A 56,204-nucleotide genomic window follows, 5' to 3' on the forward strand; every position below is an offset into this window, starting at 1 on the left:
GTCCCCGCGGGGACAACCATAATCCCCTTTTGCTTTTTCCGCAAAACCGGCGTAAATCTGGAACTGAGCAGAATTAGCGTCCCCGCAGGGACAAACACCACCTGTCCCCGCGGGGACACATATCACAGGCAGCGCATGTTCACACATTCCGACCTCGCCCAGCTACAGGCCCAGTCCCTCAAAATGCAGGGCTTCATCCGCCAGCAGACCTACTCGCCCCAAAGCGAAAAGACCCTGCGCCGCTTCTCCAGCTGGGAGGTGGCGGAACTCATCTTCAAGGCCAACCAATCCACCTTGCGCGGCCGCCTCGCCGCTGACCCCTCCCTGCCCCAAGGCACGGTCGAGGAAGACGGCCGCCAACGCTGGTACTCCCTCGACGAGATCAACGAGTTGCGTCGCCGCATCAAGGTCAACCGCAAGACCCTGATGCCGTACCGCCCCGCAAACAAACGCGCCATCCGCGCCGCCATCGCCAACTTCAAAGGGGGGGCCGGCAAATCCACCACCGCCCTCCATTTCGCCCACGCCGCCGCCCTCGACGGCTACCGCGTGCTCTGCGTCGACTTCGACCCGCAGGCGACACTCAGCCACTCCATGGGCCTCAGCGACGTGGCCGAGGAATACACCGTCTGGGGCATCATGGCGCGCGACTTGGGCCATGAAACCGACCGCATGAACTCCGCCCTACAGGGGGCCGAATCCGGCACCGCCCTGCCCCAACGCAAACTGCCCGCCGCGATCACCGACATGGGGCTGAACGACCTGCGCGCCTCCGACTTCATTAAGCCCACGAACTGGCCCACCATCGACATCGTGCCGTCCTGCGCCAACGCGGCCTTTGTCGAATTCGCCTCCGCCCAGTACCGGCACATCAACCCCGAATGGTCGTTCTTTGCCGCCGTCTCGCGCTTTCTCGATCAACTCAGCCCCGACGCCTACGACCTCATCATCTTCGACTGCCCACCGGCCATCGGTTACCAATCCATGAACGCGGTCTTCGCCGCGGATGTCCTCTACATCCCCTCCGGCCCCGGCTACTGGGAATACGATTCCACCACATCCTTCATCGGCCAGCTCTCCGAGGCGCTCGAGGATCTCTCCCGCTTCAACGGTCTTGTCCCCGCGGGGACAATGGGCCTGCCCAAGTCGTTCCTCGACCTGCGCTTCTTGCTGACCCGTTACGAGCCGGGCAACGAATTGCACCGCGCCATGCACGGCGCTTTCCAAAAGGTCTTCGGCGACCGCGTCTGCGAACACCCGATCGAGATGACCCGCGCCGTCGAACAGTCGGGCCGCTTTCTCAGCAGCATCTACGAAATTGATTACCGGGATATGACCAGAGAGACCTGGCGCCGCGCCCGCGCGTCCTTCGACCGGGCCTATGACGAATTCAAAACAAATCTGGGCCAAGCCTGGGACAATCTGGAGGATGAGGCATGAGCAAGCGCCGCGTATTCGACATCGACTTTGAACCCGGCAGCGACACGCCCGAACCTGCGGCCCCTGCCCCGGAGCCTGCGCGCCGTGGGCCCATGGCCTCCGCCATCTCGGAGAACGCCGAGGCGCTGACCGAACGCGCCGCCGCCGAGGCCGCGATTCGCGCCGAAAATGACCGCCTCGCCCATGAATACGTCTCGTTGAAACGTGACGGCGCCATCGTGGCACGCGTGCCCCTCGGGGACGTTGCCATGACCAAGCTGACCCGCGACCGTGGCACCGGCAACGATCCTGACTTCGAAGAGCTGAAAACCTCGATCCGCGACCTGGGCCTGTCCAACCCGATCCAGGTCGAGGATACCGGCGAAGGCTATGAACTGATCCAGGGCTTTCGCCGTCTCAAGGCGCACAAGGCGCTGTTCGAGGAAACCGGCGACGACCGGTTCGCGACCATCCCCGCCGTGCTGGTGGCCAAGGGCGAGGCGCTGGAAAAACTCTATCGCCGCATGGTCGACGAAAACCTGATCCGCCGCGACATCTCCTTTGCCGAGATGGGCCAGCTGGCCGCTGCTTATGCTAGCCAGATGGGGCTGGAGGTCAGCGATGCCATCGCCACGCTCTACGCCTCTGCGGGCCGTCAAAAGCGAAGCTACATCGCCCATTTCGCGACGCTGATGTCCCTCGTGGGACACAAGCTGCAATATCCCGAGGCGATCCCCCGCTCGCTGGGTCTGCGCCTGTCCAAGGCCTTTGTCGACACGCCCAAAGTGCGGCAGCAGCTTGATGCGGTTCTGAACGCGCACCAACCCGAAACACCCGAGGCAGAGCTTGCCTTGCTCAGCCAGGTGTTGATGCCGCCCGCGGACAAGGCCGCCGCCGGTCCCTCCGCCTCGTCAAAGACGACGCTGAAACTCAGCCGCAAGGAAGGCGCGGTCAAGGTCACCGGCGCCAAGGGCAAGATCGAATTGCAGATGGATCGCGACTTTGGCGCGGTTGACCCCCGGCGGCTCGAGGCGGCGGTGCGGGCGATGCTGGACGAGTTGGGGCTGTGACTGTCCCCGCGGGGACACGCGCGCACTGATCTGTCCCCGCGGGGACAGATGCGTCTTTAGCCCGCCATTTCCTGGATAAGTTCGAGGATCAGGCCCGCCACTTCGGCGGGCTTTTCTTCGTGCGCCAGATGGCCAAGACCCGGCAGGTTCGTGACGGTCGCATCGGCCATGTCGCGTGCCGCATCCAGCGACACGGTGGGCGGCACGGTCTTGTCCCGCTCGCCCACGATAAACCGCACCGGCCCTTCATGTCCCGGCAGGGCGCGCAACAGCGGCGGCAGCTTCCATTGCGACATCATCAAAAGGGTGCCATTCACATGGTTCCGGTCGCCTACAAGACGACGGTACAGCTCCAGCCCTTCGGCATCCAGGTGAGACCCTGTTGAGCCGATCAGAGCCTCAATGCGCGCCGGGTTGGCCGAGGCGCCGGAAAACAGGCTGGCCGTGAACGGCATCGCCGCCAGCGCCTTGGCCATCACCGGAAAGACAAGGCCCGCCAGCCCCGGAAACTCACCCAAAGCGGCGTTGATCCCGATGATCTGCGGCGTTTGTCCCCGCGGGGACAAATCGGCTTGCGCCATCCGCAGGGCAATCGCACACCCCGCTGAATGACCAACGATTGTGGTGGGGCTCCAGCCCTCCTGCCCGCACAGCGCCGCGATGTCCGTGGCCATCGGGTCCAGCCCGCAACGATGCCGCGCGCCCAGCTGTGTGAACCCCTGTCCCGGCAGGTCCAGCGCGACCACGTGATGCGTGGCCGCGAGCAGTGGGATCATGTGCCGGAACGAATGCGTCGATCCGCCTGCGCCGTGCAGTAGCAGGATCGTGTCGCCCGTCCCGGTTTCTTGGATATGCCACCGATGCACGGGCCCCTGTCCCCGCCGGGACAGCGCCGCGTTTGGCCAAGTGTCGATGTGATCCCACTGCATCGCTCAGCCGTCCAAGGCGGCGGTGACGGCCCCGGTCAGCTTGTGCGCATCGGCGCGGGGCAGGGCGATGTAGGGTGCGTCGAGTGTGGTTGCGAGGGCTTGCAGCGTGGGCTGTGGTCGGTTGGACATGTCGATCACCAGCGCGGCGATCCCCTGTCCCCGCAGGCCCGCTGCCATCAGCGTCGCATCTGCGCCTGCCTGTGCACGGTTGGCCGTCCCGTCGAGCGCAATGTTTGCGCGTCCATCCGTGATGAGGACAACCGTGGGGGTCAGGCCTTTGGATCGGTTTTGTAGCGCGGTCAGCATCGCGGTCTGGAGACCTGTCGCGAGTGGCGTTCCCCCGCCGCCGGGCAGGGCGGAGAGACGGCGTTTGGTCTGGACCAAAGACCGCGTCGGAGGCAGCAGCGTTTCCGCTTCGGTGCCGCGGAAGGAGATCAGCGTGACGTGGTCGCGGCTCGCATAGGCTTCGGCCAGCAGGAGTTCGATGGCGCCCTTCGCCTCGCCCAGCCGGGACACGGCGGCCGAGCCGGAGGCGTCCACGCAGAACACGAGCAGACGGTCGGAGTGTTCGGCGTAGCGCTTGAGGCGGATGTCTGCGGGGGTGATCAGCAATCCGGCGCGGTCCGGTTGCTGTTGACGCCGGAGCGGTTGCCAGGGGGCTGCGGCGCGCAATGTGGCGATGAGGTCGATGCGGGAGGTGCCGTCGAGCCGACCGGGTCGCGAGGGGAAGGGGCGGCCGCGGCGGTTGGAGGTGCGCTTTTGCCCCGCGCCGGAGCCTTGGGATGTGCGGGTTGTCCCCGCGGGGACAAGGCCATCGAGCAGGTTCTTGGGAAGCAGGGATTTCACCGCGTCTATGAGCATGTCGCCGTCGGGGAGGGCGTCTTTTTCGTCGCTGTCCCCGCGGGGACAGTCGTCCTGTTCCGCGGGTGGCGGGGGTGGCGGATCGTCTGGGGTGTCGTCCTCGGGGATCACCGTCGCGCGTTGGGGGTAGACGAGGGAGGCGGCGACCTCGAGGTCGGTGTCGGTGAGGTGCGTGCGGTCCAGTAACACTGCGTGGGCGCGGGCGGTGCGCAGGGCAAGCGTCGGCGCGCGCAGGGATGTGATGCCGAAACGGGCGGCGAGGAGGGTCAGTTGCACAACGGCGTCGGCGGTGGAGACCTCTGTCCCCGCGGGGACAGACGGGGGTGTCCCCGCGGGGACAGGGGGTTTGCGGCCCTCGGGTGCGAGGTGGAATGCACAGCGGTCGGCGAGGGCGTCGGGGGTGCGTTCGTCGGGTTCGATGCCCTCGTCGATCAGCAAAAACCCCTGTGTTAGAGACTGATCTGCGAGCTGAGAGAGCTTGGCCGCGAGGGCAGGGGGGCAGCGTTCGGCCATGGGAACCTGGGCGATACAGGGCCTTTGAAAAAATGATTTATTTTCAATGACTTGCGAGGAGGCAAGCGTGGCGGTCAGGTCGATGCCGCCGAAAAGCTGTTCGTCGGAGATGGAGATGGGCAGTTTGCGGACGGGCAGGGCGGGGCGGAAGGTGGCGAGCAGGGCGTCGCGGTCGGGGCTGGCGCGCATGCGGATGACCGCGCCGCCGAGCCCGGCGGGGTCCACGGCCAGCAGGCGCAGGGCCAGAGCGGCGTTATGCCAGCTTTCGGCGGTCATGGTGTTGCGGCGTTTGTTTGGGTGTTTGGCGGGCATATTCCCCACCCTACGGCGTGGTGAGCCGCCGCGCCCGTCATGCGAGGACGGCGTCGACGGTGCGGGCGACGCGGGTGCTGCTGCCGGCCTCGTCGAGGGGGTCGCGGCGCAGACGGTGGGACAGTGCAACCGGTGCGATCCGGCGGAGATGGTCGCGGGTCAACACCTTTTTGCGGTCATAGGCGGCGAGCGCGCGGGCCGTGCGCAGGAGGGTCAGTTCGCCCCGCAACCCGTCAGAACCCAGCGCGATGCACAGCTCGGCACAATCGTGCAGGATCGCGTCGGGGGTTTCGATCTGGGGCAGGAGCTTGCGCGCGGCGAGGATCTTGCGCCGGATCTTGGCGTCTTCTTTTGTGTAGACGTCCATGAAGGCGTCGAAATCGGTCTCGAAGGCGTCGCGGCGTTTGATGACTTCGATCCGCTGGGCGACGTCCTGCGGGCTGCGCACCTCGACGGACAGGCCGAAGCGGTCGAGGAGTTGGGGGCGCAGTTCGCCTTCCTCCGGGTTGCCGCTGCCTACCAGCACGAAGCGGGCGGGGTGGCGGATGCTGAGCCCCTCCCGTTCGACCACGTTTTCACCGGATTGGGCGACGTCGAGCAGGAGATCGACGATGTGATCCTCGAGCAGGTTGACCTCGTCAATGTACAGGTAGCCGCGATTGGCGCGGGCGAGCAGGCCGGGTTCAAAGGCTTTTTCGCCACGTGTCAGGGCGCGTTCGATGTCGAGGGCACCGACCACGCGGTCCTCTGTCGCGCCAAGGGGCAGGTCGATGACGGGGGTGGGAACCTTGTGGGTCTTTTTCGTCTCTACATTGGCCCAATCGGGGCATTCGTCGTGACTGGCCGCGTTGATCGGGCAGCCCTGAACAGCGGTGATGGGGGGCAGGAGGGCGGCCAGCGCACGCACGGCGGTCGATTTGCCGGTGCCACGATCACCAAAGACCAGAACGCCGCCGATGCCCGGATCGATCGCCGTGAGGATCATGGCGCGTTTCATGTCGTCCTGGCCCACGATGGCCGAAAAGGGGAAGGGTGTTTTGGTCATTTCAACTTGTCCAGTGGGCTGGTGCCGTTCCAGGTGCCGCTGTCGCCGAGGATGGCAAAGCGGGCATAGAGTTCTTCGCGAAACCACGCGCCGTCGCGCACGGCCTGAATGGCGGCGGCGTGGGGGCCGTTGGTGCGCGCGAATTGGGCCATTTCTTGAGCACCCGGCCAGATCGAGAAGGTGACCTGATGCAGCATGGGCACCTCGCCGATGCCGATCTTGAACACGACATTGGGGTCGGAGCCGATCATGGCGGAGATGTCGGGCACGCGGCCCCAGAATTTGGTCAGGATGCGGGGTTTGATCGTGGCGCGGGTAAGGGCAGCAAGGGGGCCCGTTTGCGGCTCTGATACAGGGGAAAAGGGGGTCTGTCCGCTCCAGGCGCCACGGGCCGATGTAGGGGCCAGAAAGACCGTCCAGTGTTCGGTGGCGCGGGCGCGGTAGCGTTGGAAGATGCGGGTGGTTTCCAGTCGGTGGCGTGCGGTGTCGGCGTCGGGCCAGGTGCAGAGGATGGCGTAGACGGCGGGGTTCATGGTGGGTGTGAACCCCTCGCCCGTGCCGGAGCCGCAGAGTTTCCAGAAGCCCAGATCGGGGACGCGCGCCATGGCCAGACGTGCGCCGCCCATCATCGTCAGCGCCCAAGCCCTGTCGCGCCACCGCGCAAAGCGGAAGAAGGTTATCGTCGTGGTCTGGTTCATCATTTCGCACTGGCAGTGTGCCGCCGGGCACGGAATAAGCCTGTCGCGTGGAAAAGAAATTGTCAACTAAACTAGACACATCTATTGTTCTTGGCAGATGACACGCCTTGATCCTCTCGAATCAAAGACCCGTTTGGGCAACCGCGCCATTGTGATTGGTGCGGGCCTTGGTGGTTTGGCCTCGGCCATGCGGCTGGGAGCCAAGGGGTATACCGTCACTGTGATCGACAAGCTGGACGTGCCGGGGGGGCGAGGGTCTGCGATTTGGCAGGACGGGCACCGGTTTGATTTGGGGCCGACAATTGTGACGGTGCCGCAGTTGTACCGAGAGTTGTGGGCGGCGTGCGGGCGGCGGTTCGAGGATGATGTGGAGCTGCGGTCGCTTGATCCGTTCTATGAGATCCGGTGGCCGGACGGGACCAAGTTTGTTGCCCAGCATGATACAGAGGCGATGCGCGCCGAGGTGGCGAAGATCGAGCCGCGCGACGTGGCGGGGTTTGACACGTTCCTACAGGATTCGGCCAAGCGGTATTGGTTCGGCTTTGAGGATCTGGGCCGCCGGTCGATGCACAAGCTGTGGGATCTGGTGCAGGTCTTGCCGACCTTTGGCATGCTGCGTGCGGACCGGTCGGTTTATGCCCATGCGGCGCGTCGGTTCCGGAATGAAAAGCTGCGCATGGCGTTTTCGTTTCATCCGCTCTTTATCGGGGGCGATCCGACCCATGTGACCAGTATGTATATCCTCGTGAGCTACCTCGAGAAGGAATTCGGGGTGCATTACGCCATGGGTGGTCTGGCGGGCATGGCGCGCAAGATGGCCGATGTGATCGAGGATCAGGGCGGTACGCTGTTGATGGACACGGAAGTGGACGAGATCGTCGTTGAGGGCGGGCGTGCGCGGGGTGTGCGGCTGGCCTCGGGCCTCGAGCTGGGGGCGGATGTGGTCGTGTCCAATGCGGATGCGGGGCATACGTATAACCACCTGATGCGCGATGCGCCCAAGCGGCGGTGGACGCCTTCGCGGCTGAAGCGGACGCGGTATTCGATGAGCCTGTTCGTGTGGTATTTCGGGACCAGGGGGACGCGGGACGACTGGGCGGATGTGGGGCATCACACCATCCTGAACGGGCCGCGCTATACGGGGCTGTTGCGCGATATCTTCATGAAGGGGACGCTGTCGGATGACATGAGCCTTTATGTGCATCGCCCGTCTGTAACTGACCCGAGTGTGGCGCCAGAGGGGGATGACACGTTCTATGTCCTCAGCCCAGTGCCGCATCTGGGCCATGGCGGCGTGGATTGGGAGACGGAGGCGGAGGTCTACAAGGCCAAGATGCTCAAGGTGCTCGAGGATCAGCTTTTGCCCGGATTGGGGTCGAAGATCAGCACCGAGCAGGTGTTCACGCCCGAGACGTTCCGCGACCGGTACCTGTCGCCCTATGGGGCGGGGTTCTCGATCGAGCCGCGGATTTTGCAATCGGCCTGGTTCCGGCCGCACAATGTGAGCGAAGAGGCCGAGGGGCTGTATCTGACCGGTGCGGGAACGCATCCGGGTGCAGGTGTGCCGGGTGTGATTTCCACGGCGGAGGTTCTGGGACAGCTGGTTCCGGATGCGGTCACATGAGGTGCGGTGCGCGCAGAGCGGGGGTGGCATGATCGATCCACGTGATCTTGAGGCCTGCACCGAAGCGATCCGCCATGGGTCGCTGTCGTTTCACGCGGCCTCGAAACTGTTGCCCAAACGGGTGCGGGATCCGGCGCTGGCGCTTTATGCGTTCTGCCGTCTGGCGGATGACGAGGTCGATCTGAAGGCGGAGAAGGTCGAGGCGGTGCTGCGGCTGCGGGATCGGTTGGATCTGGTCTATGCCGGGACGCCCAAGGATGCCGCGCCTGACCGGGCCTTTGCTGCCGTGGTGGACCAATTCGACATGCCGCGCGCGCTGCCGGATGCGCTGCTGGAGGGGCTTGCGTGGGATGCAGAGGCGCGCACCTACGCCACGCTCTCGGGGGTCAAGGATTACTCCGCCCGTGTCGCGTCTGCCGTGGGCGCGATGATGTGCGTGCTGATGCAGGTACGCGACGCGGATGCTCTGGCGCGGGCCTGTGATCTGGGCGTGGCGATGCAGTTGACCAATATTGCCCGCGATGTGGGCGAGGATGCGGGCGAGGCACGGCTGTACCTGCCGACGGACTGGCTGGACGAGGCGGGGATCGACCGGGATGCGTTCTTTGCCGACCCGCGCCCGACCAAGGCCGTGCGGGCCATGGTGAAACGTCTGATTGTCGAGGCGAACCGTCTCTACTACCGCTCGGAGGCCGGTCTGGGCGCTTTGCCGCGCGGCTGCCGTCCGGGGATCTATGCGGCGCGCTATATCTATGCAGGCATCGGGGGGCAGCTGACGGCCATGGGCTATGACAGCATCTCGGTCCGCGCCCGCACCTCCAAGCGGCAGAAACTTGGCTGGCTCGCGCAGTCGATGATGATGTCGGGGCTGAGCATGGTCACGCCCCGCTCGCCCGTCCTCTATGCCCGCGCATTGCCCGAGGTACAGTTCCTCGTGGATGCTGCGTCTCAGGGCACGCCGCGTGCGCGCAGCGACAGCCTGTTCGAGGCGCTGGCCGCGCTGGAAGCGAAACGCCAATCGGACCGAGCGACGCGGGTGGCCCCGCGTGCTCGGGCGACGTGACGCCGATGTTCTGGCTGTTGTTCTGCATCTTTTTCGCCGCCTGCCTTGGGGCAGGGATCACCGGTGGGCTGTTCCCACCGGGGCCGTGGTACAGGGCACTGGCCAAGCCGTGGTGGACACCACCCGACTGGGTGTTTCCGGTCACGTGGATGGTGCTCTACGTCTGTATGGCCACGGCCGGCGCGCGCGCTGCGATGGTCGAAGGCAATGGCATCGCCATGGCGTTCTGGGCCATGCAGATCGCCTTCAACGGGCTGTGGACGCCTGTGTTCTTTGGCCTGCGCAACATCCGGCTTGGGTTGGGCATTATCGTGATCCTCTGGCTGACTGTGTTGAGCGGCCTTTTGGCCATGTGGGCCGTGGACTGGCTCGCGGGGGCGCTGTTTGTGCCATACCTGATTTGGGTGAGCATTGCCGCGGCTCTCAACGTAGAGGTCTGGCGGTTGAACCCCGATGAGGCGGCCAAGGGCAAAGCCTCCTGATCCCTGTCTGTTGGGACAGTGCGCCACGCTCCGTTGTCATCTTGCCAGGAAAACTCTCCCCGAAGGGTCGTTCTGTCACTGCAGGCGAACGGCCGAATTGCGTCCCGGCCCTTCGGGGAGAGTTTATGGGGCAAGATGACGTGTCAGGAGAAGGTCCAGTTGCGCCGCCGTGGCACGCGCACGGCGAGCATGGGTTTGATCAGGGGTGAGCGGAAGCGCGTGAGGTCGAGCGCCTCGTGCACCCCGGTGGTACGCGTGCCGTTCAGCGTGGTTTCGACCGCCGAGCGGGAATAGAAGGGCGCGTCCAGCATGTTCTGGACCTGGCGTGCGCGCGTGCCTGCGTCGCCACGGGTTTCGCGCCGAACCGCCCAGAGGGATCGGCGCATGGGCGATTTGGGCGGCAGGGGGATTTCGGTGGCCGCACCGGTGTCGTCAAATGCGAAGCCTGCGGCCAGTTCCGATCCGTCGAGGCGGGTGGCGTCGTAGAAACAGGTGGCCCCGGTGCCCGTGGGGTAGCGGCCCCAGGTCCAGTAGCTGAAGTCGTCCTCAAGCGCGCGGGTGCCGAAATTGGCGTCGAAGTAGCCTTCGCCCTGCCATTGCCAGCCTTTGCGGTCGATCTGGACGTCGATGCGCGATCTGGGCGCAAAGGGGCGCCAGATATGCGCGCCGTCCGGGGTCAGGGGCAGTTCGACCGAGGTGAGCGCCGAGGGTGTGATCGTGATCTGGCCGGTGATGCGCGAGATCATGGGGGGCGAGGACACCTCGTTGATGTCGATGATCAGTTGCCCGCCCTGCCAGCGCATGCGGGAGGGGCCGACCTCGAACCGGGACGCGGTTTGGCGCAGGGCGGATTGGCCCCGGTCGGTCATGGTGAACCGGCCCCCCGGCCCGTAGGTGGCGACGTTGATGCAGACGTGGTTTTGCGGGTTCTTGCGGCCGGACCATTTGTACCAGGGTGAAAACACCGACCCGATAAAGCCGATGACGGATACCGCGCGGGTGCCGCAATCGCTCAGGCCGTCGACATACCACCACGCATAGCCGTTCGGGCAGACGTCGATGTTGAAGTTTGGTCGTTCAAGATCGCCTCGGCCGCGTGCCGGGCGGAGAGTGTCGCCATCGGGACACCCGCCCCCGGATGGGTCCCGCCCCCCGCCAGGTAGAGGTTCGTGATCTGCGTACGCGCGCGCGGTCGGTTCAGCGCCGCCGTCAGCCCGTGCGGGGTCTGGCCGTAGAGTGCGCCCAAGCTTGCCGGAAACATCTGTGCGAACACGTGTGGGGGTGTCACGGCGTCCGTCGTCGGGGTCGGGCTGAAAGTGATGCCCGCCTGTGTCATCTGTTGCGTGATCTGATGAAGCCATGGGGAGAGGTCCTCGGGCGGATTGTCGGCGGCTGTGGCCGGGGCGTTGGTGATGATCTCGAACCGTTCGAGCGGCGGCGGCGTGCCTGTCTGGCCGCGGTCGAGGGCGCAGATATAGAAGGATGGCGTGGATGGCACGCGGCACGCCAAGAGGTCGCGGAATTCGGCCTCGGCATCGGCGGCGAAGAACACGTTGTGGTGGGCGAGGTCCGGGCCGTGGGGCGTGGCGGCAAAGCTGAGCACGCGGGCGGAAAAGCTGCGTTTTGCGCGGGTGGTTTGCGGGGCGAGGTGTTCCGTGGAGGGGCCGAGTGCGCCGGTCGCCAGCGCGCGCGGGTCGCCTGCGTGCACCAGCACGTCACAGGGCAGGCGCGCGCCGCCCGACAGGTGGACGGCAGAGGCGCGGCCTTGCTGCACTTCGATCCGGTCGACATGGGCGCCGGTGCGGGTGTCGACGCCGTGCTGGTCCAGCAGGGCGGCCAGCGCCTGGGTGAGTTTGTGCATGCCGCCCTCGACCACCCAGACGCCCTGCGCCTCGGCCTGCCAGATCAGCGACAGGAGAGCGGGGGCGTGGGTCGGGCTGCCGCCGACATAGGTGGCGTAGCGGCCAAAGAGCTGGCGCAGGCGGGGGTCGTCAAAGCTGCGCTGCAGGAGGCCGCGCAGGGTGGACAGGGGTGCCATGGCGGGGATCAGCGCGGGCTGGGCCAGCACCTTGGCGGCGAGCGTTGTGATCCGGGGATCGGCAGTTTGCATCATGGGCGCGTCAAAGGCGCTGAAGAGCGACCGGGTGCGCGCGCAGAAGCGGGTGAACTGAGCGGCCGCCTTGGCCCCGGCAAAGGCGCGGATGGCCCCGATGCTGCGTTCGTGATCGGCGTAGAGGTCAAGCTGAGACCCGTCGGGCCAGAAGTGGCGCGCCAGCGTGTCCTGTTTGATCAGCGTCACGTGATCGTCCAGCGTCGTGCCAAGCTGGGCAAAGAGGTCGTCGAAGACGTGGCGCATCGTCAGCACCGTGGGCCCGGCGTCGATGGGCCCGGCGGGGGAGGGGATCGTGCGGATCTTGCCCCCCACCGCGTCGTGCCGTTCCAGCAGCGTTACCGCATAGCCCGCCGCGCGCAGGCGCACGGCACAGGCCAGCCCCGCGATGCCCGCGCCGATGATCACCGCGCGCAGCGGTGCGGGGGCAGACAGGTGAGTCATGCGGAAGAGGCCAGGCGTTCGTACATGGCGCAATTGTTGACTCGTGATCGCAATGTGTCCAGTATGATTTACACTTTGGTGTCTCGTTTGTGTGACATCCTGCATCTTGGGGAGCCTTGCCATGGGCCTGAACACACGAATCGAAGCGGCCATCGCAGAGGCGGTTGCCGTCGGGCAGGGCAAGGGGCGCGCGACGCCGCCACGGCTGGCCAGTGCGCTGCAATACGCCACGGCACCGGGCGGGGCGCGGATCCGGCCCACCATCCTGATGTCGGTCGCGATGGCTTGCGGCGACGACCAGCCCAGGATTGCCAATGCCGCCGCCTCGGCACTGGAGATGATCCACTGCGCCAGCCTTGTCCATGATGACCTGCCCTGTTTTGACGACGCGGATGTGCGGCGCGGCAAGCCGAGCGTGCACAAGGCCTATTCCGAACCTCTGGCGGTGCTGGCGGGCGACAGCCTGATCGTGCTGGCCTTTGAGACGCTGGCGCGGCAGTCGGGTCTGGCGCCAGACCGTGTGGCGCAACTGATCATCACGCTGGCGCAGCGCACGGGCATGCCCGGTGGCATCTGTGCCGGGCAGGGATGGGAAAGCGAAACGGAGGTCGATCTGTCGGCCTATCATCAGGCCAAGACCGGCGCGCTGTTTATTGCGGCCACACAGATGGGGGCCATTGCCGCAGGGCAGGAGGCCGAGCCGTGGTTCGAGCTGGGTGACCGGATTGGCGAGGCGTTTCAGGTGGCCGATGATCTGCGCGACGCATTGTACGACGCGGACACGCTGGGCAAGCCTGCGGGTCAGGACGATCTGCATGGGCGGCCCAATGCGGTGACGCTGTTGGGTGTGCAGGGGGCGATCAGCCGCCTCAAGGATATTCTGGGCGGTGCGATTGCGTCGATCCCAAGCTGCCCCGGTGAGGCGCAGCTGGCCGAGATGGTGCGCATGTATGCAGAGCGTCTGACGCCCGTGGTCGCACCGAGCCGCGTGCCCGGCGAATGAGTGTCGAGGCCCATGATCTGCCTGCATGGCGTGGCGGCTGGTTGAACCGGCTGATTGCGCGGCCGGGGTTCCAGAGCTGGGCCAGCAAGTTTCCCCTGACCCGTGGCCGTGCGCGCGCCGATGGTGCGGCGCTGTTCGATGTGGTGCAGGGGTTTGTGCAGAGCCAGGTGCTGATGGCCGTGGTCGAGTTGGACCTGTTGCGCCGGTTGCGTGCGGGGCCGCAAAGTGCCGAGGCGCTGGCGCGGGCCTGTGATGTACCTGCGGACCGGATGCAGGTGCTGTTGCAGGCGGGTGCTGCGCTGGGGCTGCTGCGGCGCAAGCGCGACCGGTTTGGTCTGGCCCGCAAGGGGGCGGCGTTGATGGGCGTGCCGGGGCTGGAGGCGATGATTCGTCACCACAAGGCGTTCTATGATGATCTGCGCGATCCGGTGGCGTTGCTGCGCGGACCGGAGGAGACGCAATTGAGCCAGTTCTGGCCCTATGTGTTTGGCGGCGACGTACCCGCGCCCGAGGCCGCGATCTATTCCGACCTGATGGCGCAGTCGCAGCGGCTGGTGGCCGAGGACACGCTGCGCGCGGTGTCGTTGAAAGGTGTGCGGCATTTGCTGGATGTAGGTGGTGGCACCGGCGCGTTTCTAGAGGCGGCCGGGCGTGCCGCGCCGTCCATGCAGATGACGCTGTTTGATTTGCCCGCCGTTGTGCCCGATGCGCAGGCGCGGTTTGATGCGGCTGGCATGGCGGGCCGCGTGTCCATCGTGCCGGGGTCGTTCCGTGAGGATGCCTTGCCCGGAGGGGCCGATACGGTGTCCTTGATTCGTGTGCTTTATGATCATTCCGATGACACGGTGCGCGCGCTGCTGGCGCGGGTGTATGATGCGTTGCCTGCGGGCGGACGGTTGATTGTGTCCGAGCCGATGGGTGGTGGCGCGCGGCCTGATCGGGCCGGGGACGTGTATTTTGCGTTCTACACCATGGCGATGCAGACGGGCCGCGCCCGGTCCGCCGCCGAGATCACAGCCCTTTTGCAAGAGGCAGGGTTTGCCCAGATCAACAGCCCGGCGCCTGCGCGGGCCTATGTGACCCGTGTTCTTACGGCGGTGCGCCCAAGTTGATTCACAGGAATGTGTCCATTCTAATTGACACATCAGAATGTCCATCTAGAATGACACTAACCAAAATGTCGCACGGCTGAGTCTTTTTGAGAAAGAGGCGGCACGATGCGGCGCCAACAAGGAGATCGTCTTTGGACACCACCGCCGTTCTGCTCAAGGGTCCGAGAGACCTGGCCGTGGACACGCTCGCGCTGACGGCGCCGGGTGCGGCGGACCTTGTTGTTCAGGTGACCCATTCAGGTATTTCGACCGGAACCGAAAAGCTGTTCTGGTCGGGCGAGATGCCGCCCTTTCCGGGGATGGGGTATCCGCTGGTGCCGGGCTACGAGGCTGCGGGCGAGGTGATGGAGGCCGGTCCGCTGACCGGGTTCAAGCCGGGCGACCGTGTGTTTGTGCCGGGGGCGAATTGCTATGAGGGGGCCTTTGGCCTCTTTGGTGGTGCGTCGCGTTTGTTGGTATCCGACAGTGGGCGGGTGACGCGGATCGATGCGGGCATGGGGCCTGAGGGCGCGCTGCTGGCGCTGGCTGCGACGGCGCGTCATGCGATGGCCGGGATGAACAAGGCGGTGCCGGACCTGATCGTAGGTCACGGTGTGTTGGGCCGGTTGCTGGCGCGGCTGACGATTGCCGCCGGTGCGCCCGCGCCCACCGTTTGGGAGATTGACCCCGCCCGCCGCAGCGGCGCGCAGGGTTACGAGGTGGTGGATCCCGAGAGCGATCCGCGCCGCGATTACAATTCGATTTACGACGCATCGGGGCAGGGCGCCTTGCTGAACGATCTGGTGGGGCGCATCGCCAAGGGTGGCGAGATCGTGCTGGCCGGGTTCTATTCCGCGCCTTTGTCCTTTGCCTTTCCGCCCGCCTTCATGAAGGAGGCGCGGTTCCGCGTGGCCGCCGAGTGGACGCGCGAAGACCTCGCCGCGACGCGCGCGTTGGTGGAATGCGGGGCGCTGAGCCTTGCGGGATTGATCACACATACACGGGCGGCGGCAGATGCGCGCGCGGCCTATGAGCAGGCGTTCACCGATGGGAATTGCCTGAAGATGATTTTGGACTGGGAGCACTAGCCGTGAAAGACGAAGTACCGAACCTCAAGGATTTCGATCAGCGTCTGCGTGACGAGGCCAACGAAGATCTGGCCGATGTGCTGCCCGCCGAGGCGACCAAGGACACGCAGATCATCGCGATCTATGGCAAGGGCGGCATCGGCAAGTCGTTCACGCTGGCCAACCTCAGCCACATGATGGCCGAGCAGGGCAAGCGCGTGCTGCTGATTGGGTGCGATCCCAAGTCGGACACCACATCGTTGCTGTTTGGTGGCAAGGCGTGCCCCACGATCATCGAGACCTCGACCCGCAAAAAGCTGGCGGGCGAAGAGGTGCAGATCGGTGACGTCTGTTTCAAGCGCGGCGGCGTGTTCGCCATGGAGCTGGGCGGGCCCGAGGTTGGCCGCGGTTGCGGCGGGCGTGGGATCATCCACGGGTTCGAGTTGCTGGAAAAGCTGGGGTTCCACGATTGGGACTTTGACTACGTCCTGCTCGATTTCCTGGGCGATGTGGTCTGCGGTGGCTTTGGTCTGCCGATTGCGCGGGACATGGCGCAGAAGGTGATCCTGGTGGCGTCCAACGATTTGCAGTCGCTGTACGTGGCGAACAACGTCTGTTCGGCGGTGGAGTATTTCCGCAAGCTGGGTGGCAATGTCGGTGTCGCCGGTCTGGTCATCAACAAGGATGACGGGTCGGGCGAGGCGCAGGCCTTTGCCGAGGCTGTGGACATTCCGATCCTGGCGTCGATCCCGCAGAATGATGACCTGCGCAAGAAATCCGCCAACTACCAGATCGTTGGCACGGCCGAATCCGAATGGGGTGCGCTCTTTGCCGAGTTGGGCATGAACGTCGCCGTGGCCCCACCTGTGCGGCCCGCGCCGCTGAGCCAAGACGGGTTGCTGGAGCTGTTCGACGGGTCGGAAACCGGCGCGGGCATTGAATTGCAGCCCGCCACGGATATGGACATGCGCGGCAAGAACGCGGCGCCCAAGGAGAGCCTCGAGGTGATCTATGACGAGGCGTGAGATCAGGGGTTTCGGACCGCTGACGCGGTCCGACCGGCTGGGGGCAAGCCCCCAGACCCCCATGCATATTTTTGGAACAATGAAGCCGTGAGTGATCGGGTCACATATGACGCCGCCGATGAGGTGGAGGTGACAACGGGTCATCCGCGCGAGGCAGAAATGCCTACCGCTACGGGCGTGGACGGTTTGGGATGTCATTCCGGGTCGGAGATGGAAAAGGCCGCCCGGATGGCGGGCAATTCCGAGATGCTGGACAAGTTTGCAGAGGATTATCCGCAAGGGCCACATGACAAGCCGCAGTCGATGTGCCCCGCCTTTGGGTCGCTGCGCGTGGGGTTGCGGATGCGCCGTGTGGCGACCGTGCTGTCTGGGTCGGCCTGCTGTGTCTATGGGCTGACGTTCGTGTCGCACTTTTACGGTGCGCGGCGGTCGGTGGGCTATGTGCCGTTCAATTCCGAGACTTTGGTGACTGGCAAACTTTTCGAGGACATTCGCGAGTCTGTGCACGATCTGGCCGATCCTGAGAAATACGATGCCATTGTGGTGACGAACCTCTGTGTTCCCACGGCCTCTGGTGTGCCGCTGCGGTTGTTGCCGGATGAGATCAACGGCGTGCGGATTGTGGGTATTGATGTGCCGGGTTTTGGTATTCCGACCCATGCGGAGGCCAAGGATGTCTTGGCCGGTGCGATGTTGAAATACGCACGCGAAGAGATTGAAGCCGGGCCGGTGGCCGCACCTGTGGGTGGCAAGTCGGATCGCCCGACAGTTGCCTTGCTGGGTGAGATGTTTCCGGCGGACCCGATGATGATTGGTCAGATGCTGGCGCCTTTGGGTTTGGCGGCGGGGCCTGTGGTGCCGTGCCGTGAGTGGCGTGAGCTTTATGCCGCTTTGGACAGTGCCGTCGTGGCGGCAGTGCATCCGTTTTACACATCGGCTGTGCGCGAGTTTCAAGCGGCTGGTCGGCCTGTGGTTGGATCTGCGCCCGTGGGGCGCGATGGCACGGCGGAATGGCTGAAGAATATCGGTGCGGCCTATGGGTGTAGCGCCGAGCAAGTGGCCGAGGCGCAGAACGCCATCCTCCCGGCGATTTCTGGTGCCTTGGCTGCGACACCGATCAAGGGGACGATCACGTTGTCGGGCTATGAAGGGTCCGAGCTGCTGGTCGCACGCCTGTTGATCGAGAGCGGGGCGGAGGTGCCTTATGTGGGCACGGCCTGTCCGCGGACGCCGTGGAATGCGGACGATCAGGCGTGGTTGGAGGCCAAGGGCGTGAAGGTGAAATTCCGCGCGTCGCTGGAAGATGATTGTGCGGCGATGGAGGCGGTGCAGCCCGATCTGGCCATTGGCACGACGCCGGTGGTGCAGAAGGCCAAAGAGTTGGGCATTCCGGGTCTGTATTTCACCAACCTGATTTCGGCACGGCCCCTGATGGGTGTGGCCGGGGCCGGGTCGCTGGCTGAAGTGATCAATGCGGCCATCGCCAACAAGGGGCGCATGGATCATATGAAGGCGTTCTTTGAAGGTGTGGGTGAGGGTGACACGGCGGGCGTCTGGGAAGGCGCGCCGAACCTGCGGCCAGATTTCCGGGCGCAGAATGCGAAGAAGCTGGAACGTCAAGCCAAGGCCGCGAAGGCGGCGGAGATGATCTAGTGCGCGGATATGGAACATATGCGCGCAACGGCGCGAGGCAGTGTTTGGCGCAAGCCGAACGCGTTCGCGCACGGTTGTATAGCAGCGGATCGGTTGTCGCGTTCCGCCCGGCGGGCACCGCCGGGCAGCGCCCGTCCGCCCCCCTGGGCGGGCGCTATGCGCCCACCCGCGGACGCGCGATGCCCTTTGTTCTGTCCGGAGGTGCCGCATGCTGATCATGGATCACGATCGGGCCGGGGGCTATTGGGGCGCTGTCTATGCGTTCTGTGCTGTCAAAGGTTTGCAGTGTGTGATTGACGGGCCTGTGGGGTGCGAGAACCTGCCGGTGACGTCTGTGCTGCACTACACCGACGCCTTGCCGCCGCATGAGTTGCCGATTGTGACCACCGGTCTGGGCGAAGAAGAGTTGGGCCGGGATGGCACCGAGGGCGCGATGAAGCGGGCCTGGGGTACGCTGGATCCGGCACTGCCTGCTGTCGTTGTGACGGGTTCGATTGCCGAGATGATCGGCGGGGGTGTGACGCCCCAGGGTACGAATATTCAGAGATTTCTGCCGCGCACCATTGATGAGGATCAGTGGGAAGCGGCGGATCGGGCGATGACCTGGATCTTTACCGAGTTCGGTATGACCAAGGGTCGGATGCCGCCCGAGAGGAAACGCGAGGAAGGTGCGCGTCCTCGCGTGAATATCCTTGGTCCGATGTATGGCACGTTCAATATGCCATCCGACCTGGCCGAGATCCGCAGGCTGGTCGAAGGGATCGGCTGCGAGGTCAACATGGTGATGCCTTTGGGCGCGCATGTGGCCGAAATGAGAGATCTGGTGAATGCGGATGTGAACATCTGCATGTACCGCGAGTTCGGGCGCGGGTTGTGCGAGCTTCTTGCCAAGCCGTATCTACAAGCCCCGATAGGGGTCGAGAGTACCACCAAGTTCCTGCGCGCACTGGGGACCTTGGTGGGCCTCGACCCCGAACCTTTTATCCAGCGCGAGAAACACTCGACGCTGAAGCCCGTGTGGGACCTGTGGCGGTCCGTGACGCAGGATTTCTTTGCCACCGCGTCCTTTGCCGTGGTCGCGAACGAGACCTATGCGCGGGGCATTCGCCTGTTTCTTGAGGACGACATGGGGTTGCCCTGTGCCTTTGCCACCGCGCGGGTCGCGGGCAAGAAGACCAACAACGAGGAAGTGCGGGCCTGGATGGGTCAGAAGCGCCCCTTGGTGGTGTTCGGGTCGATCAATGAAAAGATGTATCTGGCCGAGCTGAAGGGTGGGCATGGGCCGAGCCCTGCGTTCATCCCGGCCTCTTTCCCCGGTGCCGCGATCCGGCGGGCGACGGGCACGCCGTTTATGGGCTATGCGGGCGCGACCTACCTCATTCAGGAAGTCTGCAACGGGCTTTTTGATGCGCTGTTCCACATTCTGCCTCTGGCCACCGACATGGATGCCGCCGAGGCCACACCGACGACCCTGCGCCGCGACTTCCCCTGGGATGATGACGCGCAGGCCATGCTGGACCGCATTGTCGCCCAGCACCCCATCCTGACCCGAATTTCCGCGGCAAAAACCCTGCGCGATGCGGCTGAGCAAGCAGCCCTCGCAAGCGGTGCGGACCGGGTTGTGATTGAAACCGTGCGCGCTCTCGATCCTGCTCTGGCCGGATCGTCAGAGGACAAGGACCCTGCATTGGCCGGGTCGTCAGACAACGTTTCCGAGGGAGGAACACCATGACTGACATGACGTCGAACCTGAGCACCGAGGCGCCGAAGAAACGCAGCGGAGAAAAGACCGAGTTCATGGTCTATTTCGCGATCATCTTTGTGGCGACGCTGCCGCTGGCGTGCCTGACATGGGCGCTGGCCGCGATCAAATCGCGGTCGTTCACCGACAAGGGCCCGATGGCCCGCGCGTGGACCCAGGCCCGGATCATCACGCCGATGATCTTTAACGCGTGATCCGCGACGACCTGCATATCTGCGCCGGCCCCTCGGGCCGCGCCACCGAATGTCCCAGCCTGTGTGCGCCTGCTGTGACCCAAGACTGGACGCCTGATCTCAGGTGGACAGAGCCCGGAGGGGGTGACCCCAATGGACCCGGCCGCGGGGTGCGCGGCTTCAGCATGCAATTCCGGAGGAATTCTTATGGCTGACAACCTGTCTTTCACAGGTCTCACAGACGAGCAGGCGCAAGAGCTGCACGCTGTCTATATGAGCGGGCTCTGGCTGTTTTCAGCCGTGGCCGTCGTCGCTCACTTGGCAGTGTTCATCTGGCGTCCGTGGTTCTGAGGAGGGATTAGCAAATGGCAAAGTTCTACAAGATCTGGCTCATCTTTGATCCCCGTCGTGTGTTTGTCGCACAAGGCGTTTTCCTGTTCCTGCTGGCGGCGATGATTCACCTCGTCCTGCTGAGCACGGACCACTTCAACTGGTTCGAGCTGGCCGCGCAAAGCGCCCAGTAAGGACCGCGCGAAGCGGATCTCAAGCAAAGTTGCGGGCGGGGCGAACAGTGCGCCCTCGCCTGCCCGCAACAAACCAACCGATTTTTCTAAGACGGTCGTTGGCGCCATGGCGGTGCCGCGCCGCCAACTGCGGAGATTGAGAAGATGGCCTTGCTGTCCTTCGAGAGAAAGTATCGCGTCCGTGGCGGGACGCTGATCGGCGGTGATTTGTTCGACTTTTGGGTGGGCCCTTTTTATGTGGGGTTCTTCGGGGTCACGACCGCCTTTTTCACCCTGCTGGGCACGGTGCTGATTTTCTGGGGCGCGTCCCAGCAAGGCACGTTCAATCCCTGGCTCATCAACATCGCGCCGCCGGACCTCAGCTATGGTCTGGGGATGGCGCCGCTGCTTGAAGGGGGTCTGTGGCAGATCATAACCTTCTGTGCGACGGGCGCGTTCATCTCTTGGGCGCTGCGCGAGGTTGAGATTTGCCGCAAGCTGGGCATGGGATACCACGTGCCCATCGGCTTCAGCTTTGCCATTCTGGCCTATGTCACGCTGGTCATTTTCCGCCCGCTGTTGATGGGCGCGTGGGGGCATGGGTTCCCTTACGGGATCTTCAGCCACCTCGATTGGGTGAGCAACACCGGCTATGCCTATCTGCACTTCCACTACAATCCGGCGCACATGCTGGCGGTCACGCTGTTCTTTACCACGACGCTGGCGCTGGCGCTGCACGGGGCGCTGATCCTGTCGGCGGCCAACCCCGAAGAGGGCAGCACCGCCCTGACGCCGGATCACGAAGATACGTTTTTCCGCGACTTCATCGGCTATTCGATTGGCACGTTGGGCATTCACCGTCTGGGCTGGCTGCTGGCGATCAACGCGGTGTTTTTCAGCGCGGTCTGCATCATCATCTCTGGCCCGATCTGGACGTCCGGTTGGCCCGAGTGGTGGAACTGGTGGCTGAACCTGCCGATCTGGGGCACCGATCCGTTGCCTGTCTATCAATCCGGTTTTGGGGGGTGATCAGATGATCGAGTATCAAAACATTTTCACGCAGGTGCAGGTTCAGGGCAATCCTGAATGGGGCATGGACGACAGCGGCGAGATGCTGCAGGAGCGCGTGGGCAAGCCGTTTTTCTCGACCCTTGCGGGGTTTGTGGGCAACGCGCAGATTGGGCCGATCTATCTGGGTTGGACCGGGATGGTGTCGCTGGCCACGGGCCTGATCTGGTTCGTGATTGTGGGTCTGAACATGCTGGCGCAGGTCGGCTATTCGATCCCCGAGTTCATTCGCCAACTGTTCTGGCTGGCGCTGGAGCCGCCGAGCCCGGAATACGGTCTGTCGATGCCACCCTTGGACGAGGGGGGGTGGTATATCATCGCCTCGCTGTTCCTGCTGGTGTCGGTGATGACCTGGCTGCTGCGCAGCTATCTGCTGGCGGCCGAGCACAAGATGGGCAAGCACGTGTTCTGGGCGTTCGCCTCGGCCGTGTGGCTGTTCCTTGTGCTGGGTCTGTTGCGCCCAGTGTTGATGGGATCGTGGAGCGAGGCCGTGCCTTACGGTATCTTCCCGCACCTTGACTGGACCACGGCGTTTTCGATCCGCTACGGCAACCTTTATTACAACCCGTTCCACTGTCTGAGCATTGTGTTTCTTTATGGCTCTGTCCTGCTGTTCTGCATGCATGGCGGCACCATTCTGGCGGTGACCCGTTACGGCGGCGACCGCGAGCTGGAGCAGATCTATGACCGTGGCACGGCGACGGAACGTGCGGCCCTGTTCTGGCGCTGGACCATGGGGTTCAACGCCACGATGGAGGGCATTCACCGCTGGGCCTGGTGGTTTGCGGTGCTGACCCCGATCACGGGGGGCATCGGCATCCTGCTGACCGGCACGGTCGTGGACAACTGGTTCATCTGGGCGCAGGAGCACAATTTCGCGCCGATGTATGACGGGGCTTACGGCTACGAAGATTACGGCTCGTACGAAGCCTTCATTGGGAAGGAGAACTGATATGTTTCCCAAGTGGTTTGACAAATGGAACGCGGACAATCCGACCAACATCTTTGGTCCTGCCATTGCGGTGGGTGTGGTTGGCGGGGCGATCTTTGCCGCGGCACTGATCGTGACCTGGGGCAATCCGTACCAGACGGAGAGCATGCAGACCGGCCCGCGTGGCACGGGCATGTCGGTGCCGGAATACAACGTGGCCCGCACCGCCGCCGATCCGACGATCGAGGCGTATTACACCGAAGAGCCGTACATCCCCGAGGGCGGCGAAGAGCTGGCCAAGGACATCTATGAGAATGTCCAGGTGCTGGGCGATCTGACGGATGACAATTTCAACCGCGTGATGCTGGCCATGACCCAGTGGGTCAGCCCCGAAGAAGGCTGTGCCTATTGTCACGGGGATGTCGACATCTCGGAATACGGGTCGGATGACCTCTATACCAAGGTGGTCAGCCGGCGCATGATCCAGATGACCCAGAACATCAACGAGAACTGGGATGGGCATGTGAACGCCGTCGCTGAGGTGGGGGTGAACTGTTACACCTGTCACCGTGGTGAGAACGTACCCAGCGACATCTGGTTCAACGTGACACCTGTGAACGAGGCGGCAGGGGGCTGGGCCGCTGTTCAGAACCGCGCCACCGCGATGAGCGCGTCCACGTCGCTGCCGTCCTCCGCGCTCGAGGTCTATCTGACCGACTATGACAGCGAGGTGAACGTGCACGATCTGGAAAGCCGCGTGGCCGGTGTGCCGGGGCTGACCGAGGATGTGCACACGATCCAGAAGACCGAGATGACGTTCTCTCTGATGAACTATTTCTCGAACTCGCTGGGGGTGAACTGTGTGTTCTGTCACAACAGCCGGGCGTTCTATGACGCGGCGCAATACACGCCGCAGTGGGGCATCGCCCAGCAGGGCCGCCAGATGGTGATCGAGATGAATCAGGAATACCTGATCCCGCTCAAGGACACCTATCCCGAAAACCGCCTTGGCCCGATCTATGCCGATGCGCCCAAGGCCGCCTGCCGGACCTGTCACAAAGGGTATCAGCGTCCGTTGCAGGGCATGAACATGACCGCAGATTGGCCCGAGCTGACCTCGAGCGACGCGCCGGTCTACGAATAGCGCCTGCCCGGGCGCGGCCCGGTCGAGCGATCCACGATGTGGCGGGGCGGTATGCCTGCCCCGCGACGCCAGGCACGGACCATTGGCTTCCTTGGTCCGGGCACGGGGTCTTCCCGGCCCCGGTTCCCTTCCTGTTGGCTACAGGAACCCTGGCGTCGTGCTTGATTCCCTCAGGCACGGCGCCTTTTTGCCCCAAGGGTCCGTTGGCAAGGCGGATGGGGCACGCGATGAAAGGATGTGCGCCCATGACCGACCGTAAGAGCAAGACACCCCTGTTGGACACCGTGGCGGGCCCCGCCGATCTCAAACGCCTGTCGGATGGCGAATTGTCCACGCTGGCGCATGAGTTGCGCAGCGATGTCGTCGAAGCGGTCAGCCGCACCGGCGGGCATCTTGGATCTTCGCTCGGTGTGGTCGAACTGACCGTGGGCATCCACGCCGTGTTCGACACGCCACGCGACAAGGTGATCTGGGACGTGGGCCACCAGTGTTACCCGCACAAGATCCTGACCGGGCGCCGCCACCGCATGGGTACCCTGCGCCAGAAGGACGGGCTGAGCGGGTTCACCAAACGGTCCGAGAGCGACTACGACCCCTTTGGCGCGGCGCATTCCTCGACCTCCATCTCCGCCGCTTTGGGGTTCACCGTGGGCCGCGACATGGGCATGCCCACGGGTGACGCGATTGCCGTGATCGGCGACGGGTCGATCAGCGCGGGCATGGCCTATGAGGCGCTGAACAACGCAGGCCACGAAGGCCGCCGCCTGTTCGTCATCCTGAACGACAACGAGATGTCCATCGCCCCGCCCACCGGCGCGATGAGCACATACCTGTCAAACCTCAGCCGCAATTCACCCTTTGCCCCGCTGCACGCCATCGCCGAAGGGATGGAGCAGGCCCTTCCCAAACCGATGCGCGACGGCGCGCGCCGCGCCCGCGAGATGGTCACGGGTGTGGAGAGCAAGGGCACGTTTTTCGAGGAACTGGGGTTCGATTATATCGGTCCCATCGACGGGCACGACATGGATCAGGTGTTGAGCGTGTTGCGCGGCGCGCGTGCGCGGGCCACGGGGCCGGTGCTGATCCACGCCTGCACGGTCAAGGGCAAGGGCTATGCCCCCGCCGAAGGGTCGGCGGACAAGTATCACGGCGTGTCGAAATTCGACGTTGAAACCGGCGAACAGTCCAAAGGCAAAAGCAACGCGCCCGCCTACACCTCGGTGTTCGGAGAGACGCTGGCCGATCTGGCCGCGCGCGATCCGGCCATCGTGGCGGTGACGGCGGCGATGCCGGGCGGCACCGGCGTGAACAAGATGGCCGACCGGTTTCCGGGCCGCGTCTTTGACGTTGGCATCGCCGAACAGCATGGCGTGACCTTTGCCGCCGGGATGGCGGCCAGCGGGCTGAAACCGTTCTGCGCGATCTACTCGACCTTCCTGCAACGCGGATACGATCAGGTGGTGCACGACGTGGTGCTACAGGGTCTGCCGGTGCGTTTTGCCATCGACCGGGCGGGGCTGGTTGGTGCCGATGGCGCGACCCATGCCGGGTCTTTCGACATCGGGTATCTCGCGTCGCTGCCGGGCATCGTGGTCATGGCCGCCGCCGACGAGGCGGAGCTGGTCCATATGGTCACGACCGCCGCCGCCCATGACAGCGGCCCCATCGCCTTCCGCTATCCGCGCGGCAACGGGCGCGGGGTTGAGATGCCGGAACGGGGCGAGGTGCTCGAGATCGGCAAGGGCCGGATGATCCAGGAGGGTACGGATGTGGCGCTCCTGTCGCTGGGCACGCACCTTGACGCCTGCGAACGCGCCGCCGCACGGCTCGAGGCGGACGGGCTGTCGGTCTCCATCGCCGATGCCCGTTTTGCCAAGCCGTTGGACATGGACCTGATCCGCGATCTCGCCGCCCGCCACCAGTTGCTCGTCACGGTCGAACAGGGGGCGATGGGCGGTTTCGGCGCGATGGTTCTGCAAGCGATGGCCGCCGAGGGGCTGCTGGATCACGGGCTCAAGCTGCGCACGATGCACCTGCCTGACCGCTTCATCGATCAGGCCAGCCCGGACGAAATGTACGCCGATGCAGGCCTCACGGCGGACGACATCGCAAACACCGTCCGCGACGCCATGGGCCAGACCGCCACAAATGTGATCGACCTGAAAACCGGCGCTTGAGCCCTTCATTGTTCGGGAAATATGCCGGGGAGCGCGAGGGGCTGGCCCCTCGCTCCGCCTGTGGAAATCACACAGGCGTCGCAATCCGCGCACGCGCCGCTGCCGCCTGGTCGGGTAGGCCCGACCGGTCATAGACCTCGGCCAGCATCGCATTGAGCGGCACGCCATCGGGGTCAAAGGTGCGGCGCATCTCCAGCACCTGTTGCGCCTGCGAGGTACGCCCCGAACGGATCAGCGCGTCCAGATGGATCTGTTCGAAGAGGTCACGCTGCGCGTGGCTGCCGCCGCCTTCGGCCAGACGCGGCAGGGCCTTGCCCAGAAAACGGATGCAGTCCTCGTAATCCTCCGCCGCGTGGGCCGCGATGCCGTGGGCGGCCCAGAGCGCCACGTCTCGCCAGACCGCACAGTCGTGGCGGCTTTCGTCCTCGGCGCGCGCCTCGATGGCTTTGAGCAGGTCCTCGCCCTCAGGCCGGCCCGTGCGCCCCAGCGCGTAAAGGTATTGCAGGGTCAGGAACGGGCTTGTCGTGTCCGCGCCGCGCTTGGCCACGTGATCGGCCACGTCGGCCCAGCGGTCGCCCACGTTGACGCCCGCAAACTCCATCCGCGCCAGCAGCGACACCGCGCCGACCTGGTCCTGGCTGTAGTCCTTGGACAGGCCCCAGACATGGGTATCGTACGCCGCCAGCAGGTCATCCGTCCGCCTCGCAGAGATGTAGAACAGCGCCAAGTGCCACCAGTTGTGTGTGTGCATGAAGCTGTTGAGGTCGGCCCAGTGATGCGCCACGGATTCCAGAAACGCTGTGCCCTCGGCCACCTGGCCACGGGTGAGGTAGACATGCGCCAGCGCGTGATGCGCCCAGGGCTCGCTGTCGTCAATGGACAGGGCGTGGCGCGCCGCCGCCTCTGCATCGTCCAGCAGGTGGCATTCCTCGAAACCAAAGGCGAGCATCCCGTGGGCATAGGCAATGTCCGCCGCCCCCGGCTGCGCCTTTTGCGCGACGCGCAGCATGGCCGGAAAGTCGCCCGCGTTGAACGTGTGGTACTGGCCCAGTTTCAGCATCACCATGTCGCGGGGATAGGCGCTGACCGTGGCCTCGCAGAGCTGGATCAGCTTGGGGATCTCACCGGCGACAAAGAGGCGCGCGGCCTCGACAGCGGCGTCCTCGCGCGCGGTCAGGCCGGTGGCGGCCAGCGCGTTGTCGAGAAACGGCTGCGCCAGTTTCGGGGCCACGGGGGCCTCGAGCAGCATGTAGAGGATCGCGGCATAGGCATTGGCCAGCCCGTTGGCGGGGTCGCTTTTGGCGGCCTTCAGCACATTGGCGGCCTTGGGCTGAAAGCTGATGAACCCGTGCACAAAGTCGTCGATGCCCTGGCGCGTGGCGTCATCGGTGCAGGTGATGGGCAGGCCGTAGAGGTCGTGCATGATGTCCCCCTCAGATCGGGTGTTTGGCGGCGTAAGCGCGCAGCAGATCGGCCACGTTTTCCGGCGCGTCCCAGTGGATCGAGTGGCCTGCCCCCTCAAGGATGTGGTGCGGCAGGTGGCTGAGCACGGCAAGGATGTGATCCGGCGGCACGATCAGATCCAGCGCGCCGATCAGCACTTGGGTCGGGCAGGTTGGGCTGGCCAGTGCCGTGCCGTCGAACCCGCGCAGGGCGGTCAACTGGTGTTCCATCGCGTCCGCCGATTGTGCATAGGGATAGGCAAGGCTGTCGGCCACAGCCAGATCAACCGCCGAAGGGTCGTGAAATACCAGCGGGTTGAACAGCCACGGGAACAGCGCGCGTAACCACGTGTCAGGGGGCGCATCGCTGCGCCGGATCGCGATCATGTTCGCAAAAAGGGCGGTGTTGCGCGGCAGGCGCACAGGGGCGGATGCCGCGATATGGGTGGAGGCCAGGCGTTCCGGCACGTCCTGGGCCATATGCAGTGCGATGATCCCACCCATGGAGTGCCCGATCACGTGATAACGGTCGTGGCCCAGGTGATCCATCAGCGCCAGCGCGTCCTTGCACATCAGGTCAATCGAAACCGGCGCATCCCAGGGTGTCGTGCGTCCGGTGGTGCGGTTGTCGGGTGTGATGCAGGTAAAATGATCGCTGAGCAGCGGCACCAGCGGGGTCCAGCTGGCGTTGTCTGACATGAAACCGGCCAGCATCAACAGCGGTGGCCCGTCCCCCGTCACCTCGTAGTGCAGTGTGATGTCCGCGCGATCAAGTGTCGGCATTGAGCTGTCCCCATGTGGGCAAGAGATCGTTTGGCGCAGGTGTGGCCGCATGGACCCCGCGCGCGATGGCGCGTGTCAGACATAGGGCTGCGGCATGGCCGATGAGGCCCAGATCGGCGGGTGCGGTCAGCGCCATCGCCCCGGTGGAGACGGCAAAAACCAGATCGCCATCGCCGGGGCTGTGCGCGGGCACGCAAGCGCGGCCGATCCCGTCATGGGCGGCAATCGCGACCCGCTGGCACTGGGCCTTGTCGAGGGTCGCGTCTGTGGCGACGATGGCGATGGTGGTGTTGGCGCGTTCCAGCATGGCCGTCAGTTTACGGCTGTCCAGGCTGCGGCCAAGCCCTGACGCCGGGTCCGGCCCCAGCCCGCCGAATTCACCGTCGATCTCGAAGGGGGCGGCCCAGAAATGGCGGTCGCCGGGTGTTGTGACGCTGCCCATCGGGTTGGCGACGACCAGCGCCGCGACCGTGGCCCCGGTGTCGAGGCGCAGGGACGCAGTACCAAGCCCGCCTTTCATCATCGCGGTCATCGCCCCGGTGCCTGCCCCCACTGTGCCGATATCCGTGTGGTCAGTCGCCGCATCAAACGCCGCGCGCCCGAGGGCCGGGTAGGGCGTGTCGGTCCATTCCTTGTCACCGCCCGACAGCAGATCAAAGATGATCGCCCCCGGCACCAGCGGGATGATCGCGTCGCCCACGCGAAATCCACGCCCCTGCGCGCGCAGACCCGCCACCACGCCGGAACAGGCGTCGAGGCCGTAAGCGCTGCCGCCCGACAGGACCAGCGCGTCTACCTGTGCCACGGATTTGTCGGGCGCCAGCAGGTCGGTTTCGCGGGTGCCGGGCGCGCCGCCCATGACGGAGACCGAGGCGGTGAACGGCGCATCGGCGGTCAGCACGGTCACGCCGGATTTCAGCGCGTCATCCTGTGCGTTGCCGACGCGGAGCCCGGAAACATCGGTGATCGCATTGTGCGGGCCTGGGATCATTTTTGCGCCTCCGGCGGGCATATTTTAGGGAACAATGAAGGGTCAGATGCGCGGTTTGGCGGCAGCTGTTGCCGGGTCGCCGGTGTTGGGCTCGCCAGCGGGTTCGATCAGTAGAACCTTGCATTCGTGTTCTGCGCGGGGGCGGTGGGTAACGCCCTTGGGGACGATGAACAGCTCGCCGGCCTTGACCGTGTGGCTGGTGGTGTCGAGGTCCATCACCATTTCGCCGTCGAGCACGAGGAAAAAGTCGTCGGTATCCTCGTGCAGATGGTAGGGGAACGCGCCCTGGAATTTGACCACCATCACCTCGTTGTCATTGTAATCGGCGACGACGTGCGGGTCCCAGTGGCTGTCAAATTGGGCGAGTTTGGCGGCGAGGTTGATGGGGTGCATGGGCGTCTCCTTTTGTGGGGCCATCATGCCGGTATTGGGCGGGGCGGCAAGGGGACGCGTGGGCGGATCAGGTGAAGAAGCGGTCCGCATCGAAGGGGATCAGGTGATCATGCGTCACGCGCCGCTCGGTTTTTGCGGTGACCGGGCGGCCGTTGTTCCGAACGGTGCGCAGGGTGGGTCGGTCGGGGTCGCCCCGGACGATCAAATATACAATGCCGATCTTGTAGGGGCTCATTCTAAGCTGGGCGGGGTCGAATTGCGCCAGGTGGTGAACGCGGTGTTGCGTTTTGCGACGGTGACGCATCCAGAGCATGGCCGCCATATAGACAGCCAGACCGCTGAGGAACGCGATGTAGGCATCGAGGCTAATTTCGACGAAGAGAGCATTCAAATGCAACGCCCGCCGTCGATTTCCATGGCGACGCCGGTGATCATCGAGGCGGCGTCGGAGCACAGGAACGTCGCGGCCGCACCCATGTCCTGCGGGGTGGAGAAGCGGCCCAGGGGGATGGTGGAGAGGAATTTCTCGCGGATTTCGGGGGTGTCTTCGCCCATGAACGATTTGAGCAGAGGGGTTTCGCCTGCCACGGGGTTGATGGCGTTGACGCGGATTCCGTGGGGGGCCAGTTCGACCGCCATGGCCTTGGTCGCAGTGATCATCCAGCCCTTGGAGGCGTTGTACCAGTTGAGCCGGGGGCGGGGCGACACGCCTGCGGTGGAGGCGACGTTGAGGATCGCGCCCGCGTTGCGGGATTTGAAGTGCGGGACCAGGGCGCGGGCGGTGAGGTAGACGGACTTGGCATTCACCGCAAGGACGCGGTCAAAGTCGTCTTCGGTCACGTCCTCAAGGGCCTGGGGTAAGTGGGTGATGCCCGCGTTGTTCACGAGGATGTCGAGGTGGCCGAAGGCGGCGAGCGTGGCGTCGGCCATGGCCTGTACGGAGGCGCCATTGGCCACGTCGACCTGCACTGCCTGGCCGCCGATGTCATCCGCCACGGCCCTTGCGCCGTCGCCGTTCAGGTCGGCCACCATGACGCGCGCGCCTGCGTCGGCGAATGCGCGGGCGATACCGTCGCCAAAGCCGGATGCGGCCCCGGTGACCAGTGCGGTTTTGCCTTCGAGTTGCATGGGATCCCCCTTTGCCGGCATTTGGTGTCCGGTCATTGAACGTGTGTTCGGGTCAAAAGTCGACCATCAGTTTGCGCCTTGGTCCGGCGTAGGATCAAAGCGCGCAGGCGCCGTTTTCGAGGTCGATAATGGCAGAGCGCGCGATGTAGGTGTCCTGGCCCCCGACCTTGGGGCCGTAGAAATCCAGTTGCAGTTTCAGGAGCGACACGTCGGGGGCGTCGTCGATCGTGGCGGCAAACTCCAGTAGCGGTTTGACGTTGGAGGCGCAGAACGCAGGGACAAGGGCCTGAAAGTCTGCTTCGGTGGCGAGGCGGTTGGTGGGCACATAGACGGTCAATCCGGCGACGGGCGGGCCATCGTCCTGCGCCTGCTGGAAAAAGCCAAGCTCCATCGCGGGCCAGTCCAGTTCGATGTCCTGTGCGTGGGCGGGCGTCGTGGCCAGCAGGCACAGGGCCACGAGAAGCGGACGGGGGGAGGCGGGGCTGTGCGGCATGTTTGTTTCCTGCGCTATGTTTCAGGCCGTTGCGCGGCCCCCGGATTGGTCAAAGCAGAAGCCGGTGGAAAAGCTTGCCTCGTCGGAGGCCAGCCAGCAGGCCATGGCGGCAATCTCCTCGACCGTGCCAAAGCGGCCCATGGGGATCTTGGACTGCATGAAGTCGATATGTTCCTGCGTCATCTGGTCAAAGATCGCGGTGCGCACGGCGGCGGGGGCGATGGCGTTGCAGGTCACGCCGGTGGTGGCCAGTTCCTTGCCCAGCGATTTGGTCAGGCCGATCACGGCGGCCTTCGAGGACGAATAGGCTGGGGCGTTGGGGTTGCCTTCCTTGCCCGCGATGGAAGCGATGTTGACGATGCGGCCCCAGCCTTTGGCCGCCATCAGGGGGGCGGCGGCGCGGCAGCAGTAGAAGACGGCGTTGACGTTGAGGTTGTGCACGGCCAGCCAGTCTTCGACCGGGTAGTCCCACGTGGTGGTGTTGGGCCCGGTGATCCCGGCGGAGCAGACGAGGATGTCGGGGTTGGTCTGGGCCATGGCATCGGCCACGGCGGAGGCGTCGGTGACGTCGATCTGGCGGGTGGTCATGCCGGGGGTGTCGATGGACGCGAGCGCGTCGGGGTTGATGTCCCAGACCTCTGCGGTGCCTCCTTCGGCCACAATCCGGCCCGCGATGCCTGCGCCGAGGCCCGCGGCCCCGCCTGTCACGACGGCGCTGCGCCCTTTGAACCGGTTTTCGAAAATCATGCTGTGTCGTTCCTTAAGTCGTATCTTTGTACGTGCCGCAGCTGTCCGTCGCCTGCGGTTGTGGATTTTTCGTGGGCAAAGCCCTGTCGGACCCAGAAGGCCCGACCGCGTGGGTTGGCGTCAAGCACGGAGATGCGCAGGCAGGTGCTGCCATCGGCGCGGGCCTGGTCCGACACATGGGCGACCATTTGCGCGCCAAGGCCGCGACCGCGCGCGGCAGGGTCCAGCAGCAAGAGGCCGAGATACCAGTCGTCGGGGCCGTAGAACCCCTTGAGGCAGGTGGCGATGCCGGTGAGCCTGCCGCCCGCCTGCGCACCCCAGATCCAGATCTGGTCGGGCGGGACGGTGGGGGGCGCGTCGGTCATTGCCTCTTGGACATAGGCCATGTCCGGCCCGGCCCCGGTTTCCAGTTCGATATAGTCGCGGGCGCGCAGGCACAGGTGCAGGACGCGGTCGCCATCGGCGGGCCATGTCAGGGGCACGATCTCAGCCATGGTGGGCGGCGACAGTTTTGAGGGTGGAGAAGCCGTAGAGCGCCTCGAACCCTTTTTCGCGGCCATGGCCGGATTTGCCGACCCCGCCGAAGGGCAATTCCACCCCGCCGCCCGCGCCGTAGTTGTTGATGAACACCTGGCCTGCATGCAGGGCGCGGGCCAGTCGCATTTGCCGCGCGCCGTGGGCCGCCCAGACGCTGGCAACCAGCCCGTAGTCGGTGCTGTTGGCGATGGCTATGGCCTCGTCTTCGGTGTCGAAGGGGATCAGCACCTGCACGGGGCCAAAGATTTCGTCCCGTGCCAGCACATGATCGGGGGGCACGTCGGCAAAGAGGGTTGGGACCACATAGGCCCCATGTTCGGGCGCGTTTTTCAGGTGGCCCTGCGCGGCGATGGTCAGGTCCGCGCCCTGGGCGAGGAAGTCGTTCACGATCTGCTGTTGCCGGGTCGAGATCAGGGGGCCCACGCGCAGGTCATCCATGGCGGGGCCCACGGACAGGGCGGCATAGGCATCAGCCATGCGTTCGCGCACTGCGTCATAGGCACCGCGCTGAACGAGGATGCGGGAAGAGGCAGAGCAGGTCTGGCCCGCGTTCTGGATGCCAGCGTTCACGAGGAAGGGCAGGGCGGCATCAAGGTCCGCATCGTTGAACACGATCTGCGGGGATTTGCCGCCCAGTTCCAGTGTGACGGGCACCACGTTGGCCCCGGCCGCCTGCTGGACCAGCGCGCCGGTGCGGACCGATCCGGTAAAGCTGATGTGCTGGACGCTGGCGTGGCTGGCCAGTGCGGCCCCAGCCTCGGCCCCCAGCCCCGGCACCACGTTCAGCGCACCGGCGGGCAGGCCCGCATCGCGGCAGATATGGGCAAAGGCGAGGGCGGTCAGGCAGGCCTCCTCTGCCGGTTTGAGAACACAGGCGTTGCCCATGGCAAGGGCTGCACCGACGCTGCGCCCGATGATCTGCATCGGGTAGTTCCACGGCACGATATGGCCCGTCACCCCGTGTGGTTCGCGCAGGGTATAGACGGTGTAGCCATCAAGGTACGGGATCGTCTGACCGGTGATCTTGTCCGCCGCGCCGCCGTAGAATTCCATGTAGCGGGCCAGCGCCACGGCGTCGGCGCGGGCCTGGGTCAGGGGTTTGCCGACGTCGTGCGCCTCGATCTCGGCCAGGTCATCGACGCGGGCCAGGACGGTGCGGCCAATCTCCGTCAGAATGCGGCCCCGTTCGGTGGCGGTCATCCGGCCCCAGTCGTCTGCGCGCGCGGCATGGGCGGCGGTTACGGCGGCATCGATGTCGCCCGCCTGTCCGCGCGCGATCTGCGCCAACGGGCTGCCATCGGAGGGGTTGGTCAGGGGCAGGGTGGCTTGGGCGGCGCGCCATTCCCCGCCGATCAGCATCAGGGACGGGTCGAACCAGAGGGCGTCTGTCATGGTGTCAGCTCCAGTTGGGGCAGGGTGGGGGCGGCGTCGATCAGGGTGCGGGTATAGGGATGCGCGGGGGCGGTGAACACTGTCTCGGTCTGGCCGTCCTCGACGATTTTGCCCGCCTGCATCACCAGCACGCGGTCGGTGATCGTACGCACCACGCTGAGGTCGTGGGAAATAAAGAGATAGGTCAGGTTGTACTGCGCGCAAAGCCCCGCGATCAGGTCGAGGATCTGGGCGCGCACGGACACGTCGAGCGCGCTGACCGCCTCGTCAAAGATCACAAGTTCGGGGCGGATGATCAGGGCGCGGGCGATGGCGAGCCGCTGGCGTTGGCCTCCGGAGAACTGGTGCGGGTACTTGTCCGCGTCGGCGGGCGACAGGCCCACATCCGTCAGTGCGGTGGCGATGCGGTCGGCCCGGTCGGGGGGCGGTTCGGGCAGCAGGTGAAAGGGTTCGGTGATCAGGCGCGACACCCGGTGGCGGGGGTTGAAGCTGCCGTAGGGGTCCTGGAACACCACCTGCATTTTGCGCCGCACGCTGGGGTCGGTGACTGGTGTGCCGTCCAGAGTGATGGAGCCCGCCTGCACCGGTTCCAGCCCGAGGATGGCGCGGGTGAGGGTGGATTTGCCGCAGCCGCTTTCGCCGACAAGGCCGATGCGCCCGCCGCGGGGGATGTCAAAGCTGACCCCATCCACGGCGCGGTGGTGGCGGGCGGGCGCAAAGAGGCGCGTGCGGGGCAGGGCATAGTCGCGCACGACGCCGTCGACCCGGAGAAGCGGTGCGTCTGACGACGCCTCTGGCAGGGCGACGCGGTGGGTCGAGGCGGCGAGCAGGGCGCGGGTGTAGTCATGGGCGGGGTTGGCCAGCAGGGGGGCAGTGGCGCCGTGCTCTACCACCGCGCCGTGGCGCATGACGGTGATGCGGTCGGCCATTTGCGCCACGACGGCGAGGTCGTGGGTGATCATCAAAAGGCCCATGCCGTCCTCGGCGGCGAGACGTTTGAGCAGGGCGAGGATCTGCGCCTGCGTGGTCACGTCGAGCGCGGTGGTCGGTTCATCCGCGATCAGCAGTTTCGGCCCGCAGGCAATGGCGATGGCGATGACAACCCGCTGGCGCTGGCCGCCGGACAGCTCGTGCGGGAACCGCGCCATGGGGATGTCGTGCAGTTCGACGCGGTCGAGCACGGCGCGGGCCTGGGCGTCGGCGTTCAGGTCAGGGCGGTGCAGGCGCAGGGTTTCGGCCACCTGCGCGCCGATGGTCATCACCGGGTTGAGAGCGGTCATGGGTTCCTGAAACACCATGCCGACCGTGTTACCGCGCAGGGTGCAGAGCGTCGGCTCGTCCAGCTGCAAGAGGTCGTGGCCATCCAGTGTGACTGCCCCTGTGGCCTGTGCGCCGTCCGGCAAAAGCTGCATCACCGACAGGGCGGTCATGGACTTGCCCGAGCCGCTTTCGCCGGTGACGGCCACGACCTCGCCCGCGGCGACGTTGAGTGACACGTCGCTCAGGATCGGGGTGCCACCTATCTGCACATTCAGGGCGTCGATCCGCAGCAGGGTCATGTTCGCGCCACCCGCAGTTTGGGATCGAGCGCGTCACGCAGCCCGTCACCCAGCAGGTTCAGCCCCAGCACGGTGAGGATGATCGCAATGCCCGGCACCAGCGCCATATGCGGTGCGATGCTGACCAGCGTTTGCGCGTCGGCGAGCATACGGCCCCAACTGGGGGTCGGGGGCTGCGCGCCGAGGCCCACATAGGACAGGGCCGCCTCGGCCAAGATGCCAAGGGAGAACTGGATCGTGGCTTGCACGATCAGCAGGTTGGCGATGTTGGGCAGGATGTGTTCGACGCTGATCCGGGCGGCGCCCTTGCCCGACACGCGGGCGGCGAGGATGAATTCCCGCGCCCACAGCGGCAGCGCCCCGCCGCGTGTCACACGGGCAAAGACGGGGATGTTGAAGATGCCGATGGCGATGATCGCGTTGACCGCGCCCGCACCGAAGATGGCGGTGATCAGGATGGCGATGACGAGGCTGGGGAAGGCAAAGATCAGGTCGTTGCCGCGCATGATGATCTCGTCCGCCCAGCCGCCCTGGCGTGCGGCGGCCCAGAGGCCCAGCGGCACGCCCAGCCCGATGCCGATGCCCACTGCGACCAGCGCCACGGCGATGGAGGTGCGCGCGCCCACCATGATCATCGAAAACAGGTCGCGGCCAAAGTGGTCGGTGCCGAGCCAGTGGGTACCGTTGGGTGTTTGCAGCTTGTCGGGGATGTTCATGGCCGCGTGGTCGAACGGCGTCCATAGAAAGGACAGGCCCGCCGCCACCAGCACCAGCGCCGACAGCGCCCCGCCCAGCCACAGCGCGCGGCTCATGTCCGGCCTCGCAGGCGCGGATCGACGGCGGCATAGGCCAGATCGACGGCGAAATTCACTACGATGACGGCAAAGACCAGCAGCATCGTCACAGATTCCACCACGATCAGGTCACGGGCCGAGATGCTCTGAAAAATCAGCCGTCCGAGGCCGGGTAGGTAGAATACCTGTTCGATGATGATCCCGCCTGCCAGGAGGAACGAAAATTGGAGGCCCAGGATGGTCAGCACCGGGATCAGCGCATTGCGCAGCCCGTGGCGGCGCAGGGCCTGTGCGCGGGTCAGCCCCTTGGCCCGTGCGGTGCGCATGAAATCCTCGCCCATGATATCGAGCAGCGACGAGCGCATGACGCGCGCCAGGATCGCCGCCTGCGGCAGGGCCAGTGCGATGGCGGGCAGCGTGAGGGATTTGAGCGCGGCGAATACGCCCTTGTCCCAGCCGGCGAAACCGCCCGCGCTGAACCAGCGCAGGTTGATGGCAAAGACCAGTACGAGCATCATCGCGAACCAGAAATTGGGGATGGCGATGCCGATCTGCGTGGCCCCCATGACGCCCACATCGCCTGCCTTGCCCCGGCGCGAAGCGGCATAGATTCCGGCGGGAAAGGCGATCAGCGTCGACAGCGCCAACGAATAGAGCGCCAGAGGCAGCGACACCCAAAGCCGTTGGGCAATCATGTCGGACACGGGCGTGCGGTACTGATACGAGGTGCCGAAATCCCCCTGCACCATGCCGCCGACCCAGGCCAGATACCGCTGCACCTTGCTCTGATCCAGACCCAGTTCGGCGCGCAGGGCGGCGAGCGTGTCCTCTTGGGCGTTCACCCCCAGCATGAAGGAGGCGGGATCGCCCGGCGCCACCTCGATCACCGCAAAGATCACGAGCGACGCGATGGCGAGGCTGATCAGCAGGGAGGTCAGGCGTTTGAGGGCATAGCGGAGCATGGTGCGCCGACGTTAGGCGGGGGGGTCGGGACAGGCAAGCACGTCTGTCAGCGCGCCGACATCCTGCGCCAGCGCGGCCAGTGCCAGCCCGCGCACGGTGTCGATGTAACAGGCCTGATCCCAGCCGCAGGTCTGTGTCAGGTTCTCCCAAGTGCGCACAGACAGGATTGTCCACAGCAGGTCGGTCGCCTGTTCCGGGTCGACATTTGCGGGCAGGGTGCCTTCGTTTGCCAGCGCCTGTACGGCGGCGGCACACCCCTCGCGCATGTCGGCCATGCGGGTGTTCCACGCGGCGGCGGCCTCTGCGTCCGTGTCGACGACTGCAAGGATGGCGCGGGCCACGCCGTAGATCTTGGGGATGTAGTTGCCCCAGGCGGTCACGAAGGCATCGAGCCGTTCGGTGCCCGACGTGGCGCTGCGACTGGCGGTGAGCGCGGCATCGATGTCGTTCTGCATGTCCTGCAACCGGGTCGCCGCGATCAGCAGGTCGGTGCGGCCCGGAAAGTGCAGATAGACCGCCTGCCGGCTGACACCGCTGGCGCGCGCAATGTCGGACATCGTCGGCAGTTTGGCACCGGGCCGCTCCAACAGCGCCAGCGTGGCGGTCAGGATTTTTGTCGGGGTATCGATTGTGGTGCTTGACATGCTGTAAAGTACCACTTACTTGACAGGCTGTCAATTGACACTGTGTCAAGCGACTTGGCTTCAGGAGACCTCATATGACCAAACGTATTTTCATCTGGGTGGCACACCCGAAACCCGGATCACTGAACGCGGCATTGGCAGAACGCTATGCCACCGGCGCGCGGGCGCGGGGCGCTGATGTGCGCATCATGCATCTGGCCGAGATGCAGACCGAAACCGGCTATGCCGACGGGGCAACGCTGTCCCCGGATGTGGTGGCCTGGCAGGACAATATCCGCTGGGCCGAACACGTAATGATCGTGCACCCGTACTGGTGGGGGGCCATGCCCGCACAGGCCAAGGCGGTGATGGATGCGGGCCTGCAATCGGGTTTTGCCTACAAATACAAGGCACGTGGCGTGGCCTGGGACAAGCTGCTGACCGGGCGCACGGGTGATGCGATCATCACCTCCGACACGCCGCCCTGGATCGACACGCTGCTTTATCGCAGTCCGGGCCGCCGCGTGATGCGCAATCAGGTGATGAAGTTCGTGGGCGTCAAACCGCGCCGGGTGATCCAGCTTGGGTCGGTCAAGCTGGCCAAGCCGGAAAAGCTGGATCGCTGGTTGCAGCAGGCCGAGGCGATGGGGGCTGCGGCGGCCTGACCCCTCGCCAGCCGCGCGCCAACCGCTACAACAGGGGCATGGAACGGCCCCTGTTCATCGGATCCGACATCTATCGCGGATCAAGCTATGGCACGTGGCACCCCTTGCGGGTGCCGCGGGTGTCCACGGTCATCGACCTCAGCCGCGCAATGGGCTGGTTGCCGGGCGACGTCTATGTGCCCAGCCCACGGGTCAAGCCGCATGCGTTAACCATCTGGCACACACCCGAATACGTGGCCGCCCTGCACGCGGCCGAAGCCGCCCAAGAGGTGAGCGATGCCGTCCGCGCCCGCCACGCGCTTGGCACGCCCAACAACCCCGTTTTCCCCGAGATGTATCGCCGCCCGGCAACGGCGGCGGGCGGGTCGCTGCTGGCCGGGGAACTGCTGCGCGATGGCGGCATCGTCTACCACCCGGCGGGCGGCACGCATCACGGGATGCCGGACCGGGCGGGGGGGTTTTGCTATCTCAATGACCCGGTGCTGGCGATCCTGTCGCTGCGCCGCAACAGGGCTGCGCGCGTGGCCTATATCGACATCGACGCGCATCACCCCGACGGGGTCGAAGTCGCCTTTGCCACCGATCCGGACGTGCTGATGATCTCTGTGCACGAGGACGGGCTGTGGCCGCGCACCGGCGCGCTGGGGGCGACTGATACGCTGATCAACCTGCCCGTGCCGCGCGGGCTGAACGATGACGAAATGGCGCTGATCCGCGATGACCTGATCCTGCCGCGCTTGGCCGCGTTCCGCCCGGATGCGATTGTCCTGCAATGCGGCGCTGACGGGGTAGAGGAAGACCCACAGGCCCACCTGTCCCTGTCCAACCAGGCCCACTGGCACATCGCCCGCGCCCTGACCGGCATGGCCCCGCGCCTGCTTGTGCTGGGCGGGGGTGGCTACAACCCGTGGTCGGTGGGGCGCCTCTGGACCGGGATCTGGGCCACGCTCAACAGCCACACCATCCCCGACCGCGTCACGCCCGAGGCCGAAGCCGTCCTGCGCGCGCTGCGCTTTGACGGCAACCGGCGCGGCAAAAACCCACCTGATCACTGGTTCACCACCCTCGCCGATACGGCCCGAACCGGCCCGATCCGGGACGACATCAGATCACGCCTGTCGCAGCTCTGATCCCTGTCATCTTGCCAGATAAACTCCGGGGGAGCCCGCAGGGCGGGGGCTGGCCCCCTCCGCACTATCCACCGTAATCGGCGTCGCTCACATGCTCCAACCAAGTGGCCGCCGACCCGTCCTGCATCTCCTGCATGGCGATGTGGGTCATCGCCGTCTCGGGGCCCGCGCCGTGCCAATGTTCAACCCCCGCAGGGATCCAGACCGTGTCGCCCGCGCGGATCGGCTGCGGGGCCTCCCCGCGCAAACAGACCAGCCCGGCCCCTTGGGTCACATGCAGAGTCTGGCCCAGCGGATGCGTGTGCCAGGCCGTGCGCGCGCCAGGTGCAAAATGCACGCTCAGTGCATTGAGCCGCCCCGGCGCAGGGGCCGAGATGATCGGATCCTGCCAGACCTCCCCGGTGAAATAGTCCGGATTGGCCCGTAGGCTCGGGCGGCTGCCCGCCCGGTGCAGGATCATTCCGCCCAGCTCACGCCGGTGAGGTCAGTGGCCTGTGTGGGCGCGTTGGTCCACAGGCCCTGCACACCGGCCTTGGCCACGGACAGTTGCGCCAGCTGGAACAGGTATCCGTTCACCGCGTCACCAGCGATGATCTCTTGCGCCTTGGCCATCAGGTTGGTGCGTGTGTCGGGGTCTGTCGTGCTGTTCAGCGTGGTGATCAGCTCTTGGAACGCGGGGTTGTCGTATTGGAAGTAGTAGTCCGGGTTCGCGTAGATGCCGATGTCCATTGGTTCGGTGTGCGACACGATGGTGAGGCCGAAATTCTTGCCCCGGAACACGGTTTCCAGCCACTGCGCCCATTCGACGTTGATGATCTCGGCTTTGATGCCAACCTCGGCCAGCTGGGCCGCGATGATCTCTCCGCCGCGGCGGGCATAGGACGGGGGCGGCAGGTGCAGGGTGGTCTCGAACCCTTCGGCCATGCCGGCCTCGGCCAGCAGTGCGCGGGCCTTGTCGGGGTCAAAGGACGAGCCGCCCGTCAGGTCCACATAGGCCGGGTTGTGCGGCGCGAAATGCGTGCCGATGGGCGTGCCATAGCCGAACATGGCCCCGTCGATGATCGCCTGGCGGTCAATGGCATGGGCAACGGCTTGCCGCACGCGGACATCGTCAAAGGGCGGCTGTTTGTTGTTGGTGGACAGAATCGTCTCGCCCTCGGTCGAGCCAACGAGCACCTGAAACCGCGGATCGGCGTCGAATTGCGGCAGGTTCTCGGGCGCGGGGAAGCCGGTAAACACGTCTACATCCTCGGCCATCATCGCGGCAAAGGCCGCCGTCGGGTCCGAGATGAACTTGAACGTCGCTTCGGTCAGCGCGGGCTGATCACCCCAATAGCCGTCATATTGGCTGATCTGGATGCTGTCGCCTTGGGTCCATTGATCGAATTTGAACGGGCCGGTGCCGATGGGCTGCTGTTTGATGTTCTCGATGCTTTCAGGGGCCACGATCACCGCATCGCCCCAGGCGAGGTTAAAGAGCATGTTGCCATTGGGCTCGGACAGGGTCAGGCGCACGGTTTGCGCATCCACCACCTCAACCGCGCTGATCGCGGCATAAAGCGCCTTTTGCGCATTGGCGCTGTCATCGGCGAGGATCCGGTCGAGGGTGAATTTCACGTCCTCGGCGTCCATCGTGGTGCCGTCGTGGAAGGTCACACCGTCCCGCAGGGTGAACGTATAGGTCAGCCCGTCATCCGAGATTTCCCAGCTTGAGGCGAGGCCCGGTACAACCGATCCGTCGCCCATGAAACGCGTTAGACCCTCGAACACGTTGGAGTACAGGACCGAGTCAATCGCCCCCGCCGCGGCAGAGGTTGGATCAAGATGCGGCGGCTCAAGCTGCATGGCGACGGTGATGTCGGTTTTGGCCCAGAGGCCCGTGGCACTCAACGCCAGAGCGGCGGTGGTCATCATCATCGTACGGTGGAACATGGCTGTCTCCCCTTCGGTGGTCCGGTTGCCCCGCCAGCTTTCCCGCAAAAGGGGCACCTTGCAAGCCCTGCGTGGCCCCGATCCGTTTCTTGCGCAATGCAGACGCGGAAACACGCGGGCGCATGATCCGGGTCGGCGGGCCCTGTGCGCACAGTCTAGGTCCGGCCCTGTCACGCCAGAAACAGGAAAGGGCAAAGACATGCGACTAAAGGACAAAACGATCATTATCACCGGGGCCAGCAGCGGGATCGGAGCCGCCGCCGCACGCCTTTTTGCGCGGCACGGGGCGCAGGTGGTGCTGGGCGCACGGCGTGGCGACATCCTGGAACAGACAGTGGCCGAGATTGCCGCATCAGGTGGTCACGCCGCCTATGTGGCGGGCGATGTCGGTGATCCAGACGTGGCGCAATCGCTGCTCGAAAAGGCGGTGACGACCTTTGGCGGGCTGGACGGTGCGTTCAACAACGCAGGCATGGTCGGCCCCATGGGACCCGTGACCGAGATGACGGATCAGACCTGGGCCGAGGTGATCCAGACCAACCTGACGAGCGCGTTTTTGTCAGCGCGCGCACAAATCCCGGCAATTGTGGCGCAGGGCGGTGGGTCGCTGGTCTTTACCGGGTCCTTTGTCGGTGTCGCCAATGGCGGGATGCCCGGCATGGCCGCCTATGCCGCGTCCAAGGCCGGGCTGATGGGGCTGGTGCAATCGCTGGCGATGGATTGGGCCGGTGACGGTGTGCGGGTCAATGCGGTGCTGCCCGGCGGGACAAAGACCGCAATGGCCGGCGATGACCCGGCCGCGCACGATTTTGTCGCCAACCTGCACCCGGTCAAACGTCTGGCCACCCCGGACGAGATCGCGCAGGCGGCCTTGTTCCTGCTGTCGGATGAGGCGTCCTTTGTAACGGGTGCGCCGCTCGCGGTGGATGGCGGCATGTCGGTGCGCATGCTGTAACGTCGCGGCGGCGGGTCGTGACATTGCGTGCCTGTGCCTGCTATGGGCGCGCAACGACCCCTAGGAAAGACCCCGCCGATGAGTGCCACCGCCCGCAAGACCGCCCCGATGCCCGACGATATCCGGGCGATGAAAGGCGGCACGCCCATCGTCAGCCTGACGGCCTATACAACGCCGATGGCACAGATGATGGACGCCCATTGCGACTTTGTGCTGGTGGGCGACAGCGTGGGCATGGTTCTGCACGGCTTGCCGTCGACCCTGGGCGTGACGATGGAGATGATGGAGATGCACGGCCGCGCCGTTGCCCGTGGTCTGAGCCGCGCAATGATGGTCATCGACATGCCCTTTGGCAGTTATGAGGAAAGCCGTGAACAGGCGTTCCGCAATGCAGCGCGGTTGATGGCCAGCACCGGCGCGGGCGCGGTAAAGCTGGAAGGCGGCGTTGCCATGGCTGACACCATCGCCTTTCTGGTGGCGCGGGGCATTCCGGTGATGGCCCATGTGGGCCTGACGCCTCAGTCGATCAATACGCTGGGTGGCTACAAGGTGCAGGGACGCGGCGATGCCGGTCAGGCGCTGATGGCCGACGCGCAGGCGGTGGCAGATGCCGGGGCCTTTGCGGTGGTGCTGGAAAAGGTACCAGAGACCCTCGCCGATGAGGTGACTGCCGCCGTGCACATTCCCACGATCGGGATCGGCGCGTCGGCGGGCTGTGACGGGCAAATCCTTGTGCTCGATGACATGCTGGGCCTGTTCACCGCGTTCAAGGCCAAGTTTGTGAAACGCTATGCCGAACTGGGCGCGGATGGTGCAGCGGCCATTGCGGCCTATGCCGACGACGTGCGCGCCCGCCGCTTTCCCGGCCCCGAACACGTGTTCGGCGACGCGGCACCGGGGGCAAAACCATGACCGCGCCGATCATCCGCACGCGGCAGGAATTGCGCGAGATGACAAATGCGTGGCACCGCGCGGGAGAGACAATTGGCGTTGTGCCGACCATGGGCGCGCTGCATGACGGGCACCTGAGCCTCGTGGCGCGAGCCAAAGAGATGAGCGCCCGTGTCATTGTCACCATCTTTGTGAACCCGAAACAGTTCAACAACCCGGACGATCTGGCAAACTACCCCCGCACCGAACATGAGGACGCGCGCAAGCTGGAACGCTTTGAGGTCGACGCGATCTATGTGCCGGATGGGGCGCAGATGTACCCGGACGGCTTTGCCACGAATATCAGCGTCTCGGGCCTGACGGACGTGCTGTGCGGTGCGCACCGGGCGGGGCATTTCGACGGTGTGGCGACGGTGGTGACCAAGCTTTTCACCCAGACCGCCGCCGATTTCGCCTTTTTCGGCGAAAAGGATTTTCAGCAGTTGCAGGTGGTGCGGCGGCTGGCACAGGACCTCGATCTGGGGGTCGAGGTTGTGGGCTGCCCGACAATCCGCGAGATGGACGGGCTGGCCATGTCATCACGCAACCTGATGCTGTCCGATCAGGCGCGCAGCCGGGCCTCGGCCCTGAACGAAGTGATGGAAGAGATGGCGGATGCGCTGGGGCAGGGGGCGGCGATAGCTGACTTGCTGCCCGATGCACAGGCACGGCTGGCCGCAGCAGGGTTTGGCGACATCGACTATCTTGAAATGCGGTCCAATGACACGCTGACGCTGTTGGAGCGGGCGACCGCGCCTGCGCGCCTCTTTGCCGCCGTGTTCATGGCCGGCGTGCGGTTGATCGACAATATCGATGTGCCACTAGCGCGGTAGCAGCAGCGTCTCCAACGCCGCGCCCATTACCTTGGCACTGTCGAGCATATCGGTGATGCCGATCCACTCATCGGGCTTGTGCGCCAGTTCCAACTCGCCCGGACCATAGGCGATGCAATTGCGCAGCTTGCCAATGCGGTCGATGTGTTTCTGGTCGTAAGAGCCGGGCGAGGCCACATAGGTCGGTTCCACCCCCAGCACCGCCTCGATGGCGGCATGTACGGTTTCGACCACGGGCGCGGCCTTGTCCGTCATGGACGGCAGCACCACGTTCAGCTCGCGCATCTCGTAGTCGAACCGGTCGCGCGACGCCTTGAGCCCTTCGAGAAGTTCCACGACTTCGGCGCGCACCTGTTCGACGTTTTCCTCGACCAGAAAGCGGCGGTCGATCACGATGCGGCAACTGTCGGGCACGCAATGGGCGGGCAGGCCGTCGTAATCATCGCCCTGTTCCGGCTGGCCCCCGTGGATGGAGTTGATGTTCATGGTCGATTGCCGCGCGCCTTCGGGCACCACGGGCATATCAGTGTGACGGGCGGCCATAGCGGGGAACAGGTCGCGTTCGAACGTGTCCAGCACCGCCCCCATGTGACGCACGGCGCAATCGCCCAGGAACGGCATGGAGCCGTGGGCAATCTCGCCCTTGGTCTCGATCTCGGCCCACCAACCGCCGCGATGGCCGAGGCAGATACGGTCCTTGTTCAGCGGTTCGGGGATGATGACGTGCTGGACGCGCGCCGGGTCAAAGAACCCCTGTTCGGCCAGATAGGCGACACCGCCGTAGCCGCCCGATTCCTCATCCGCCGTGGCGCTGATTTCGACCGCACCGGAGAAATGCGGGTGTTCAGCGATGAACGCCTCGGCGGCAATGATGGAGGCGGCAAGGCCCCCCTTCATGTCACAAGCGCCGCGGCCATAGATCTTGTCGCCCTCGATCTCGGCGCCAAAGGGGTCGCGGGTCCAACCCTGGCCGACCTCGACAACATCGTGGTGGCTGTTGAAATGCACGCATTCGCCCGGTGTCTTGCCGTCGCGCCGCGCCACCACGTTCCAGCGCGGATAGGTATCGCTGTCGCCCGGCGTGCCGTGGGCGCGGATCATCTGGACGTCAAAGCCGTGTTGGCGCAGCCGATCACCGACCAGCGCGCAGATGTCGTGATAGTGCCGCCCCGGCGGGTTCAGCGTGGGGATGCGGATCAGGGCCTGGGTCAGCGCGACCAGATCGTCGCGGGCGGTGTCGATGCGTGTGGCGAGGGTCATGGCGCAACTGTCGGGCGGCGCGCCTCGAATGGCAAGGGAGGGCGCGCGTCAAAACGGCCCTCCGGGGGGCATATTTGCCGGAACAATGAAGCCCTAGAGCTTGCCCAGTGGCACCTTGAGCGCCATGTCGCCTGCGTCGTCGCGGGGGATTTCGCCGGCGCGCATGTTGACCTGAAGGGCAGGGATGATGAGGGAGGGCATGGCCAGTTGGGCATCGCGTTCGGTGCGGAACTTGATGAAATCGGCGCGGGTTTTGCCGCCGCCCACATGGACGTTCTTTTCCCGCTCTTCGGCGACAGTGGTTTCCCAGGCAATGGCGCGCCCGCCGGGGCCGTAGTCGTGGCAGATGAACAGGCGCATATCGTCAGGAAGGGCCAGGACGCGCATGATGCTGTCATAGAGTTCGCCCGCATCACCACCGGGAAAATCGGCGCGGGCCGAGCCACCGTCGGGCATGAAAAGCGTGTCGCCGACAAAGGTGGCATTGCCCATCACATGCACCATACAGGCGGGTGTGTGGCCGGGCGTGTGCATGGCGAAGCAGGACATCGCGCCCACCTGATAGGTGTCGCCATCGGTAAAGAGCGCGTCGAACTGGCTGCCGTCGCGCTGGAATTCGGTGCCTTCGTTAAAGACTTTGCCGAAGGTGTCCTGCACCTCGGTGATCTTGGCACCGATGCCGATCTTGCCCCCGAGCGCCTGTTGGATATAGGGCGCGCCAGAAAGGTGGTCGGCGTGCACATGGGTTTCGATGATCCAGTCGAGCCGCAGGTCATTGGCGCGGATATGGGCGATCATCTGGTCCGCCCCGTCGAAATTCAACGCACCGGCGGCATAGTCGATGTCCATCACCGCATCGATCACGGCGCAGCCCGCGCCATTCGGTTCCTGCACCACGTAGGAGATCGTGTTTGAGCGTTTGTCGAAGAACGGCGTGACAGTTGGACAGCAGTTCATGTCGGGCGTCATTGCTTGTCTTCCTTCTCTATGGGGCCGCCCTGCGCGTCCCAGGTCGAGAACCCTTCGCGCAGGTGGGCGGCCTCGAACCCCATGTCCTGTAGTGTGGCAACAGTCAGGGCGGACCGCCAGCCAGAGGCACAGTGGAACAGGTAGGTCTTGTCCGCTTGGCCAAACACCTCTTTGAAATAGGGGCTGTCTGGATCGACCCAAAATTCGATCATGCCGCGTGGAGCGTGGACCGATCCGGGGATATAGCCGCTGCGCTGGCGTTCACGGATATCACGGATGTCGACGATCACCACGTTCGGATCATCCACCATGGTGATGGCGTCCGCCGTTTCGACCTCTTTGATCCGGGCGCGGGCATCGGCCACCATCTGAGCCGCAGTTGTCTTGAGAGCCATCGGTTCCTCCTGCCAATGGTCAAACTGTGCCAGCGCACGCGGCGTCGGGCAAGCCTGTCCTTTTCGCAGGTAATGAGAGTTATGTTAAATTCAACCGTTCTGTGCAGCGAGCGTGGACACAACTTCGTCCAGGCTGCGGCGCGCACCGGTTTGCAGGTACTCCATTGCGCGCAGTGCACTGTCGTGCGCCGGTAGGCTGGACCCGGCCACACAATCCTCGATCACACGGCAGAAATAATCGTGCTGATGCGCGTCGACAAAGGTGTAATGCACACACACGTCCGTCAGGCCGCCAACCAGAAGCAGGGTGTCGACCTTGAGCCCTTTGAGCAGGATTTCAAAGTCGGTGCCAAAAAAGGCTGAGTAGCGCCGTTTGCGCACGATATAATCGTCCGGGCGCACATCCATTTCGGCAACAGCCAAGGCTGTGGCGGGGTTGTCTTCGAGGCAGTGGACGTCTTCGTCACCGTCCAGTTCGCGGCCGAAATCCACCATCGACGGGTGGTGGACCTCTTGGACAAAGATCACCGGCACATCAGCGGCGCGGGCCGCGTCGATGGCGGTGCGGGCGCGCAGCATCCGGTCTTTGTAACCCGGCATGTTGTCGATGGACCGCACGGCGCTGTCGTCGATAAAGGTGCTGGCTTGAATGTCGATCACGATCAATGCCGCGCGGCCCTCGATCAGTGCGCGCGGCGTTTTCTGTGCGTTGGCCATCAGACCGCCTGTGTTGCGGCGATGGCCCGTTGCCAGCGCGCATAGCCTGCTCTGCGGTCGGCATCGGACATTTGCGGATCAAACCGTGCCTCGTGGGCCCAAGTTGCGGCAAACCCGTCCATGTCGGGGTAAATCCCCGCGCGCATACCGGCCAGCCACGCCGCCCCCAGCGCGGTGGTCTCAAGGCCTGCAGGTCGGTCCACCGGCGCGCCCAGCATATCCGACAGGAACTGCATCGCCCAGTCATTGGCGCTGAGACCCCCGTCCACACGCAGCACCGCATCGCCGCCATCGGGCCAGTCGGCGCGCATCGCTTCCCACAGGTCACGTGTTTGAAAACCGATGCTTTCCAGTGCGGCCCGCGCCATGTCCGCAGGGCCGGTGTCACGGGTCAGACCGAATGTCGCGCCTCGGCAATCGGGGTTCCAATAGGGCGCGCCCAGCCCGGTGAAGGCGGGCACAAGGGTCACATTGCCACTGCCCTGTTCGGCCAGCGCCTGCGTCTCGCTTGCTGTCTGGATCACGCCCAGACCGTCGCGCAACCACTGCACCACGGCACCCGCGATGAAAATCGATCCCTCCAGCGCATAGGTCGGCTTGCCGTCCAGCTGATAGGCCACGGTGGTCAGCAACCGGTTTTGCGAGGTCACAGGCGTGTCGCCCGTGTTCAGCAACGCAAAGCACCCGGTGCCATAGGTCGATTTCAGCATACCAGCCTGGAAACAGGCCTGCCCGATCGTCGCCGCCTGTTGGTCCCCCGCTACGCCATAGATCGGCGTCTCGCCGCCCAGCCGGTCGGTCACACCGAAATCGGATGCACAGTCGCGCACCTCGGGCAGCATCTCCATCGGGATATCCAGCATCGCGCACATCTCGGGACTCCACGCGCCCTTGTGGATGTCATAGAGCATTGTGCGCGCCGCATTCGTCGCATCCGTCACGTGGTTGGCCCGGTCCGTCATGTGCCAGATCAGGAAACTGTCAACCGTCCCAAACAGCAGCTTGCCCGCCCGCGCCCGGTCGCGCGACCCCTCGTGTTGGTCGAGGATCCACTTGACCTTGGTGGCAGAGAAATAGGGATCCAGCAGCAGCCCGGTGATCGCCATGACCCTCGGCCCGCAGCCCCTCGCACATCGCGGCCGTGCGCCGATCCTGCCAGACAATCGCATTGTGCAACGGTTCGCCTGTTTCCGCGTCCCAGATCACGGTTGTCTCACGCTGATTGGTGATGCCGATGGCGGCAATGTCCGCCGCGCCTAGACCGGTCTTCTCCATCACCGCTTTGCAGGTGGATTTCACCGTATCCAGCAGGTCCTGCGGATTGTGCTCCACCCAGCCACTGTTCGGGAAATGCTGCGTAAACTCCTCCTGCGCAGAGGCAACAGGGCGCATGTCACCGTCAAAGATGATCGCCCGCGAGGACGTGGTGCCCTGATCAATGGCGAGAATATGGGTCATGCGGCGTTTTCCTTCATCCAGTCGTCAACGGCCGTGCGTTGTTCGGGCGTCAGCCGCAGACCCAACTTGGTCCGCCGCCACAACGCATCCTCGCCACGCACCGCGTATTCGCGGGCCATCATCCATTTCAGCTCGGCCCCGGTCAATGTCGCACCGAAATCCGGGCCCAGATCCTCGGCCGTTTTGGCGCTGCCCAGCACCTCCCACGCCTCGGTCCCATAGGCGCGGATCAGACGCGCGGCCCATTTGTCGTCCAGAAACGGATACTCCGCCACCAGCCGCGCACGCAGCGCAGGCACATCCGACACCTTGAAATCACCACCGGGCATCAGCACCCCGGCGGTCCACGCCTCGCCCAACCCCATCTTGGCCAGCGCCTGTTCGGCCAGCTTGCGATAAGTGGTGATCTTGCCGCCAAACACGCTCAGCACCGGCGGGCCATTTTCATCCAGCGCCAGCACGTAATCCCGCGTGGCCGCCGTGGCCGACGACGCCCCATCATCATAAAGCGGGCGCACACCCGAATAGGTCCACACCACATCCTCGGGCGTCACGGGTGTCTCGAAATACTCGGATGCAAAATTGCACAGGTAATCGCGTTCGGTGTCGGAAATCGCGGGTTTTGTGTCCGGGTCCGTATGATCCGCATCGGTGGTCCCGATCAGGGTGAAATCCTGCTCGTAGGGAATGGCAAAGATGATGCGCCCATCAGTCCCTTGAAAGAAATAGGCCTTGTCGTGATCATAAAGCCGCTTGGTCACGATGTGGCTACCGCGCACCAGCCGGATGCTGTGCTGGCTGTTCTGCCGCATCACGCCGGTCAGGATGTCAGCCACCCACGGGCCACCGGCATTGACCAGCGCCTTGGCACGAAACGTCCCCTGCTCTGTCTCGATCCGCCAGGTGTCGCCGTCGCGCGCGGCTTGTGTCACGGCACAGCGGGTCAGGATCGTGGCCCCCCGCGCCTCGGCGTCACGTGCGTTCAGCATCACCAGCCGCGCATCCTCGACCCAGCAGTCACTGTATTCATAGGCCATCTTGAACCGCGACTTCAGCCCCTTGCCCTCTGGCGCAGTGGTCAGGTCCAGCGTCTTGGTGCCCGGCAAAATCTCGCGCCCGCCCAGATTGTCGTAGAGAAACAGGCCCAGCCGCACCAGCCACGCAGGTCGCCGCCCCTTTTCGATCCACGGCATCACAACGCGCAACAGACGCGAAGTGGGCGTGTCACTGTCAAACCGCATGTCAGGCGCGTATGGCAGGACAAAGCGCATGGGCCAGCTGATATGCGGCATCGCTTTCAGCAGCACTTCACGCTCTTTCAGCGCCGATTTGACCAGACCGAATTCAAAAAATTCGAGGTAGCGCAGCCCGCCGTGAAACAGTTTGGTCGACGCCGACGACGTCGCCCCGCCCAGATCACCGGCCTCGGCCAGACCCACGGACAGGCCCCGCCCGGCCGCATCCCGTGCAATCCCGGTGCCGTTGATACCACCGCCAATAATGAACAAATCAAAGACTTTTTCGTCGGCCACGCCCGAACCCTCCGCCTGCGTCAAGACCACCTCTTAAAACTTTAGTAAGCAGTCTTCAATCGTTAGCGTTAACGCTGCGGCGTGATGTCCTTGATTCCCAACAGAACCGCGGCGCCGATCATCAACGCGCCACACATGCGATTGATCCACACAAAAGACAAGCGTACCAATCGCGCGGCCACACGGTCCCCGGCCCAACCCCACAGGATCAGGGTCGCGCCGTCCACAAGGATATAGGTGAGGCCCAGGATTAGAAGCTGTGGCAAGACGGCGGCGGATGGGTCGATGAACTGCGGAAACAGGGCCGCGAAAAACACCACAGCAAAGGGGTTGGTCATCGACGTCACGAACCCCATGCGGAACAACCGGCCCGGTCGGCCCGAAGCGGCAGCACCCCGCGTACCCGCACCTTCACGCGACAGCATCAGGCGCACGCCGATCCACACCAGATACGCCACGCCCAGCCACTTGATCCAGCCAAAGGCCACGGCAGAGCTGGCAATCACCGCCGCCAGACCAAAGGCGGCGGCCGTCATCTGCACCGCATTGGCGCTCAGATCTCCGGCAATCACCCACAGACTGCGGCGCAGCCCGTGTTTCATCGCGTTCGATACAATCAACAGCTGGCTGGTATCCGGCGGCGTGGCAAAGAACACGGCCACCGCCGCAAGGTACAGCAGATAGGTCTCGGCGCTCACGCCTGTTCCAGATCAGTGCCGAAAATCACGTCTGCATGTTCGGACAGATAGATGCGCAGCCACGGCGTGAACCGTTCCGGATCGCGGGCAACCGCGTCGCGCAGGGCGTGGAACTCGATCCACTCCACGGCCATGACCTCGTCGGGGTTCGGCACAACCTCCAGATCATCGGGCGCATGGCCCACATAGACGTCGACCACCTCGTGTTCGATCAGGCCGCCGCCCACATCCGCGCGGTATTCCAGATGGTGCCGGTGGTCGAGCGCCAGCCCCGTGATCCCCACCTCTTCCTCCAGCCGCCGCACGGCGCAATCGCCGGGGGTCTCGTCCCAATCGGGATGGGTGCAGCAGGTGTTCGCCCACAGGCCCGGCGTGTGGTACTTGCCCATCGCCCGCTGCTGCAACAGCACCTGCGTGCCCCGGATCACGAACACCGACACCGCCTTGTGCTTGAGGCCCTTCACGTGCGCCTCCAGCTTTTCAACCGGAACAAGGGTGCCATCGACCCAAGCAGGGATCATGATGCTCATACGTGGTTCGCCTTCACCAGACCCGTCAGGTGGGCCATGTTCTTGATGCCGATCTTGATGTGGGCCATGGGCCGCGCCTTGACCAGCTTCTTGTTCATATACGCTTCAAACGTCAAACGCTGCACATCAATATCGTGGCACAGCGACACAAAGCGCTCGCGCCGGTCATCGCTGCGGTAATAGGCGTTCTGCATCGACGCCAGCACTCGGAACACCGTCTTGTGCTCGCGCATGAACAGCTTGCGCGCCAGTTTCAGGTCCTTGGCCCGGCCCGAGGCGAGCGTCGCCGCACAGGCCGTCGCCGCCACGCGGCCACCAACCATCGCGTAATAAATCCCCTCGCCTGAGGACGGGGCCACAACCCCCGCCGCATCACCGGCCAGCACCACGTCCTTGCCATTGTCCCAGCAATCCAGCGGTTTCAGCGGAATGGGCGCGCCTTCCTTGCGCAGGGTTTCGCACTGGTCCAGCCCACTCGCCACGCGCAGGGCCGCCGTCGCCTCCTTGAGGTTCACGGATGACAACTCGGACCCCATGCCGACACTGGCACTGTCCCCGTGCGGGAACACCCAGCCGTAAAAGTCAGGCGAAATCGCCCCGTCATAGATCACGTCACAGCGCACCGGGTCGTACACTTCGGTCTTGGGCGGTGCCTTGATGATCTCGTGATAGGCAAAGACCAACGGCACCTTGTCCGCATCCTTCACCTCGGCCAGACCCACCCGCGATTTCGCGCCGTCCGCCCCGATCACCAGCTTGCAGGGCAGCTCGTGATATTCCTGCGTGGCCTTGTCGCGATAGATGACAACGGGCGTGCCTTCGGGCCGTTCAATCCGCACGAACGTACCGGTAAACCGCTCGGCCCCCGCCGCCTCAGCACGGGCGCGCAGGAACGGGTCGAAATCCTTGCGATCCACCATCCCGACATAGCCGTTCTCGATGGGGATATCGACATGCCGCCCCGTGGGCGAAATCATCCGCGCGGTCGTCACCTTGGTCAGCAACTGATCCTCGGTCACGTGGAAATCCTGCATCAGGCGCGGCGGAATGGCCCCGCCACAGGGCTTGATCCGCCCCTCCCGGTCCAACAGAGCCACCTTGTGACCCGACCGCACCAGATCCTCGGCGGCTGTGGCACCGGACGGGCCTCCGCCCACAACAACTACATCATACATATCGTCATTCCCCCGGAACCAAGGTTGCATCTTCCATCTCTGCCCCGCGCATCACCGACGCGGCCATCACGGCAGCGGCCAGGAACAGAACAGCCTCAAGCGTGAACACCGAAGCATAGGCCAAGGCGTCCGGCAAAATCAGGCGTGTGAGGTCCAGCATCGCGGTCGCGACCAGCCCCGCCAGCCCCGCGGCAATCGCCTGCGCCGCGCCAAAGACACCCATGCGGGTGCCCGTGCTGCGCGCATGTGCTGCAGCCAGTTGCATCATCGACCCGACCGCACCCACGACAAACAGCCCGTTGCCCAGACCCAGCACCACCGTACTCGGCACCAGCGCCAGACCCGCGCCCAGACCCAACAGACCGGCGGCAGAAATCACACAGCCCGCAATCGCCCAGACCCGCAACGACCCGATGCGCAGTTGCGACAGCACGCCCGCCCCGATCATGCCCAGCAATGCGGCCCCGTCCTTGCCCCCCGACAGCTTGGTGCTGTCCTCCGGACCAAGGCCGTGGATATGCCCGGCAAAGGGCTCAAGGATCAGTTCGGACAGGTAGAATGCAAGGATCGACAGAAACACGAAACCGGTGAACCGCCGCGCCACCGGGTCGCCCCATGTCTGGCGCAATGCCACGCGCAGCGGCGTGTCATCCCGTTCGACAACCGCGCCCGCGCGCGCCTCGACGCCAAGGGTCGCCACGACACAGAGCAGAAGGGCAATGCCCACCACAACGGCCACAACCGTGACCAGCCGCGCGGGGCTATAGGGTTCCAGCGCGATGCCCGTCCCAACGGACGCTGCAATCGCGCCCGCGATCAGGAACAGCCAGGCGGTTGTCGCCACACCGCCCTTGCGCGCACCGGACGCACTCGCCAACAGGGCAAGGAAAGACGTCCCCGCCGCCCCGATCCCCAGACCAATGGCAATATAAGAGACAAGCCAGACAATCAGCGCCATGGGCACCGACGTCTCCGCCACAGAGATACCCCAGGCCGCACCCAGCACACCCGCGCCGACCACCGCCATACCGCCAAGGATGAACGGCGTCCGCCCACCCTTCACATCACTCCGATGCCCCCACACGGGCCGCGTCAACTGCACCCCATAGTGCAAGGCGACCAACAAACCGGGCAGCAGCGCAGGCAGCGCCAGCTCCACCGTCATCAACCGGTTGAACAGGTTCACGGGCAGTGCGGCCAACCCGCCAATCGCGGCGTTCACCAGACACAGCCGCGCCAATGTCGCCCAACCCACGCTCATGCCAGCCCCCGCAGGGCAAAGGCCGCGACCATCATTCCCGAAACGTACAGCAACACGCCCGTCCCGTTGTACCACGGCGCCTTGGCGCGCGGGTCGCGGAACATGATCGTCATTGCCCAGAATTGCAGGACCAGCACCAACGCCACCCCCGCCGCATGGGCGGGCCGGTCCCACAGCGCCAGCAGCGCAATCACCGCCGCCTGCGGCACCGCCATCACGACGCAAGCCACCTGCGCCGCCCGGCGCGGGCCCAGCGTCACGGGCAGGGAATTGACCCCCATCTGGCGGTCACCCTCCAGCGCCTTGAAATCGTTCAGCGTCATGATCCCATGCGCGCCCAGACCGTACAGCAGCGCAACCACCAGCACTTCCCAACGCGGCGCGCCCGCACTCAGCACGGCGGCCCCGGTCACCCACGGCAATGTCTCGTAACTCAGACCCACAAGGCCCGGACCCCACCAGCCCGACCGTTTCAGGCGGACCGGCTCGGCGGAATAGGCCCAGGCAGCGGCGACGCCCACAACCGTCGCGGCAAAGCCCCAAGGCCCCAGCTGCCAGCCCACAAACAGCGACAGCGCCGACATGGCCAGCGCGATCCACAGACCCCAGCGGCCCGGAATGCGCCCCGACGGGATCGGGCGATCCGGTTCGTTGATGGCGTCCACATGGCGGTCGCACCAGTCGTTCGCCGCCTGTGACATCCCGCAAACGATAGGTCCGGCCAGCAAAACGCCCAACAGCACCAGATGCCACTGCCCCGCCACGGCAGCGCCCGAGGCAATCAACCCGCACACATAGGCCCACATCGGCGGGAACCACGTGATCGGCTTGATCAGACGCAGGGCGGCGGCGGGTTCGGGAAATCGACGCGTTGGTAAAGTTTGGCTGACATCCATGTGTCAACTATGTCTGACACTTTGAGTCGGTGCAAGGGTGTGGACGCTAGCCGTCTTTGCTCAGCAAGCCGAACTTGCGCAGCTTCACGTAGAGCGACTGCCGCGACAGGCCCAGCATCTCGGCCGCGGCCACACGGTTGTTGCGCGTCAGGTTCACTGCCGTCTCGATGCACATCTTTTCGACGACATCCGTGGTTTCGGCGACAATCTCTTTCAAAGACGCCGACCCCACCAGGTCCATCACATTGCGCCCCGGATCAGGCAGGGTGTCACCCCGGCCCGTGTCGGCCTTGCGCACCGCCTCAAGGCGGCTGACATCGCGGATGATCAGGGCCACGGCGGGATTGTTCGGGTCTTCGAGACGGGTGGCAGACACTTCGATCGGCACCCGCGCGCCCAGATCGTTGACAAGGCGCGTGGCATAGACCCGCACCTGCCCCGACTTTTCCGCGTTCTCGAGCAACACGCCCATGTCAATCTGACCACGCACGAGGAAATCGGCCAGCGATGCCCCCACCACGTCGCTCAGATGCGCCGCACCGACGAGATCAAGAAACGCATCATTCACCGACAGCACAGACCCGCGCGGGTCCATGAACACCATCGCATCCGATGTCGACCGGAACAGAGCCGCCGCATGGCTGGCCGCTGCGTCCGGCTTGGCGGTGGCCGTGTCGTCACCGACCAGACGGCACATCAACACCCGCTGCCCAGCCGTGCGGAACACCATCGGGATCACATTCAACACCTGCCGCGTGCGGCTGGCGCGCAATTGAACCGGCCCTGCATCGTCGGACAGGGTCGCATTCAACAGGTTCTCGGTCAGCTCAGCCCCCGACCGATCCGAAAACAGGCT

56 protein-coding genes and 1 pseudogene (1 of these 57 running past the window's edge) are annotated in these 56,204 nt (G+C 64.9%); 23 read left to right on the forward strand and 34 right to left on the reverse strand.

Translation table 11 applies throughout. The annotated features are described in order from the left end of the window. Nucleotides 1-135 precede the first annotated feature (135 nt). Nucleotides 136-1,440 carry an AAA family ATPase gene (locus tag Q0936_RS19080; protein WP_299292951.1) on the forward strand — a complete coding sequence of 435 codons (1,305 nt, stop codon included), beginning with the start codon at nt 136-138 and terminating at the stop codon, nt 1,438-1,440. Further along, nucleotides 1,437-2,489, forward strand: a complete 1,053-nt coding sequence (locus Q0936_RS19085; RefSeq protein ID WP_299146322.1) for a ParB N-terminal domain-containing protein — start codon at nt 1,437-1,439, stop codon at nt 2,487-2,489. Before Q0936_RS19080 ends, Q0936_RS19085 begins: the two co-directional genes overlap by 4 nt. Before the next feature lie 56 nt (nt 2,490-2,545). Here Q0936_RS19085 and bchO read toward each other — a convergent pair whose 3' ends face one another. The 4 genes from bchO to crtA are packed head-to-tail and all read right to left on the reverse strand — an operon-like array spanning nt 2,546 to nt 6,847. Further along, nucleotides 2,546-3,418: an alpha/beta fold hydrolase BchO gene (bchO, locus tag Q0936_RS19090; protein WP_299292953.1), complete on the reverse strand. Its 873-nt coding sequence runs from the start codon at nt 3,416-3,418 to the stop codon at nt 2,546-2,548. A gap of 3 nt (nt 3,419-3,421) precedes the next feature. After that, complete coding sequence (locus Q0936_RS19095; RefSeq protein WP_299292955.1) at nt 3,422-5,104, reverse strand: magnesium chelatase subunit D; 1,683 nt, start codon at nt 5,102-5,104, stop codon at nt 3,422-3,424. Between the two features lie 37 nt (nt 5,105-5,141). Next, nucleotides 5,142-6,149, reverse strand: a complete 1,008-nt coding sequence (gene bchI, locus Q0936_RS19100; protein ID WP_299292957.1) for a magnesium chelatase ATPase subunit I — start codon at nt 6,147-6,149, stop codon at nt 5,142-5,144. Next, entirely contained in the window at nt 6,146-6,847 is a 702-nt protein-coding gene (gene crtA, locus Q0936_RS19105; RefSeq protein WP_299293050.1) for a spheroidene monooxygenase, read from the reverse strand. Before crtA ends, bchI begins: the two co-directional genes overlap by 4 nt. A gap of 97 nt (nt 6,848-6,944) precedes the next feature. Between crtA and Q0936_RS19110 the strand changes: the two genes are divergently transcribed. From Q0936_RS19110 to Q0936_RS19120, 3 genes are read left to right on the forward strand one after another with little or no spacing between them, the layout of a single operon-like run. Next, on the forward strand, nt 6,945-8,471 hold the full coding sequence (locus tag Q0936_RS19110; RefSeq protein ID WP_299292959.1) for a phytoene desaturase: 1,527 nt from the start codon (nt 6,945-6,947) through the stop codon (nt 8,469-8,471). Nucleotides 8,472-8,499: 28 nt separating this feature from the next. After that, nucleotides 8,500-9,534: a 15-cis-phytoene synthase gene (gene crtB, locus Q0936_RS19115; RefSeq protein WP_299292961.1), complete on the forward strand. Its 1,035-nt coding sequence runs from the start codon at nt 8,500-8,502 to the stop codon at nt 9,532-9,534. 5 nt (nt 9,535-9,539) lie between these two features. Then, a complete protein-coding gene (locus tag Q0936_RS19120) occupies nt 9,540-10,016 on the forward strand; it encodes a TspO/MBR family protein (RefSeq protein WP_299292963.1) in 477 nt (158 codons plus the stop codon). Between the two features lie 143 nt (nt 10,017-10,159). Here the strand turns inward: Q0936_RS19120 and crtC are convergent, their stop codons facing one another. Together crtC and crtD are read right to left on the reverse strand one after the other, a co-directional pair. Further along, nucleotides 10,160-11,032, reverse strand: a complete 873-nt coding sequence (crtC, locus tag Q0936_RS19125; RefSeq protein WP_299293052.1) for a carotenoid 1,2-hydratase — start codon at nt 11,030-11,032, stop codon at nt 10,160-10,162. Next, nucleotides 11,029-12,570, reverse strand: a complete 1,542-nt coding sequence (gene crtD / locus Q0936_RS19130; RefSeq protein WP_299292965.1) for a 1-hydroxycarotenoid 3,4-desaturase CrtD — start codon at nt 12,568-12,570, stop codon at nt 11,029-11,031. Before crtD ends, crtC begins: the two co-directional genes overlap by 4 nt. Before the next feature lie 121 nt (nt 12,571-12,691). Between crtD and Q0936_RS19135 the strand changes: the two genes are divergently transcribed. The 13 genes from Q0936_RS19135 to dxs all read left to right on the forward strand — a co-directional run bounded on the left by Q0936_RS19135 (nt 12,692) and on the right by dxs (nt 26,167). After that, nucleotides 12,692-13,573 (forward strand): polyprenyl synthetase family protein, encoded by an 882-nt coding sequence (locus Q0936_RS19135; RefSeq protein WP_299292967.1) that lies wholly within the window; start codon nt 12,692-12,694, stop codon nt 13,571-13,573. Next, the gene (locus Q0936_RS19140; protein ID WP_299146384.1) at nt 13,570-14,685 is read left to right on the forward strand and encodes a methyltransferase; all 1,116 of its coding nucleotides are present in this window, start codon (nt 13,570-13,572) and stop codon (nt 14,683-14,685) included. Before Q0936_RS19135 ends, Q0936_RS19140 begins: the two co-directional genes overlap by 4 nt. A 131-nt stretch (nt 14,686-14,816) precedes the next feature. Continuing rightward, nucleotides 14,817-15,752 carry a chlorophyll synthesis pathway protein BchC gene (bchC, locus tag Q0936_RS19145; RefSeq protein ID WP_299292969.1) on the forward strand — a complete coding sequence of 312 codons (936 nt, stop codon included), beginning with the start codon at nt 14,817-14,819 and terminating at the stop codon, nt 15,750-15,752. Between the two features lie 2 nt (nt 15,753-15,754). Further along, nucleotides 15,755-16,756: a chlorophyllide a reductase iron protein subunit X gene (locus Q0936_RS19150; RefSeq protein ID WP_299292971.1), complete on the forward strand. Its 1,002-nt coding sequence runs from the start codon at nt 15,755-15,757 to the stop codon at nt 16,754-16,756. Nucleotides 16,757-16,843: 87 nt separating this feature from the next. After that, the gene (gene bchY, locus Q0936_RS19155; protein ID WP_299292973.1) at nt 16,844-18,409 is read left to right on the forward strand and encodes a chlorophyllide a reductase subunit Y; all 1,566 of its coding nucleotides are present in this window, start codon (nt 16,844-16,846) and stop codon (nt 18,407-18,409) included. A gap of 208 nt (nt 18,410-18,617) precedes the next feature. Beyond that, entirely contained in the window at nt 18,618-20,141 is a 1,524-nt protein-coding gene (bchZ, locus tag Q0936_RS19160; protein ID WP_299292975.1) for a chlorophyllide a reductase subunit Z, read from the forward strand. Continuing rightward, entirely contained in the window at nt 20,138-20,365 is a 228-nt protein-coding gene (gene pufQ, locus Q0936_RS19165) for a cytochrome PufQ (RefSeq protein ID WP_299146379.1), read from the forward strand. The genes bchZ and pufQ overlap by 4 nt, the downstream gene beginning before the upstream one ends. Nucleotides 20,366-20,551: 186 nt before the next feature. Beyond that, nucleotides 20,552-20,695, forward strand: coding sequence for a light-harvesting antenna LH1, beta subunit (gene pufB / locus Q0936_RS19170; protein ID WP_299146378.1), 144 nt, complete (start codon nt 20,552-20,554; stop codon nt 20,693-20,695). Between the two features lie 14 nt (nt 20,696-20,709). After that, the gene (gene pufA / locus Q0936_RS19175; RefSeq protein ID WP_159975336.1) at nt 20,710-20,868 is read left to right on the forward strand and encodes a light-harvesting antenna LH1, alpha subunit; all 159 of its coding nucleotides are present in this window, start codon (nt 20,710-20,712) and stop codon (nt 20,866-20,868) included. Between the two features lie 144 nt (nt 20,869-21,012). Continuing rightward, a complete protein-coding gene (gene pufL / locus Q0936_RS19180) occupies nt 21,013-21,876 on the forward strand; it encodes a photosynthetic reaction center subunit L (RefSeq protein WP_299146377.1) in 864 nt (287 codons plus the stop codon). A gap of 4 nt (nt 21,877-21,880) precedes the next feature. Then, nucleotides 21,881-22,867, forward strand: coding sequence for a photosynthetic reaction center subunit M (pufM, locus tag Q0936_RS19185; RefSeq protein WP_299292977.1), 987 nt, complete (start codon nt 21,881-21,883; stop codon nt 22,865-22,867). Between the two features lies 1 nt (nt 22,868). Beyond that, nucleotides 22,869-23,990, forward strand: a complete 1,122-nt coding sequence (gene pufC / locus Q0936_RS19190; RefSeq protein WP_299292979.1) for a photosynthetic reaction center cytochrome PufC — start codon at nt 22,869-22,871, stop codon at nt 23,988-23,990. 245 nt (nt 23,991-24,235) lie between these two features. Next, a complete protein-coding gene (dxs, locus tag Q0936_RS19195) occupies nt 24,236-26,167 on the forward strand; it encodes a 1-deoxy-D-xylulose-5-phosphate synthase (RefSeq protein ID WP_299292981.1) in 1,932 nt (643 codons plus the stop codon). A gap of 67 nt (nt 26,168-26,234) precedes the next feature. Here the strand turns inward: dxs and Q0936_RS19200 are convergent, their stop codons facing one another. The 14 genes from Q0936_RS19200 to Q0936_RS19265 all read right to left on the reverse strand — a co-directional run bounded on the left by Q0936_RS19200 (nt 26,235) and on the right by Q0936_RS19265 (nt 38,033). Continuing rightward, nucleotides 26,235-27,590 (reverse strand): tetratricopeptide repeat protein, encoded by a 1,356-nt coding sequence (locus tag Q0936_RS19200; RefSeq protein WP_299292982.1) that lies wholly within the window; start codon nt 27,588-27,590, stop codon nt 26,235-26,237. A gap of 10 nt (nt 27,591-27,600) precedes the next feature. Further along, the gene (locus Q0936_RS19205; protein WP_299292984.1) at nt 27,601-28,392 is read right to left on the reverse strand and encodes an alpha/beta fold hydrolase; all 792 of its coding nucleotides are present in this window, start codon (nt 28,390-28,392) and stop codon (nt 27,601-27,603) included. After that, nucleotides 28,379-29,383: a P1 family peptidase gene (locus Q0936_RS19210; RefSeq protein WP_299292986.1), complete on the reverse strand. Its 1,005-nt coding sequence runs from the start codon at nt 29,381-29,383 to the stop codon at nt 28,379-28,381. The genes Q0936_RS19205 and Q0936_RS19210 overlap by 14 nt, the downstream gene beginning before the upstream one ends. Nucleotides 29,384-29,425: 42 nt before the next feature. Then, complete coding sequence (locus Q0936_RS19215) at nt 29,426-29,776, reverse strand: cupin domain-containing protein (RefSeq protein WP_299292988.1); 351 nt, start codon at nt 29,774-29,776, stop codon at nt 29,426-29,428. 67 nt (nt 29,777-29,843) lie between these two features. Continuing rightward, complete coding sequence (locus Q0936_RS19220) at nt 29,844-30,167, reverse strand: hypothetical protein (protein ID WP_299292990.1); 324 nt, start codon at nt 30,165-30,167, stop codon at nt 29,844-29,846. After that, a complete protein-coding gene (locus Q0936_RS19225) occupies nt 30,164-30,904 on the reverse strand; it encodes an SDR family oxidoreductase (protein WP_299292992.1) in 741 nt (246 codons plus the stop codon). Before Q0936_RS19225 ends, Q0936_RS19220 begins: the two co-directional genes overlap by 4 nt. A 94-nt stretch (nt 30,905-30,998) precedes the next feature. After that, the gene (locus Q0936_RS19230; RefSeq protein ID WP_299292994.1) at nt 30,999-31,397 is read right to left on the reverse strand and encodes a hypothetical protein; all 399 of its coding nucleotides are present in this window, start codon (nt 31,395-31,397) and stop codon (nt 30,999-31,001) included. A 21-nt stretch (nt 31,398-31,418) separates the two neighbouring features. Continuing rightward, complete coding sequence (locus tag Q0936_RS19235) at nt 31,419-32,144, reverse strand: SDR family NAD(P)-dependent oxidoreductase (RefSeq protein ID WP_299292996.1); 726 nt, start codon at nt 32,142-32,144, stop codon at nt 31,419-31,421. Further along, nucleotides 32,141-32,638 carry a GNAT family N-acetyltransferase gene (locus Q0936_RS19240; RefSeq protein WP_299292998.1) on the reverse strand — a complete coding sequence of 166 codons (498 nt, stop codon included), beginning with the start codon at nt 32,636-32,638 and terminating at the stop codon, nt 32,141-32,143. The genes Q0936_RS19235 and Q0936_RS19240 overlap by 4 nt, the downstream gene beginning before the upstream one ends. Continuing rightward, nucleotides 32,631-34,073 (reverse strand): aldehyde dehydrogenase family protein, encoded by a 1,443-nt coding sequence (locus tag Q0936_RS19245; RefSeq protein WP_299293000.1) that lies wholly within the window; start codon nt 34,071-34,073, stop codon nt 32,631-32,633. Before Q0936_RS19245 ends, Q0936_RS19240 begins: the two co-directional genes overlap by 8 nt. Continuing rightward, nucleotides 34,070-35,632, reverse strand: coding sequence for a dipeptide ABC transporter ATP-binding protein (locus Q0936_RS19250; protein WP_299293002.1), 1,563 nt, complete (start codon nt 35,630-35,632; stop codon nt 34,070-34,072). The genes Q0936_RS19245 and Q0936_RS19250 overlap by 4 nt, the downstream gene beginning before the upstream one ends. After that, nucleotides 35,629-36,444, reverse strand: a complete 816-nt coding sequence (locus Q0936_RS19255; RefSeq protein WP_299293004.1) for an ABC transporter permease — start codon at nt 36,442-36,444, stop codon at nt 35,629-35,631. The genes Q0936_RS19250 and Q0936_RS19255 overlap by 4 nt, the downstream gene beginning before the upstream one ends. Beyond that, nucleotides 36,441-37,388 (reverse strand): ABC transporter permease, encoded by a 948-nt coding sequence (locus Q0936_RS19260; protein WP_299293006.1) that lies wholly within the window; start codon nt 37,386-37,388, stop codon nt 36,441-36,443. The genes Q0936_RS19255 and Q0936_RS19260 overlap by 4 nt, the downstream gene beginning before the upstream one ends. A gap of 12 nt (nt 37,389-37,400) precedes the next feature. Beyond that, the gene (locus Q0936_RS19265) at nt 37,401-38,033 is read right to left on the reverse strand and encodes a TetR/AcrR family transcriptional regulator (RefSeq protein ID WP_299293008.1); all 633 of its coding nucleotides are present in this window, start codon (nt 38,031-38,033) and stop codon (nt 37,401-37,403) included. Nucleotides 38,034-38,107: 74 nt separating this feature from the next. Between Q0936_RS19265 and Q0936_RS19270 the strand changes: the two genes are divergently transcribed. Together Q0936_RS19270 and Q0936_RS19275 are read left to right on the forward strand one after the other, a co-directional pair. Beyond that, nucleotides 38,108-38,677, forward strand: coding sequence for an NAD(P)H-dependent oxidoreductase (locus Q0936_RS19270; protein WP_299293010.1), 570 nt, complete (start codon nt 38,108-38,110; stop codon nt 38,675-38,677). A 38-nt stretch (nt 38,678-38,715) separates the two neighbouring features. Continuing rightward, entirely contained in the window at nt 38,716-39,807 is a 1,092-nt protein-coding gene (locus tag Q0936_RS19275) for an acetoin utilization protein AcuC (RefSeq protein ID WP_299293012.1), read from the forward strand. Nucleotides 39,808-39,871: 64 nt separating this feature from the next. Here the strand turns inward: Q0936_RS19275 and Q0936_RS19280 are convergent, their stop codons facing one another. After that, nucleotides 39,872-40,267, reverse strand: coding sequence for a cupin domain-containing protein (locus tag Q0936_RS19280; RefSeq protein ID WP_299293014.1), 396 nt, complete (start codon nt 40,265-40,267; stop codon nt 39,872-39,874). Then, nucleotides 40,264-41,739, reverse strand: a complete 1,476-nt coding sequence (locus Q0936_RS19285; RefSeq protein ID WP_299293016.1) for an ABC transporter substrate-binding protein — start codon at nt 41,737-41,739, stop codon at nt 40,264-40,266. Before Q0936_RS19285 ends, Q0936_RS19280 begins: the two co-directional genes overlap by 4 nt. Before the next feature lie 199 nt (nt 41,740-41,938). Here Q0936_RS19285 and Q0936_RS19290 point away from each other — a divergent pair, with 199 nt between their 5' ends. The 3 genes from Q0936_RS19290 to panC all read left to right on the forward strand — a co-directional run bounded on the left by Q0936_RS19290 (nt 41,939) and on the right by panC (nt 44,457). Beyond that, on the forward strand, nt 41,939-42,694 hold the full coding sequence (locus Q0936_RS19290) for an SDR family oxidoreductase (protein WP_299293018.1): 756 nt from the start codon (nt 41,939-41,941) through the stop codon (nt 42,692-42,694). 78 nt (nt 42,695-42,772) lie between these two features. Then, the gene (panB, locus tag Q0936_RS19295) at nt 42,773-43,606 is read left to right on the forward strand and encodes a 3-methyl-2-oxobutanoate hydroxymethyltransferase (protein WP_299293020.1); all 834 of its coding nucleotides are present in this window, start codon (nt 42,773-42,775) and stop codon (nt 43,604-43,606) included. Beyond that, complete coding sequence (gene panC / locus Q0936_RS19300) at nt 43,603-44,457, forward strand: pantoate--beta-alanine ligase (protein WP_299293022.1); 855 nt, start codon at nt 43,603-43,605, stop codon at nt 44,455-44,457. The genes panB and panC overlap by 4 nt, the downstream gene beginning before the upstream one ends. Here the strand turns inward: panC and Q0936_RS19305 are convergent. The 12 genes and pseudogenes from Q0936_RS19305 to ppsR all read right to left on the reverse strand — a co-directional run. Beyond that, nucleotides 44,446-45,717, reverse strand: coding sequence for an acetylornithine deacetylase/succinyl-diaminopimelate desuccinylase family protein (locus Q0936_RS19305; RefSeq protein WP_299293024.1), 1,272 nt, complete (start codon nt 45,715-45,717; stop codon nt 44,446-44,448). The genes panC and Q0936_RS19305 overlap by 12 nt on opposite strands. Before the next feature lie 93 nt (nt 45,718-45,810). Beyond that, nucleotides 45,811-46,686 carry an MBL fold metallo-hydrolase gene (locus tag Q0936_RS19310; RefSeq protein WP_299293026.1) on the reverse strand — a complete coding sequence of 292 codons (876 nt, stop codon included), beginning with the start codon at nt 46,684-46,686 and terminating at the stop codon, nt 45,811-45,813. Then, nucleotides 46,683-47,081: a rhodanese-like domain-containing protein gene (locus tag Q0936_RS19315; RefSeq protein ID WP_299293028.1), complete on the reverse strand. Its 399-nt coding sequence runs from the start codon at nt 47,079-47,081 to the stop codon at nt 46,683-46,685. The genes Q0936_RS19310 and Q0936_RS19315 overlap by 4 nt, the downstream gene beginning before the upstream one ends. A gap of 90 nt (nt 47,082-47,171) precedes the next feature. Beyond that, a complete protein-coding gene (locus Q0936_RS19320) occupies nt 47,172-47,798 on the reverse strand; it encodes a cysteine hydrolase (protein ID WP_299293030.1) in 627 nt (208 codons plus the stop codon). Next, nucleotides 47,798-49,256, reverse strand: a pseudogene (gene glpK, locus Q0936_RS19325) (glycerol kinase GlpK). The gene Q0936_RS19320 and the pseudogene glpK overlap by 1 nt, the downstream one beginning before the upstream one ends. Next, nucleotides 49,253-50,788, reverse strand: a complete 1,536-nt coding sequence (gene glpD, locus Q0936_RS19330) for a glycerol-3-phosphate dehydrogenase (RefSeq protein ID WP_299293054.1) — start codon at nt 50,786-50,788, stop codon at nt 49,253-49,255. Before glpD ends, glpK begins: the two are co-directional and overlap by 4 nt. Nucleotides 50,789-50,856: 68 nt before the next feature. After that, nucleotides 50,857-51,486, reverse strand: coding sequence for a LysE family translocator (locus tag Q0936_RS19335; RefSeq protein ID WP_299293034.1), 630 nt, complete (start codon nt 51,484-51,486; stop codon nt 50,857-50,859). Continuing rightward, nucleotides 51,483-52,016: an isopentenyl-diphosphate delta-isomerase gene (gene idi, locus Q0936_RS19340; protein ID WP_299293036.1), complete on the reverse strand. Its 534-nt coding sequence runs from the start codon at nt 52,014-52,016 to the stop codon at nt 51,483-51,485. Before idi ends, Q0936_RS19335 begins: the two co-directional genes overlap by 4 nt. Beyond that, nucleotides 52,013-53,191, reverse strand: a complete 1,179-nt coding sequence (locus tag Q0936_RS19345) for a geranylgeranyl diphosphate reductase (protein ID WP_299293038.1) — start codon at nt 53,189-53,191, stop codon at nt 52,013-52,015. Before Q0936_RS19345 ends, idi begins: the two co-directional genes overlap by 4 nt. 4 nt (nt 53,192-53,195) lie before the next feature. Beyond that, complete coding sequence (locus tag Q0936_RS19350; protein WP_299293040.1) at nt 53,196-54,452, reverse strand: MFS transporter; 1,257 nt, start codon at nt 54,450-54,452, stop codon at nt 53,196-53,198. Next, complete coding sequence (chlG, locus tag Q0936_RS19355; protein WP_299293042.1) at nt 54,449-55,348, reverse strand: chlorophyll synthase ChlG; 900 nt, start codon at nt 55,346-55,348, stop codon at nt 54,449-54,451. The genes Q0936_RS19350 and chlG overlap by 4 nt, the downstream gene beginning before the upstream one ends. A gap of 46 nt (nt 55,349-55,394) precedes the next feature. After that, on the reverse strand, nt 55,395-56,204 hold the 3' portion of the coding sequence (gene ppsR / locus Q0936_RS19360; RefSeq protein ID WP_299293044.1) for a transcriptional regulator PpsR. Its footprint extends 612 nt past the window's final position; the window shows 810 of its 1,422 coding nt (coding positions 613-1,422); its start codon lies off the right edge, out of view — the gene reads right to left on this strand; its stop codon occupies nt 55,395-55,397.

This window comes from uncultured Tateyamaria sp., from assembly GCF_947488715.1.
Taxonomy (GTDB): domain Bacteria; phylum Pseudomonadota; class Alphaproteobacteria; order Rhodobacterales; family Rhodobacteraceae; genus Tateyamaria.

Coding starts and splice junctions, on each gene's coding strand:
- dxs (WP_299292981.1), top strand. CDS start 24,236: ATGACCGACCGTAAGAGCAAGACACCCCTGTTGGACACCGTGGCGGGC.
- Q0936_RS19345 (WP_299293038.1), bottom strand. CDS start 53,191: ATGTATGATGTAGTTGTTGTGGGCGGAGGCCCGTCCGGTGCCACAGCC.
- pufC (WP_299292979.1), top strand. CDS start 22,869: ATGTTTCCCAAGTGGTTTGACAAATGGAACGCGGACAATCCGACCAAC.
- Q0936_RS19085 (WP_299146322.1), top strand. CDS start 1,437: ATGAGCAAGCGCCGCGTATTCGACATCGACTTTGAACCCGGCAGCGAC.
- pufA (WP_159975336.1), top strand. CDS start 20,710: ATGGCAAAGTTCTACAAGATCTGGCTCATCTTTGATCCCCGTCGTGTG.
- chlG (WP_299293042.1), bottom strand. CDS start 55,348: ATGGATGTCAGCCAAACTTTACCAACGCGTCGATTTCCCGAACCCGCC.
- Q0936_RS19230 (WP_299292994.1), bottom strand. CDS start 31,397: ATGCCGCACAGCCCCGCCTCCCCCCGTCCGCTTCTCGTGGCCCTGTGC.
- Q0936_RS19350 (WP_299293040.1), bottom strand. CDS start 54,452: ATGAGCGTGGGTTGGGCGACATTGGCGCGGCTGTGTCTGGTGAACGCC.
- pufM (WP_299292977.1), top strand. CDS start 21,881: ATGATCGAGTATCAAAACATTTTCACGCAGGTGCAGGTTCAGGGCAAT.
- Q0936_RS19095 (WP_299292955.1), bottom strand. CDS start 5,104: ATGCCCGCCAAACACCCAAACAAACGCCGCAACACCATGACCGCCGAA.
- bchI (WP_299292957.1), bottom strand. CDS start 6,149: ATGACCAAAACACCCTTCCCCTTTTCGGCCATCGTGGGCCAGGACGAC.
- Q0936_RS19240 (WP_299292998.1), bottom strand. CDS start 32,638: ATGGCTGAGATCGTGCCCCTGACATGGCCCGCCGATGGCGACCGCGTC.
- Q0936_RS19290 (WP_299293018.1), top strand. CDS start 41,939: ATGCGACTAAAGGACAAAACGATCATTATCACCGGGGCCAGCAGCGGG.
- Q0936_RS19245 (WP_299293000.1), bottom strand. CDS start 34,073: ATGACAGACGCCCTCTGGTTCGACCCGTCCCTGATGCTGATCGGCGGG.
- crtB (WP_299292961.1), top strand. CDS start 8,500: ATGATCGATCCACGTGATCTTGAGGCCTGCACCGAAGCGATCCGCCAT.
- pufL (WP_299146377.1), top strand. CDS start 21,013: ATGGCCTTGCTGTCCTTCGAGAGAAAGTATCGCGTCCGTGGCGGGACG.
- pufQ (WP_299146379.1), top strand. CDS start 20,138: ATGACTGACATGACGTCGAACCTGAGCACCGAGGCGCCGAAGAAACGC.
- Q0936_RS19135 (WP_299292967.1), top strand. CDS start 12,692: ATGGGCCTGAACACACGAATCGAAGCGGCCATCGCAGAGGCGGTTGCC.
- Q0936_RS19080 (WP_299292951.1), top strand. CDS start 136: ATGTTCACACATTCCGACCTCGCCCAGCTACAGGCCCAGTCCCTCAAA.
- Q0936_RS19235 (WP_299292996.1), bottom strand. CDS start 32,144: ATGATTTTCGAAAACCGGTTCAAAGGGCGCAGCGCCGTCGTGACAGGC.
- Q0936_RS19250 (WP_299293002.1), bottom strand. CDS start 35,632: ATGACCCTGCTGCGGATCGACGCCCTGAATGTGCAGATAGGTGGCACC.
- Q0936_RS19280 (WP_299293014.1), bottom strand. CDS start 40,267: ATGATCCTGCACCGGGCGGGCAGCCGCCCGAGCCTACGGGCCAATCCG.
- panB (WP_299293020.1), top strand. CDS start 42,773: ATGAGTGCCACCGCCCGCAAGACCGCCCCGATGCCCGACGATATCCGG.
- crtA (WP_299293050.1), bottom strand. CDS start 6,847: ATGAACCAGACCACGACGATAACCTTCTTCCGCTTTGCGCGGTGGCGC.
- Q0936_RS19285 (WP_299293016.1), bottom strand. CDS start 41,739: ATGTTCCACCGTACGATGATGATGACCACCGCCGCTCTGGCGTTGAGT.
- Q0936_RS19215 (WP_299292988.1), bottom strand. CDS start 29,776: ATGCACCCCATCAACCTCGCCGCCAAACTCGCCCAATTTGACAGCCAC.
- Q0936_RS19200 (WP_299292982.1), bottom strand. CDS start 27,590: ATGCACGACCTCTACGGCCTGCCCATCACCTGCACCGATGACGCCACG.
- idi (WP_299293036.1), bottom strand. CDS start 52,016: ATGAGCATCATGATCCCTGCTTGGGTCGATGGCACCCTTGTTCCGGTT.
- Q0936_RS19305 (WP_299293024.1), bottom strand. CDS start 45,717: ATGACCCTCGCCACACGCATCGACACCGCCCGCGACGATCTGGTCGCG.
- Q0936_RS19140 (WP_299146384.1), top strand. CDS start 13,570: ATGAGTGTCGAGGCCCATGATCTGCCTGCATGGCGTGGCGGCTGGTTG.
- Q0936_RS19255 (WP_299293004.1), bottom strand. CDS start 36,444: ATGAGCCGCGCGCTGTGGCTGGGCGGGGCGCTGTCGGCGCTGGTGCTG.
- Q0936_RS19310 (WP_299293026.1), bottom strand. CDS start 46,686: ATGACGCCCGACATGAACTGCTGTCCAACTGTCACGCCGTTCTTCGAC.
- Q0936_RS19210 (WP_299292986.1), bottom strand. CDS start 29,383: ATGATCCCAGGCCCGCACAATGCGATCACCGATGTTTCCGGGCTCCGC.
- pufB (WP_299146378.1), top strand. CDS start 20,552: ATGGCTGACAACCTGTCTTTCACAGGTCTCACAGACGAGCAGGCGCAA.
- crtD (WP_299292965.1), bottom strand. CDS start 12,570: ATGACTCACCTGTCTGCCCCCGCACCGCTGCGCGCGGTGATCATCGGC.
- Q0936_RS19270 (WP_299293010.1), top strand. CDS start 38,108: ATGACCAAACGTATTTTCATCTGGGTGGCACACCCGAAACCCGGATCA.
- bchZ (WP_299292975.1), top strand. CDS start 18,618: ATGCTGATCATGGATCACGATCGGGCCGGGGGCTATTGGGGCGCTGTC.
- Q0936_RS19205 (WP_299292984.1), bottom strand. CDS start 28,392: ATGCCGACACTTGATCGCGCGGACATCACACTGCACTACGAGGTGACG.
- Q0936_RS19265 (WP_299293008.1), bottom strand. CDS start 38,033: ATGTCAAGCACCACAATCGATACCCCGACAAAAATCCTGACCGCCACG.
- panC (WP_299293022.1), top strand. CDS start 43,603: ATGACCGCGCCGATCATCCGCACGCGGCAGGAATTGCGCGAGATGACA.
- Q0936_RS19260 (WP_299293006.1), bottom strand. CDS start 37,388: ATGCTCCGCTATGCCCTCAAACGCCTGACCTCCCTGCTGATCAGCCTC.
- Q0936_RS19120 (WP_299292963.1), top strand. CDS start 9,540: ATGTTCTGGCTGTTGTTCTGCATCTTTTTCGCCGCCTGCCTTGGGGCA.
- Q0936_RS19320 (WP_299293030.1), bottom strand. CDS start 47,798: ATGGCCAACGCACAGAAAACGCCGCGCGCACTGATCGAGGGCCGCGCG.
- bchO (WP_299292953.1), bottom strand. CDS start 3,418: ATGCAGTGGGATCACATCGACACTTGGCCAAACGCGGCGCTGTCCCGG.
- Q0936_RS19110 (WP_299292959.1), top strand. CDS start 6,945: ATGACACGCCTTGATCCTCTCGAATCAAAGACCCGTTTGGGCAACCGC.
- Q0936_RS19315 (WP_299293028.1), bottom strand. CDS start 47,081: ATGGCTCTCAAGACAACTGCGGCTCAGATGGTGGCCGATGCCCGCGCC.
- Q0936_RS19225 (WP_299292992.1), bottom strand. CDS start 30,904: ATGCAACTCGAAGGCAAAACCGCACTGGTCACCGGGGCCGCATCCGGC.
- Q0936_RS19275 (WP_299293012.1), top strand. CDS start 38,716: ATGGAACGGCCCCTGTTCATCGGATCCGACATCTATCGCGGATCAAGC.